This is a genomic window from Streptomyces sp. NRRL F-4489 (assembly GCF_001509485.1).
Taxonomy (GTDB): Bacteria; Actinomycetota; Actinomycetes; order Streptomycetales; family Streptomycetaceae; genus Streptomyces.
Map to the genome: position 1 here is coordinate 1 of NZ_LLZI01000222.1, position 56,409 is coordinate 56,409.

The 56,409-nt window shown below is 75.2% G+C and carries 49 protein-coding genes (1 of these 49 only partly in view); 23 read left to right on the forward strand and 26 right to left on the reverse strand.

Translation table 11 applies throughout. The features are described from left to right. The first annotated feature begins 114 nt into the window (after window positions 1-114). From ADL22_RS17035 to ADL22_RS17050, 4 genes are all read left to right on the forward strand, one after another. A complete protein-coding gene (locus ADL22_RS17035) occupies window positions 115-1,047 on the forward strand; it encodes a metal-dependent hydrolase (RefSeq protein WP_066979666.1) in 933 nt (310 codons plus the stop codon). 1 nt (window position 1,048) lies between these two features. Continuing rightward, on the forward strand, window positions 1,049-2,284 hold the full coding sequence (locus ADL22_RS17040; protein ID WP_066979669.1) for a PDR/VanB family oxidoreductase: 1,236 nt from the start codon (window positions 1,049-1,051) through the stop codon (window positions 2,282-2,284). A 76-nt stretch (window positions 2,285-2,360) separates the two neighbouring features. After that, a complete protein-coding gene (locus tag ADL22_RS17045) occupies window positions 2,361-3,062 on the forward strand; it encodes a TetR/AcrR family transcriptional regulator (RefSeq protein WP_079064210.1) in 702 nt (233 codons plus the stop codon). Between the two features lie 52 nt (window positions 3,063-3,114). Further along, window positions 3,115-3,627, forward strand: a complete 513-nt coding sequence (locus tag ADL22_RS17050) for a GNAT family N-acetyltransferase (RefSeq protein ID WP_066979674.1) — start codon at window positions 3,115-3,117, stop codon at window positions 3,625-3,627. Between the two features lie 231 nt (window positions 3,628-3,858). Here ADL22_RS17050 and ADL22_RS17055 read toward each other — a convergent pair whose 3' ends face one another. From ADL22_RS17055 to ADL22_RS17075, 5 genes are read right to left on the reverse strand one after another with little or no spacing between them, the layout of a single operon-like run. Continuing rightward, a complete protein-coding gene (locus ADL22_RS17055; protein WP_066979677.1) occupies window positions 3,859-4,908 on the reverse strand; it encodes a LacI family DNA-binding transcriptional regulator in 1,050 nt (349 codons plus the stop codon). Continuing rightward, window positions 4,905-6,560 (reverse strand): glycoside hydrolase family 13 protein, encoded by a 1,656-nt coding sequence (locus ADL22_RS17060; protein ID WP_066979678.1) that lies wholly within the window; start codon window positions 6,558-6,560, stop codon window positions 4,905-4,907. The genes ADL22_RS17055 and ADL22_RS17060 overlap by 4 nt, the downstream gene beginning before the upstream one ends. A 1-nt stretch (window position 6,561) precedes the next feature. Beyond that, window positions 6,562-7,419 carry a sugar ABC transporter permease gene (locus ADL22_RS17065; RefSeq protein WP_066979681.1) on the reverse strand — a complete coding sequence of 286 codons (858 nt, stop codon included), beginning with the start codon at window positions 7,417-7,419 and terminating at the stop codon, window positions 6,562-6,564. A gap of 2 nt (window positions 7,420-7,421) precedes the next feature. Beyond that, on the reverse strand, window positions 7,422-8,357 hold the full coding sequence (locus ADL22_RS17070; RefSeq protein WP_066979683.1) for a carbohydrate ABC transporter permease: 936 nt from the start codon (window positions 8,355-8,357) through the stop codon (window positions 7,422-7,424). After that, window positions 8,354-9,628 carry an extracellular solute-binding protein gene (locus tag ADL22_RS17075; RefSeq protein ID WP_066979686.1) on the reverse strand — a complete coding sequence of 425 codons (1,275 nt, stop codon included), beginning with the start codon at window positions 9,626-9,628 and terminating at the stop codon, window positions 8,354-8,356. The genes ADL22_RS17070 and ADL22_RS17075 overlap by 4 nt, the downstream gene beginning before the upstream one ends. 230 nt (window positions 9,629-9,858) lie before the next feature. Between ADL22_RS17075 and ADL22_RS17080 the strand changes: the two genes are divergently transcribed. The 3 genes from ADL22_RS17080 (at window position 9,859) to ADL22_RS17090 (ending at window position 13,569) form a co-directional block, all read left to right on the forward strand. Then, window positions 9,859-11,484 carry a glycoside hydrolase family 13 protein gene (locus ADL22_RS17080; protein WP_066979688.1) on the forward strand — a complete coding sequence of 542 codons (1,626 nt, stop codon included), beginning with the start codon at window positions 9,859-9,861 and terminating at the stop codon, window positions 11,482-11,484. Between the two features lie 24 nt (window positions 11,485-11,508). Further along, entirely contained in the window at window positions 11,509-12,570 is a 1,062-nt protein-coding gene (locus ADL22_RS17085; protein WP_066979691.1) for a LacI family DNA-binding transcriptional regulator, read from the forward strand. A 141-nt stretch (window positions 12,571-12,711) separates the two neighbouring features. After that, window positions 12,712-13,569, forward strand: coding sequence for a phosphatase PAP2 family protein (locus tag ADL22_RS17090; protein WP_199836317.1), 858 nt, complete (start codon window positions 12,712-12,714; stop codon window positions 13,567-13,569). 99 nt (window positions 13,570-13,668) lie between these two features. Here ADL22_RS17090 and ADL22_RS17095 read toward each other — a convergent pair whose 3' ends face one another. Further along, window positions 13,669-15,339: an amidohydrolase gene (locus ADL22_RS17095; protein ID WP_066979696.1), complete on the reverse strand. Its 1,671-nt coding sequence runs from the start codon at window positions 15,337-15,339 to the stop codon at window positions 13,669-13,671. A 41-nt stretch (window positions 15,340-15,380) separates the two neighbouring features. Beyond that, on the reverse strand, window positions 15,381-17,003 hold the full coding sequence (locus ADL22_RS17100; RefSeq protein ID WP_066979699.1) for an APC family permease: 1,623 nt from the start codon (window positions 17,001-17,003) through the stop codon (window positions 15,381-15,383). A 180-nt stretch (window positions 17,004-17,183) separates the two neighbouring features. Between ADL22_RS17100 and ADL22_RS17105 the strand changes: the two genes are divergently transcribed. Then, window positions 17,184-17,810, forward strand: coding sequence for a TetR/AcrR family transcriptional regulator (locus ADL22_RS17105; protein WP_066979702.1), 627 nt, complete (start codon window positions 17,184-17,186; stop codon window positions 17,808-17,810). Window positions 17,811-17,880: 70 nt separating this feature from the next. Here ADL22_RS17105 and ADL22_RS17110 read toward each other — a convergent pair whose 3' ends face one another. The 4 genes from ADL22_RS17110 to ADL22_RS17125 all read right to left on the reverse strand — a co-directional run bounded on the left by ADL22_RS17110 (window position 17,881) and on the right by ADL22_RS17125 (window position 24,232). Further along, on the reverse strand, window positions 17,881-20,904 hold the full coding sequence (locus tag ADL22_RS17110) for a bifunctional [glutamine synthetase] adenylyltransferase/[glutamine synthetase]-adenylyl-L-tyrosine phosphorylase (RefSeq protein ID WP_066979704.1): 3,024 nt from the start codon (window positions 20,902-20,904) through the stop codon (window positions 17,881-17,883). Between the two features lie 52 nt (window positions 20,905-20,956). Beyond that, window positions 20,957-22,318 carry a type I glutamate--ammonia ligase gene (gene glnA, locus ADL22_RS17115; RefSeq protein ID WP_066979707.1) on the reverse strand — a complete coding sequence of 454 codons (1,362 nt, stop codon included), beginning with the start codon at window positions 22,316-22,318 and terminating at the stop codon, window positions 20,957-20,959. Between the two features lie 331 nt (window positions 22,319-22,649). After that, entirely contained in the window at window positions 22,650-23,477 is an 828-nt protein-coding gene (locus tag ADL22_RS17120; RefSeq protein WP_066979794.1) for an alpha/beta fold hydrolase, read from the reverse strand. A gap of 35 nt (window positions 23,478-23,512) precedes the next feature. Continuing rightward, on the reverse strand, window positions 23,513-24,232 hold the full coding sequence (locus tag ADL22_RS17125; RefSeq protein ID WP_066979709.1) for a DUF998 domain-containing protein: 720 nt from the start codon (window positions 24,230-24,232) through the stop codon (window positions 23,513-23,515). A gap of 340 nt (window positions 24,233-24,572) precedes the next feature. Between ADL22_RS17125 and ADL22_RS17130 the strand changes: the two genes are divergently transcribed. Both ADL22_RS17130 and ADL22_RS17135 read left to right on the forward strand, forming a co-directional pair. Next, a complete protein-coding gene (locus ADL22_RS17130) occupies window positions 24,573-26,531 on the forward strand; it encodes a multicopper oxidase family protein (protein WP_079064211.1) in 1,959 nt (652 codons plus the stop codon). Between the two features lie 101 nt (window positions 26,532-26,632). After that, window positions 26,633-28,387 carry an NAD+ synthase gene (locus ADL22_RS17135; protein WP_066979715.1) on the forward strand — a complete coding sequence of 585 codons (1,755 nt, stop codon included), beginning with the start codon at window positions 26,633-26,635 and terminating at the stop codon, window positions 28,385-28,387. Here the strand turns inward: ADL22_RS17135 and ADL22_RS17140 are convergent. The 4 genes from ADL22_RS17140 to ADL22_RS17155 form a co-directional block, all read right to left on the reverse strand. Then, window positions 28,359-29,600: an MFS transporter gene (locus ADL22_RS17140; RefSeq protein ID WP_066979717.1), complete on the reverse strand. Its 1,242-nt coding sequence runs from the start codon at window positions 29,598-29,600 to the stop codon at window positions 28,359-28,361. The genes ADL22_RS17135 and ADL22_RS17140 overlap by 29 nt on opposite strands. Window positions 29,601-29,872: 272 nt before the next feature. Continuing rightward, window positions 29,873-30,793 carry an endonuclease/exonuclease/phosphatase family protein gene (locus ADL22_RS17145; protein WP_420711570.1) on the reverse strand — a complete coding sequence of 307 codons (921 nt, stop codon included), beginning with the start codon at window positions 30,791-30,793 and terminating at the stop codon, window positions 29,873-29,875. A gap of 427 nt (window positions 30,794-31,220) precedes the next feature. Next, window positions 31,221-31,901: a TetR/AcrR family transcriptional regulator gene (locus tag ADL22_RS17150; protein WP_066979720.1), complete on the reverse strand. Its 681-nt coding sequence runs from the start codon at window positions 31,899-31,901 to the stop codon at window positions 31,221-31,223. Next, the gene (locus ADL22_RS17155; RefSeq protein ID WP_066979721.1) at window positions 31,898-33,529 is read right to left on the reverse strand and encodes an MFS transporter; all 1,632 of its coding nucleotides are present in this window, start codon (window positions 33,527-33,529) and stop codon (window positions 31,898-31,900) included. Before ADL22_RS17155 ends, ADL22_RS17150 begins: the two co-directional genes overlap by 4 nt. A gap of 212 nt (window positions 33,530-33,741) precedes the next feature. Here ADL22_RS17155 and panB point away from each other — a divergent pair, with 212 nt between their 5' ends. From panB to ADL22_RS17170, 3 genes are all read left to right on the forward strand, one after another. Next, window positions 33,742-34,650 (forward strand): 3-methyl-2-oxobutanoate hydroxymethyltransferase, encoded by a 909-nt coding sequence (panB, locus tag ADL22_RS17160; RefSeq protein ID WP_066979724.1) that lies wholly within the window; start codon window positions 33,742-33,744, stop codon window positions 34,648-34,650. Window positions 34,651-34,741: 91 nt separating this feature from the next. Continuing rightward, window positions 34,742-35,806 carry an ATP-binding cassette domain-containing protein gene (locus tag ADL22_RS17165; protein ID WP_066979727.1) on the forward strand — a complete coding sequence of 355 codons (1,065 nt, stop codon included), beginning with the start codon at window positions 34,742-34,744 and terminating at the stop codon, window positions 35,804-35,806. After that, window positions 35,803-36,627: an ABC transporter permease gene (locus ADL22_RS17170; RefSeq protein WP_066979730.1), complete on the forward strand. Its 825-nt coding sequence runs from the start codon at window positions 35,803-35,805 to the stop codon at window positions 36,625-36,627. Before ADL22_RS17165 ends, ADL22_RS17170 begins: the two co-directional genes overlap by 4 nt. Before the next feature lie 17 nt (window positions 36,628-36,644). On the opposite strand, the gene ADL22_RS17175 is transcribed toward ADL22_RS17170, so the two are convergent. Next, window positions 36,645-39,995, reverse strand: a complete 3,351-nt coding sequence (locus tag ADL22_RS17175; protein ID WP_066979732.1) for an AfsR/SARP family transcriptional regulator — start codon at window positions 39,993-39,995, stop codon at window positions 36,645-36,647. Window positions 39,996-40,096: 101 nt separating this feature from the next. Between ADL22_RS17175 and ADL22_RS17180 the strand changes: the two genes are divergently transcribed. Next, entirely contained in the window at window positions 40,097-40,885 is a 789-nt protein-coding gene (locus ADL22_RS17180) for a site-2 protease family protein (protein ID WP_066979735.1), read from the forward strand. 34 nt (window positions 40,886-40,919) lie between these two features. Here ADL22_RS17180 and ADL22_RS17185 read toward each other — a convergent pair whose 3' ends face one another. Beyond that, window positions 40,920-41,138, reverse strand: coding sequence for a hypothetical protein (locus ADL22_RS17185; RefSeq protein ID WP_066979738.1), 219 nt, complete (start codon window positions 41,136-41,138; stop codon window positions 40,920-40,922). Window positions 41,139-41,256: 118 nt separating this feature from the next. After that, window positions 41,257-42,006, reverse strand: coding sequence for an NADPH-dependent F420 reductase (npdG, locus tag ADL22_RS17190; protein WP_234430736.1), 750 nt, complete (start codon window positions 42,004-42,006; stop codon window positions 41,257-41,259). Between the two features lie 216 nt (window positions 42,007-42,222). Between npdG and ADL22_RS17195 the strand changes: the two genes are divergently transcribed. Continuing rightward, window positions 42,223-43,182 carry a dihydrodipicolinate synthase family protein gene (locus tag ADL22_RS17195; protein WP_066979743.1) on the forward strand — a complete coding sequence of 320 codons (960 nt, stop codon included), beginning with the start codon at window positions 42,223-42,225 and terminating at the stop codon, window positions 43,180-43,182. 116 nt (window positions 43,183-43,298) lie between these two features. Then, on the forward strand, window positions 43,299-43,973 hold the full coding sequence (locus ADL22_RS17200; protein WP_066979746.1) for a hypothetical protein: 675 nt from the start codon (window positions 43,299-43,301) through the stop codon (window positions 43,971-43,973). Between the two features lie 45 nt (window positions 43,974-44,018). Here ADL22_RS17200 and ADL22_RS17205 read toward each other — a convergent pair whose 3' ends face one another. Continuing rightward, the gene (locus ADL22_RS17205) at window positions 44,019-44,267 is read right to left on the reverse strand and encodes a hypothetical protein (protein WP_066979754.1); all 249 of its coding nucleotides are present in this window, start codon (window positions 44,265-44,267) and stop codon (window positions 44,019-44,021) included. Window positions 44,268-44,336: 69 nt separating this feature from the next. Here ADL22_RS17205 and map point away from each other — a divergent pair, with 69 nt between their 5' ends. From map to ADL22_RS17220, 3 genes are all read left to right on the forward strand, one after another. After that, window positions 44,337-45,194, forward strand: a complete 858-nt coding sequence (gene map, locus ADL22_RS17210) for a type I methionyl aminopeptidase (RefSeq protein ID WP_066979756.1) — start codon at window positions 44,337-44,339, stop codon at window positions 45,192-45,194. 110 nt (window positions 45,195-45,304) lie between these two features. Then, window positions 45,305-45,970, forward strand: a complete 666-nt coding sequence (locus ADL22_RS17215) for a heme oxygenase (biliverdin-producing) (RefSeq protein WP_079064213.1) — start codon at window positions 45,305-45,307, stop codon at window positions 45,968-45,970. 543 nt (window positions 45,971-46,513) lie between these two features. Continuing rightward, complete coding sequence (locus tag ADL22_RS17220; protein ID WP_234430737.1) at window positions 46,514-47,500, forward strand: hypothetical protein; 987 nt, start codon at window positions 46,514-46,516, stop codon at window positions 47,498-47,500. Between the two features lie 62 nt (window positions 47,501-47,562). On the opposite strand, the gene ADL22_RS17225 is transcribed toward ADL22_RS17220, so the two are convergent. Continuing rightward, entirely contained in the window at window positions 47,563-48,303 is a 741-nt protein-coding gene (locus ADL22_RS17225) for a bifunctional DNA primase/polymerase (protein WP_066979759.1), read from the reverse strand. Between the two features lie 140 nt (window positions 48,304-48,443). Beyond that, window positions 48,444-49,043: a TetR/AcrR family transcriptional regulator gene (locus ADL22_RS17230; RefSeq protein ID WP_066979762.1), complete on the reverse strand. Its 600-nt coding sequence runs from the start codon at window positions 49,041-49,043 to the stop codon at window positions 48,444-48,446. Between the two features lie 173 nt (window positions 49,044-49,216). On the opposite strand from ADL22_RS17230, the gene ADL22_RS17235 reads away from it, so the two are divergent. Continuing rightward, a complete protein-coding gene (locus ADL22_RS17235; protein ID WP_066979763.1) occupies window positions 49,217-49,396 on the forward strand; it encodes a DUF6243 family protein in 180 nt (59 codons plus the stop codon). Between the two features lie 42 nt (window positions 49,397-49,438). Here ADL22_RS17235 and ADL22_RS17240 read toward each other — a convergent pair whose 3' ends face one another. Genes ADL22_RS17240 through ADL22_RS17250 form a run of 3 tightly spaced genes read right to left on the reverse strand, consistent with a single transcriptional unit; the run spans window position 49,439 to window position 52,905 of the window. Then, a complete protein-coding gene (locus ADL22_RS17240) occupies window positions 49,439-50,392 on the reverse strand; it encodes a small ribosomal subunit Rsm22 family protein (RefSeq protein WP_066979766.1) in 954 nt (317 codons plus the stop codon). A 54-nt stretch (window positions 50,393-50,446) separates the two neighbouring features. After that, window positions 50,447-51,535, reverse strand: a complete 1,089-nt coding sequence (locus tag ADL22_RS17245; RefSeq protein ID WP_234430740.1) for a serine hydrolase domain-containing protein — start codon at window positions 51,533-51,535, stop codon at window positions 50,447-50,449. Window positions 51,536-51,576: 41 nt separating this feature from the next. After that, the gene (locus ADL22_RS17250; RefSeq protein ID WP_066979771.1) at window positions 51,577-52,905 is read right to left on the reverse strand and encodes a multidrug effflux MFS transporter; all 1,329 of its coding nucleotides are present in this window, start codon (window positions 52,903-52,905) and stop codon (window positions 51,577-51,579) included. Between the two features lie 241 nt (window positions 52,906-53,146). Between ADL22_RS17250 and ADL22_RS17255 the strand changes: the two genes are divergently transcribed. After that, window positions 53,147-54,082, forward strand: a complete 936-nt coding sequence (locus tag ADL22_RS17255) for an SDR family oxidoreductase (RefSeq protein WP_199836318.1) — start codon at window positions 53,147-53,149, stop codon at window positions 54,080-54,082. Between the two features lie 65 nt (window positions 54,083-54,147). Next, window positions 54,148-55,050 carry a PhzF family phenazine biosynthesis protein gene (locus tag ADL22_RS17260; protein WP_066979774.1) on the forward strand — a complete coding sequence of 301 codons (903 nt, stop codon included), beginning with the start codon at window positions 54,148-54,150 and terminating at the stop codon, window positions 55,048-55,050. A gap of 81 nt (window positions 55,051-55,131) precedes the next feature. Here ADL22_RS17260 and ADL22_RS17265 read toward each other — a convergent pair whose 3' ends face one another. Next, window positions 55,132-55,497: a hypothetical protein gene (locus ADL22_RS17265; RefSeq protein WP_066979778.1), complete on the reverse strand. Its 366-nt coding sequence runs from the start codon at window positions 55,495-55,497 to the stop codon at window positions 55,132-55,134. A 106-nt stretch (window positions 55,498-55,603) separates the two neighbouring features. On the opposite strand from ADL22_RS17265, the gene ADL22_RS17270 reads away from it, so the two are divergent. Beyond that, window positions 55,604-56,017, forward strand: a complete 414-nt coding sequence (locus ADL22_RS17270; protein WP_066979780.1) for a hypothetical protein — start codon at window positions 55,604-55,606, stop codon at window positions 56,015-56,017. Between the two features lie 109 nt (window positions 56,018-56,126). Here the strand turns inward: ADL22_RS17270 and ADL22_RS17275 are convergent, their stop codons facing one another. Then, window positions 56,127-56,409: the 3' portion of a hypothetical protein gene (locus tag ADL22_RS17275; protein WP_234430738.1), read on the reverse strand. The gene runs 260 nt beyond the window's last position; only the last 283 of its 543 coding nucleotides appear in the window; its start codon lies off the right edge, out of view — the gene reads right to left on this strand; the stop codon is at window positions 56,127-56,129.

Genomic DNA, 56,409 nt, shown 5'->3' on the forward strand with positions numbered 1-56,409 from the left:
GGGGGGGGGGCGGTGGGGGGGGGCCCCGTTGGGCCGGCGGGGGCCAAAAGGGCCGGCGCAATTTTGGCCGTCGGGGGGCTGACGGGGCCCCCCACCCGCCAGTACATTGACGCCATGTCTAACACGGCCTCGCTGCGGCCCCAGCCGGTCGCGTCCGAGCACACCCCGCTGAAGGCCCGCAAGGTGTCCTTCGACTGGGCGGACACCCCCCTGCACTGGATACCCGGCGACCCCTCCAGCACGCACACCATCAACGTCCTGCATCTGCTGCTTCCGGCCGGCGAGCGCTGGTTCGTGCACGTCTACAAGCAGGCGCTGCCGTACGTCCGCGATCCGCGGCTCCGGGCGGACGTCATCGGCTTCATCGGCCAGGAGGCCATGCACTCCCAGGCGCACGACGACGTGCTGCCGCACCTCCGGGAGCTGGGCCTGGACCCCACCCCGTACACCGCGCAGGTCGACTGGCTCTTCGAGAAGCTGCTCGGGGACCGGACACTGCCGCCGGGGCGGGCCCGGGAGTGGTGGCTGAAGGAGCGGGTGGCGATGATCGCCGCCATCGAGCACTACACCGCGTTCCTGGGCGACTGGGTGCTCAACGCCCGCGCGCTGGACGCCCGGGGAGCCGATCCGACCATGCTGGACCTGCTGCGCTGGCACGGCGCGGAGGAGGTCGAGCACCGCTCGGTGGCCTTCGACCTCTTCCTGCACCTGGACGGCGACTACCGGCGGCGGGCGCGGACGTGGGCGACGGCGTTCACGGCGCTGGTGTTCCTGTGGCAGCGCGGCACCCGCTTCTTCATGGCGAACGACCCGACGCTGACCGACGGGAAGGCCGCGGTACGGGACTTCCTCCGGGGCGGGCGGCAGGGCGTACTGCCGACGCCCGGGGCGATGCTGCGGTCCATCCCCCAGTATTTGAGCCGCCGTTACCACCCGTCCCGGTACGGGAGCACCGAGCAGGCCCTGGCCTATCTGGAGCGTTCGCCCGCCGCCACCGCCGCCGCGACGTCGACCGCCACCACCAATACCGCCTCCGGAGGAGCCTGAGATGCCCGCGTCTGTCCGTACGCCCCGACCCGCCGGCCGGGGTGCGGCTCGGCTCGGGACCGCCCTGGCCGTCGCCGGGACCGCGCTGCCGGTACGCCGGGCGCTGCGGCGCCGGATCCGGCGGTCGCCGCTGTGGCCGCTGCCCGCGCTGGAGCAGCCGGTCTCCGGGCAGGGCCGGGCCGCGGCGCGCCCGGCGGGGCTGCGGCTCCGGGTGGCCGAGCGGACCGAGGCCGCCCAAGGGGTGGTGGCCCTGCGCCTGGAGGGGGCGCGGCTGCCCGCCTGGGAACCGGGCGCGCACCTCGATCTCGTCCTGCCCTCCGGTGCCGTGCGCCCGTACTCGCTGTGCGGCGAACCGGCCGACGCGCTGCGGACGGACGGCGGTTCGTACACCGTCGCGGTGCGGCTGGTGGAGGACGGCCGGGGCGGTTCGCGGGAGGTGCACGAGGCGCTGCGCGCGGGCACGACCGTCGAGGTGCGCGGCCCCCGCAACCGCTTCCCGCTGGAGGACCACCACGCCTACCTCTTCCTGGCGGGCGGTATCGGGATCACCCCGATCCTCCCCATGGTGCGGCGGGCCGAGGCGGAGGGGGTGCCGTGGCGGCTGCTGTACGCGGGGCGGTCGCGGGCGTCGATGCCGTTCCTGGCAGAGGTGGAGAAGCTGGCCGGGGGCGCGGACGGCGAGCGGCTGACCGTCGTCGCGGAGGACGAGGACGGGCGGCCCGACCTGGCCGCGGCGCTCGCCGCCGCGCCCCCGCACGCCGCGGTGTACTGCTGCGGCCCCGGGCCCATGATGGACGCGGTGGCCGCCCTGCTGCCCCAGGGGGCGGAGGGGTTGGCGCTGTATACGGAACGGTTCACGGCGAGTACCGGCGGGGACGGCCCGGCGACCGGAACCCCGGCGGGCCCCGCCACCGGGAACGAGCCCCACGCCCACGGCCCGTCCGACGACGTACCGCACGCCACCGACGAGCCCTTCGAGGTCGAACTGCGCCGCACCGCCCGTACCGTGACCGTCCCGGCCGGCACCAGCGTGCTGCGGGCGATCCGCGAACAGGCGCTCCCCGATCTGCCGTACTCCTGCGAGCAGGGCTTCTGCGGCACCTGCCAGCAGCGCGTCCTGGCCGGCGAGGTGGACCACCGGGACGAGCTGCTGACGGACGCGGAGCGCGGTGACTCGCTGCTGATCTGCGTGTCCCGCGCGAAGCCGGGCACCGGGGGGCTGGTGCTGGACCTCTGACCCGGGGGCGGGCGGTGCCCCGGGGCGGGCGGCGGAACGGTGGTGGAGCCGCCGGGCCGGTCGTTAGGGTGGGCGCATGACCACCGGGGCACGCCGCAGGATGGGGGTCGAGGAGCGACGCGAGCAGCTGATCGCCGTCGCGCTCGGCCTCTTCAGCCACCGCTCCCCCGAGGACGTCTCGATCGACGAGATCGCCGAGGCCGCCGGGATATCGCGCCCGCTGGTCTACCACTACTTCCCCGGCAAGCAGCAGCTGTACGAGGCGGCGCTGCGCCGGGCCGCCGACGAGCTGACGGCCCGCTTCGCCGAACCGCACGAGGGCCCGCTCGGCGCCCGGCTGCTGCGCGTGATGGAGCGGTTCTTCGACTTCGTGGACGAGCACGGGCCGGGCTTCTCGGCGCTGATGCGCGGCGGCCCGGCGATCGGCTCGACGCGGACCGGCGCGCTGATCGACGGCGTACGGCAGGCCGCCTACGCCCAGATCCTCGCCCATCTCGGCGCGGACGCCCAGGACCCCGGCCCCCGGCTGGAGTTGGTGGTCCGCTCGTGGATCTCGCTGGCGGAGACCACCGCGCTGCTGTGGCTGGACGGGCGGCGGGTGCCGCGCGCGGAGCTGGAGCGGCAGCTGGTGCACGACTTCGCGGCGCTGGCGGCGGTCAGTGCCGCGTACGACGAGGGGATGGCGCGGGTGGTGCGCCGGATGCTGGCGGACGAGCCGGCGGACGGGATGTTCGCGGACCTGGTGGGCCGGCTGCTGGCGCTGCCCCAGCCGGTCTGAGCGGCGCCGGCGCCCCTGGGGCGGCGTGCCGCGCATACGGCAGAATCCGGCCATGGCAGAGATCACTTACCGGCTCGCCGGTCCGGACGGCGACCCGGACGTGCTGGCCGGCCTGTACGACGCGGCGGCCCGCTGGATGGTGGCGCACGGCATCGACCAGTGGAAGCCCGGCGGCAAGGACGCGGCGCACTTCCGGGAGCGGATAGCCGACGGCGAGGTCTGGCTGGCGGAGGCCGCCGGGCGGGTCGTGGGCGGTTTCGAGCTGTGGTGGGAGGACGAACCCGCGTGGGGCCCGCGGCCGCCGGAGGCCGGGTATGTGCACCGGCTGATGGTGGACCGCGGGCACGCCCCGGCCGGGCTGGGCCGGGCGATGCTGGGGCACGCGGAGCGGCGGATCGCGGAGTCCGGGCGGCCCTGGTCGCGGCTGGACTGCATGGCGGGCAACCCCCGGCTGCGGACGTACTACGAGCGGGCGGGCTACGCGGTCGTGGGCGCGCAGCCGCACAAGGAGGGCGCCGGCGGGAGCCGCTACGCGGTGACGCTGCTGGAGAAGCGGCTGGGGTGAGCGCCCCCGAGCGGCCCCACCGAATCACCACCCGCGCCTGGGGCACCCGCCCCGGACCGCGACCCGTACCGAATCACCCTCAATCCCCCGCAAGACCTTTCGCAAGAGATTGCAACAGTGTTACGTTCCGGGGCGAGCCGGTCCGGCCGGCCGGTGGGCCACCGCCCCGCGGCGGCCCCTACGCGCCCGGCCGCCCGGACCGGCCACCAGAGCAAGAGAGTTGACGGCCCGTCAGCGAGAGGAAGCAGTGCGCACCGGCCCCGTCGACCCCCGTACCACCAGCTCCGGCTGGAAGACGTACTCCGTGCGCTGGACCGCGTTCCCCTGGATCTCCTCGATCAGGGCGCCCACCGCGGCGGTGGCCATCGCCGGGACGGGCTGCCGCACCGTGGTCAGCGGCGGGGCGGTGAAGGCGATCAGCGGGGAGTCGTCGAAGCCGACGACGGAGAGCCGGCCGGGGACGTCCAGACCGCGCTGGCGGGCGGTGCGGATCGCGCCGAGCGCCATCAGGTCGCTGCCGCAGACGATGCCGGTGCAGCCGTCGTCCAGCAGCGCGGCGGCCGCGGCGGCGCCGCCCTCGACGCTGAACAGGGTGTGCTTGACCCGCCGTTCGGCCTGCCCCCCGGACAGGCCGAACGCCTCCGCCAGCGCCGCCGTGAAGCCCTCCGCCTTGCGGCGCGAGGGGACGTAGCGCTCCGGGCCGACGGCCAGCCCGATGTCCCGGTGGCCGAGTTCCACGAGGTGGCGGACGGCCATCCGGGCCGCGGCGCGGTCGTCGGGCGAGACGCAGGGCGCGTCGATGCGGTCGTGGTAGCCGTTGATCAGGACGTAGGGGACGCCGCGGGCGGTGAGGCGGTGGTAGCGGGTGGGGTCGGCGGCGGTGTCGGCGTGCAGGCCGGAGAGGAAGACGATACCGGTGACGCCGCGCGCCTCCAGCTGCTCGACGAGTTCGTCCTCGGTGGCGCCGCCGGGCATCTGGGTGCACAGCACCGGCGTATAGCCGTGGCCGGCCAGGACCTGCTCGATGACCTGCGCGAACGCCGGGAAGATCGGGTTGGTCAGCTCCGGGATGACCAGGCCGACCAGCCCGGCGCTGCGCCGCCGCAGCCGGACCGGGCGCTCGTAGCCGAGGACGTCGAGCGCGGCGAGCACCCGCTGCCGGGTGCCCGCCGCGACGCCCGCCCGGCCGTTGAGGACCCGGCTGGCGGTGGCCTCGCTGACCCGCGCCTGGGCCGCGAGGTCCGACAGGCGCGGGCCGGGCCGGGCGGCGGGGCCGGTCACTCCTGCCACCAGACGGTGGTGTCGGCGGGCAGGTGCCGGACGTCGGCGGGCCCGGCGGCCGCGGGGACCGCCCGGTCGCGCGGGGCGGTGAACGGCGCGCGGGAGGAGAGGAGTTGGCGGACCGGCGGCAGGGCCAGCCGGACGTCGGTGTCCGTGGTGTTCACCGTGCAGACCAGTCCGCCGGGGCGGCGGAAGGCCAGGACGCCGTCGGGGGCCGGCAGCCACTCCACCGCCGCTCCGGCGCCCAGGCCGGGGTGCGACCGGCGCAGGGCGAGGGCGGTGCGGTACAGCTCCAGGGTGGAGGTGGGGTCGCCGGTCTGGGCCTGGACGGTGAGTCCGGCCCAGCCGGCCGGCTGCGGCAGCCAGGGCTTGTCGCCGCCGAAGCCGTACGGGGGTTCCGTACCGCTCCAGGGCAGCGGGACGCGGCAGCCGTCGCGCAGGCCGTCCTGGCCGCTGGCGCGGAAGAACGACGGGTCCTGGCGCACCTCGTCGGGCAGGTCGGTGACCTCCGGCAGGCCCAGCTCCTCGCCTTGGTAGAGGTAGGCGGAGCCGGGCAGCGCCAGCATCAGGAGGGTGGCGGCGCGGGCGCGGTCCAGGCCGCCGCCGAGGCGGGTGCGGTGGCGGACGACGTCGTGGTTGGAGAGCACCCAGGTGGCCGGTGCGCCGACCGCGCCCAGGGCGGTGAGGGAGGTGTCGATGGCGGTGCGGAGCGCGCCGGCGTCCCACGGGGTGTTGAGGTAGTGGAAGTTGAAGCCCTGGTGGAGTTCGCCGGGGCGGACGTAGCGGGCGAGCCGTTCGACGGTGGGCGCCCAGGCTTCGGCGACGCCGATCCGCTCGCCCGGGTACTCGTCGAGGATGGCCCGCCAGGAGCGGTAGATGGCGTGCACCCCGTCCTGGTCGAAGAACGGCAGGACCTGGGAGCCGATCAGCCGGGCCTGTTCGCCGTGGCCGATGTCGGGCAGGCCGGGGGCCTTGACCATGCCGTGCGCGACGTCCACCCGGAAGCCGTCCACCCCGAGGTCGAGCCAGAAGCGGAGGATCGAGCGGAACTCGTCCTGGACGGCGGGGTGGTCCCAGTTGAAGTCGGGCTGCTCGGGGGCGAAGAGGTGGAGGTACCACTCGCCGTCCGCCAGGCGGGTCCAGGCGGGGCCACCGAAGACCGACTCCCAGTCGTTGGGCGGGAGTTCGCCGTCGCGGCCGCGCCCCGGGCGGAAGTGGAAGCGTTCCCGGTGGACCGAGCCGGGGCCCTCGGCCACCGCGCGGCGGAACCACGCGTGGTGGTCGGAGCAGTGGTTGGGGACGATGTCGATGATCACCCGCAGGCCCAGGCGGTGGGCCTCGCGGAAGACCGCCTCGGCGTCCGCGAGGGTGCCGAAGCGCGGGTCCACGGCGCGGTAGTCGGCGACGTCGTAGCCGCCGTCGGCCTGCGGCGAGGCGTAGAACGGGCTCAGCCAGACCGCGTCCACGCCCAGGTCGCGCAGGTGGGGCAGGCGGTCGCGGATACCGGGCAGGTCGCCGGTGCCGTCCTCGTTGCCGTCGGCGAAGCTGCGCGGGTAGATCTGGTAGATCACGGCGTCGCGCCACCAGCCGGTGGCCGGCGCGGCCGGGCCGGCGGGGGCGGTGCCGGGCGGGGCGCTGTGCTGTCGGGTCATGTCATCCCTTGGTCGTGCCGGCGGTCAGTCCGGAGACGAGGTGGCGCTGGGCGAACGCGAAGACGACCGCGGCCGGTACGGCGATCAGCACGGCGGCGGCGGTCATCGAACCCCAGTCGTTGGTGTACTGGTTGACGAAGGTCTGCAGGCCGCCGGCGAGGGTCAGATTCTCCTCGCCGGTCATGAAGGCGGAGGCGTAGGCGACCTCGGCCCAGGCGGTGACGAAGGTGTAGAAGCCGGTGACGGCCAGGCCGGGGCGGGCGAGCGGGAGGACCAGCCGCCAGAAGGTGCCGAAGGGGTTGAGGCCGTCCACCCGGCCGGCCTCGTCGATCTCCACCGGGATGGTGTCGAAGAAGCCCTTCATCATCCAGGCGCAGAACGGCACGGCGATGGTGAGGTACGTCAGGACGAGGCCGGCGGGCTGGTTGAGCAGGCCGAGCCCGGCGAGCAGGTTGTAGAGCGGCACGATCAGCACCGCGACCGGGAACATCTGGGTGAGCAGCAGCAGCCACATCAGCGGGCGCAGGCCCGGGAAGCGGAAGCGGCTGACGGCGTAGCCGGTGGTGGCGGCGATGAAGACGCCGAGGACGGTGGTCAGGCCGACGATCAGCAGGGAGTTCCCGAACCACCGCAGAAACGGCGTCCCGGTCAGGACGTGCTGGTAGTTGGCGAGGGTGGGGTGGGTGGCCAGGGCCGTGGTGAAGGCGTCGTTGCGGGGTTTGAACGAGGTGATCAGCAGCCACAGGGGCGGGAAGACCGCGATGACGGTGGCGGCCGAGAGCGCCAGGTGCAGTCCGGCGGAGGCCAGCGGGTGCCGGTCGGCGCGGGTGCGCGGACGGGTACGGGCAGTGCGGGTCATGGTCACCACACCTCTCCTTGCTTGCGCAGCGCCCGGCGGTAGCCGGCGGCGGCCAGGGCGAGCAGGACGAGGATCACCACGCCCCAGGTGGCGGAGGCGGAGAAGTTCCGGGGGCTGTCCACGAAGGAGAGCCGGTAGGCGTAGGTCACCAGGATCTCGGTGGCGTCGCCGGGCCCGCCCCGGGTGAGCAGGAAGATCACCGGGAACATGTTGAACGTCCAGATGGTGGAGAGCAGGAGGACGGTGCCGCTGACCGTGCGCAGCCCGGGCACGGTGATGTGGCGGAAGCGCTGCCAGGGGCCGGCGCCGTCCATCTCGGCGGCCTCGTACAGCTCGCCGGGGATGGACTGGAGGCCGCCGAGCAGGGCGACGAGCATGAACGGCACGCCCAGCCAGACGTTGACGGCGATGACCGAGAGCTTGGCCCAGGCCGGGTCGTTGAGCCAGGGCACGGCGTCGATACCGCCGCCGGCCAGCACCTTGTTGAGCAGGCCGTTCTTCTCGTTGTAGAGCAGCCGCCAGGTGAAGACGGAGATGAAGGCGGGGACGGCCCAGGGCAGGATCAGCGCCAGCCGGTAGAAGGTGCGGCCGCGCAGCCGGCGGTTGAGGAGGGTGGCCAGGGCCAGGCCGGTGAGGAAGGTGAGGGAGACGCAGCCGGCCGTCCACACCGCCGTCCAGCCCAGGCGGCTCCAGAAGACGTCGTCGGTGAGGACCGCGCGGTAGTTGGCCAGGCCGGTGAAGTGGTAGGTGGCGGGCAGGTGGTTCATGCCGATCGAGCGCTCGACATTGGCCTCGTTGGCGTCGGTGAGGGAGAAGAACACGCCGCGGGCCAGGGGTATGCCGATGATGACGCCGATGACGAGGACGGCCGGCGCGGTCATCGCCCAGGCGTACCAGTGGGTGGAGAGCGCCCGGCGGATGCGGGCGGTGACCGTCACGAGTAGTCCTTGAGCAGCTTCCGGTAGGCGTCCCCGGTGGCCTTGGCGGCCTGTTCGGGGGTGGCGGCGCCGGTGAGCACCTTGTTCATCTGGACCTTGAGGGGTTCGAAGAGGGAGTTGCCCTCGGCGATCCAGGGGCGCTGGACGGCGCCGTCCACGGCGGGCTTGAAGAAGCCGACCATTTCGTTCCGCTTGACCGAGGGGGCGGTGTAGACGGACTTGCGGGTGGGCAGCAGGCTGAGCTGCTCAGTGGTCTGCTGCTGGACCTTCGCCGAACTCATGTACTTGGCGAAGGCGTAGGCGGCGGGGAGGTTCTTGCTGCCGGCGTAGACCGAGAGGTCCCAGCCGCCCTGCGGGGAGCCTTGGGCCTTGCTGCCGCCGGGGACGGGCGCGACGCCGAGGTTGCCCTTGTCGGCGAACGCCTTTCCGGCGCGGGCGCCCTCGATGTCCCAGGGTCCGTCGACGGCCATCGCGACGGTGCCGTCCTTGAGGGCCTTGAGCTGGTTCTCCTGGCCGTCGGTGGCGTCGGTGACGGCGGCGCCGGAGTCCACCAGCTGCTTGAGGGTGCGGAAGGCGCGGACCCCGGCGGCGCTGTCGATGGTGACCTTCTTGTGGGCCGCGTCGACCATGTCGCCGCCCTCGCCGTAGAGGTAGGGCAGGAACCAGTACGGGTCGTCGCCGCGGAGGTAGAGGGCGGTGGCGCCGGTCTTGGCCTTGATGGTGCGGGCGGCGGCGGCCAGTTCGGCGAAGGTCTTGGGGACGGGGACGCCGGCGTCCTCGAGGAGCTTCTTGTTGTAGAAGAGCCCGAGGGTGTCGATGACCTGCGGGACGGCGTACGTGCGGCCGTCGAACTTGGTCGAGCCGAGGGCCTGCGGGAGGTAGTCGCCGGTGTTCTCCAGGGCCGGGGTGCCGTCGAGCGGGGCGAGGTAGCCGAGGTTGGCGAAGTCGGCGACCCAGGCGACCTCGGTGCGCATCACGTCCGGGGCGCCCGCGCCGCCGCCCGCGGCGTTCTTGAACTTGGCGTTGGCGTCGCCGAACGGCACGTTCACATAGTCGACCCTGACCTTGGGGTGCTCCTTCTGGAAACCCTCGGCGAGCTTGCGGTACGTGGCCTTCTCGGCGTCGTTGGAGGTATCCCAGAAGGTGACCGTTCCGGACAGTTCCCCGCCCGCCGAGCCGCCGCCGCCACCTCCGTCCCCGCATGCCGTCGCCGCCAGTGCCAGGCCCGCTACCAGCGCGGTGGCGAGTACGCCACGTATGCCACGCCGCATCTGAACTCCTTCGGGAAAGCCTCGGTTGGCGGTCTGGAACGTAACAGCGGCATCAACGAACCGAAAGATGTTGCGGGATTTTTCTGCAAGAATTCTGGAAGCCGGTGCGGCGGAACGGCCGGAACGGGTCCCTCCCGGGGCTCCGGGCCACCGTCACCCGCCGCCCGCCCGCGCGTTGACCCCGTGGAAGCACTTTCAGCACTTCGCCCGAGACCTGACAGGGACGGCAGATGACCCAGGAGCTCACTTCCCCCGGCCCCGCCCCCCAGGCCGCCGCACCGCACGAGAGCCGGGGGTGGTGGCGCGACGCCGTCATCTACCAGGTCTACGTCCGCTCGTTCGCCGACAGCGACGGCGACGGCGTCGGCGATCTGCGCGGGGTGCGCGAACGGCTCCCCTACCTCGCCGGGCTGGGCGTGGACGCGCTCTGGCTGACGCCGTTCTACGCCTCGCCGCAGGCCGACGGCGGCTACGACGTCGCCGACTACCGCGCCGTCGACCCGCTCTTCGGCACCCTCCAGGACGCCGCCGACCTGATCAGCGAGGCCCATGCGCTGGGCCTGCGGGTGATCCTCGACATCGTCCCCAACCACACCTCCGACCGCCACCCGTGGTTCCGGGACCCGGAGCTGGCCCGGCAGCGCTACGTCTTCCGGCCCGGCCGCGGCCCGCACGGCGAACTCCCGCCCAACGACTGGGAGTCGGTCTTCGGCGGCCCGGCCTGGACCCGCACCGACCGCGGCGACTGGTATCTGCACCTCTTCGCGCCCGAGCAGCCGGACCTGGACTGGGAACGGCCCGAGGTGCACGAGGAGTTCGCCGCCATCTTCCGCTTCTGGCTCGACCTCGGCGTGGACGGCTTCCGCATCGACGTCGCGCACGGCATGGTCAAGGCGCCCGGCCTGCCCGACATCGGCCACGGCGAGCAGGCCCGGCTGATCGGCACCCAGGTCCTGCCGTTCTTCGACCAGGACGGGGTGCACGCCATCCACCGCTCCTGGCGGCGGCTGCTGGACGACTACGGGCGGGCGCACGGCCGGGACGTCATCGGGGTCGCCGAGGCGTGGGCGCCGACCGTGGAGCGGCTGGCCCTCTACGTCCGCCCGGACGAGCTGCACCAGGCGTTCAACTTCCAGTTCCTGAACACCGCGTGGGACGCCGCGGCGCTCCGCGCGGTCATCGACTCCTCGCTGGCCGCCGCGGTCGCCGTGGGCGCGCCCACCACCTGGGTGCTCTCCAACCACGACGTGGTGCGGCACACCACCCGGCTCGGCGGCGGCCTGGCCCGGGCGCGCGCCGCGACCCTGCTGATGCTGGCGCTGCCCGGCTCCGCCTATCTCTACCAGGGCGAGGAGCTGGGCCTGCCCGAGGTCACCGACCTGCCCGACGAGGTGCGGCAGGACCCGGCGTTCTTCCGCGGCCGGTCCGGCGGCGCGGACGCCGGCGGCCAGGACGGCTTCCGGGACGGCTGCCGGGTGCCGCTGCCGTGGGCCGGCGAGCACCCGCCGTACGGCTTCGGGCCGGGCGGCAGCTGGCTGCCGCAGCCCGCCGGCTGGGGCGCGCTGAGCGTCGCCGCGCAGACCGGCGACCCGGCGTCCACGCTGGAGCTGTACCGCGGCGCGCTGGCGCTGCGCCGCCGGCTGCCGGGCCTGGGCGACGGGGAGATGGCGTGGCAGCCGGCGCCGGAGGGGGTGCTGGCGTTCCGCCGGCCCGGGGTGCTGTGCACGGTCAACACCCGCCCCGAGCCGGTGTCCCTGCCGCTGCCCGGTGAACTGCTGCTCTCCAGCGCGCCGGTGGCGGCCGAGGGGGCGTCGGCGGTGCTGCCCGGGGACAGCTGCACCTGGTGGGCAATCTGAGAAGCGGGCGGTACAGTCCCCCTCATGACCGCCCGGCTTGCCGATATCGCAGCGCAGGCGGGTGTCAGCGAGGCCACCGTCAGCCGGGTTCTCAACGGGAAGCCCGGTGTCTCCGCCACCACCCGCCAGTTGGTGCTGGCCGCGCTCGACGTGCTCGGGTACGAGCGGCCGGTGCGGCTGCGGCGGCGCAGCGCGGGCCTGGTCGGGCTGATCACCCCGGAGCTGGAGAACCCGATCTTCCCGGCGTTCGCCCAGGTGATCGGGCAGGCGCTGACCCGCCAGGGCTACACCCCGGTGCTGGCCACCCAGACGCCCGGCGGCTCCACCGAGGACGAGCTGACCGAGATGCTGGTGGACCGCGGGGTGGCCGGCATCATCTTCGTCTCCGGGCTGCACGCCGACACCTCCGCCGACATGGGGCGCTACGAGCGGCTGCGCGGCCAGGGCGTGCCGTTCGTCCTGATCAACGGCTTCTCCGATCAGGTGCGCGCGCCGTTCGTCTCGCCCGACGACCGGGCCGCGGTGGAGCTGGCGGTGACGCACCTCACCGCGCTGGGGCACCGGCGGATCGGGCTGGCGCTGGGGCCCCGGCGGTTCGTGCCGGTGCAGCGGAAGGTCGAGGGGTTCCTGCGGTGCGTGCGGGAGCAGCTGGGGCTGGAGGGCGCGGAGGCCGAGGGGCTGGTGCAGCACTCCCTGTTCACGCTGGAGGGCGGGCAGGCCGCGGCGGGCGCGCTGATCGAGCGCGGGGTGACGGCGATCGTGTGCGCCAGCGACATGATGGCGCTGGGCGCGATCCGGGCGGCCCGGCAGCGCGGTCTCGACGTACCGCGGCAGATGTCCGTGGTGGGCTTCGACGACTCCCCGCTGATCGCGTTCACCGATCCGCCGCTGACCACCATCCGGCAGCCGGTGCAGGCGATGGGGCAGGCGGCGGTGCGGGCGCTGCTGGAGGAGATCGGCGGGACGCCCGCGCCGCACAGCGAGTTCGTCTTCCACCCGGAGCTGGTGGTGCGGGGCTCGACCGCCTCGGTGCCGGAGGCGGCTCCCGGGACGGCCGTCCCGCGTCCGCTGCGGGCCGCGCGGTAGGGCTCCGCCGGGCCGTCCCCTAGGGGGACGGGTCCTCCCCTGGGCCTACTCCGCAGGTGGTTCGGGGGGTGGATCCCGGAGGCCGTTTACCCGACCAAGGGATGATCGGGTGCACACCCCTTTCTGGCAGACTGTCTGCCTATGGGTGAAGCGCACGTGAGGACTCTGGACGATCCGTCAGCCGCCCCGACAGCCGCCGGGGAGCCCGCGGACCGCCCGGACGGCCCGGGGCGGCTGGCCCGGCTGAGAACCCCTCGCGCACCCCGCCTGTGGTTCGAGGTCCTGCTGATCGCGGTCAGCTACTGGACGTACTCCATGATCCGCAACGCGGTCCCCGAGCAGAAGGCGCAGGCGCTGCGGAACGCCGACTGGATCTGGCGGGCCGAGCACGCGCTGGGCATCGCGGTGGAGCACACCGTCAACCACGCGGTGAATTCGGTGACCTGGCTCATCGTGTCGATGAACTACTACTACGCGACACTGCACTTCATCGTGACGATCGGGGTGCTGGTGTGGCTCTACCACTGGCATCCCGGGCGGTACGCGGCGGCCCGGCTGGCGCTCTTCGCCACCACCGGCGTCGCCCTGGTCGGCTACTACTTCTTCCCGCTGGCGCCGCCCCGGCTGATGCCGGACGGCGGTTTCGTGGACACCGTCGTGGTGCACGGCACCTGGGGCTCGATGGCGTCCGGCAATCTCGCGTCGATGTCCAACCAGTACGCCGCGATGCCGTCGATGCACATCGGCTGGTCGCTGTGGTGCGGGATCACCATCGTGCTGCTGGCGCGGGCGGCGTGGGCCCGGGTGCTGGGCGTGCTCTACCCGGCGACGACGCTGACGGTGATCGTCTCCACCGCCAACCACTTCTGGCTGGACGCGCTGGGCGGGGTGCTGTGCCTGGCGTTCGGCTACGCGCTGGCCTGCGCGTGGTACGGGCGGCTGCCGCACCGGCTGGCCCGGTACGCGGTGGCGGCCGGGCCGGCGCCCCTGGGGGTGTGAGGCCGGACACCCGGACACGGATGCGGTGACGGGCCGCGGGCGGAGCGCCGCCCGCGGCCCGTTCGCGTACCGGGGCGCCGTACCGGACCGCCGTACCGGTCAGCGCTCGGCGCGGTGCGTGACGTGCCCGCCGGTCATGGTCAGGCGGACGGGGGCGGTGGCCACCTCGTCGGCCGGGGCGGTGACCGGGTCGGCGGCGAGCGCGGTCAGGTCGGCGCGGTAGCCGGGCGCGATCCGGCCGGCCTCGGCCTCCTCGCCGGCCGCCAGCGCGGCGTGCGAGGTCATGCCCTCCAGGGCCATCAGCCCGGTCAGGGCCTGCCCCGGGGTGACCGGGTCCACGTCGGGGCGGCCGGCGGGGCGGCGCAGCCGGGCGGTCGCCAGTACCTGGCGGGGGTCGTGGTGGGCGATCGGCCAGTCGGAGCCGAGGACGAGGACGGCGCCGGCGTCCCGCAGATCGCGGCAGCGCCAGGCGCGGCCGGCCCGCTCCGCCCCGACCCGCCGGGACCAGGCGTCGGTGTGGTCGGCGCGGGTGTAGTGGGTGTGGGTGGGCTGCATGGAGGCGGCGACGCCGAGGTGGGCGAAGCGCGGAAGCTGGGAGTCCGGGACGGTCTCGATGTGCTCGATACGGTGGCGGAGGCGGGCGCCGGGGCGGCCGGTGGGGAGCAGTTCGACGGTGTCCAGGACGTGCCGGACCGCGGCGTCGCCGATGGCGTGGGTGGCGGTGCGCACCCCGGCCCGGTCGAGGTGGTGGACGGCGGCGGTGTACGCGGCGGGGTCGGGCCAGAAGGCGTCGGTGCCCTGACCGTGGCAGTCGGGCCGCTCCAGCCAGGCGGTGCCGCCCTCGACGGTGCCGTCCATGAAGAACTTCACCCCGCCGATCCGCCAGTGCCGGCCGGCCAGCCGCTGGAGGGCGACGAGGTGGTCCAGGCCATCGGTGTCGATACCGGGCATGCACCAGGGGGCGATCCGCAGCCGCACCGGGAGGTGGCCGTCCGCCTCGACACCGGCCAGCAGCTCGGGGACGTCCGCGTGCTCCAGGTCCATGACATGGGCGCCGGTGAGGCCCGCGGCGGCCATCTCGGTCAGCAGGGCGAGCAGCCGGGCGCGGCGGTCGGCGGCCGAGGGGCGGGGCATGGCGGGCAGGACGAGGTCCATCGCGGCGTGCTCGACGAGGTGCCCGGTGGGGCGGCCGCCGTCGTCGCAGACGACGCTGGCGCGCTGGGCGAAGGCGCGCGGCCCGGTGATCCCGGCGGCGTCCAGCGCCCGCCCGCTGACCAGGGCGGAGTGGCCGTCGTAGAGGCGCAGGAAGGCGGGCGCGCCGCCGAGCGCGTCCTCGATGAGGTCGCGGTGGACGGGCCGGCCGCCGAAGACGTTGTGGTCCAGGCCCCAGCCGGTGAGCCAGCCGCCGGGCGGCAGCGCGCGGGCCGCGGCGGCCAGCCGGTCGCGGAGTTCCGGCAGGTCGCGGACGGTGCTCAGGTCCAGGCCGGTGGCCATCTCGACGCCCCACACGGGGTGGCTGTGGCCGTCGGTCAGGCCGGGGACGAGGGTGGCGCCGGCCAGGTCGATGATCTCGGTGCCGGGGCCCCGCCAGTCCCGGACGTCCGCCGCGCCGCCGACCGCGGCGATCCGCCCGTCCTTGACGGCGACGGCCTCGGCCCAGGGGCGGTCGGGGTCGAGGGTGCGGACCCGGGCGCCGGTGAGGACGGTGTCGGCGGCGGTGGCGCGGGGGCCGCGGGCGGGGGCGGCCGGGGTGGACGGGGTGGACGGCACGGGCTGCTCCTTACGGGGGCGGGGGTACGGGCGCGGGCGGGTCAGCGGCGGGCCGCGGTCTCTTCGGGCGGGGTGCCGGAGCGGGGGGCGGCCGGTGCGGCCGCCGGTTCCGCCGCCTGCTCGGGCGCCGCCGGCCCGCCGCCGTCCGGCCCGTCCTCGTCCGGCCCATCGCCGTCCGCCCCGTCCTCCTCCGGTTCGGCGGCGAAGCCCGCGTAGACGGCGGGGCGGGTGCGGCGGACCCGGCGGGCCAGCAGCAGTCCGGCGGCGAAGGCGGCCGGGACGGCCAGGACGAGGACGGTGTCGGTGGTGGCGCCGGCCCCCGTCATGATGTCGATCTTGGCGATGACCAGCACCAGCGCGCCGAGCATCAGCACGGTGGCGGCGATCGGCGTGACCAGGGTGCGCAGCGCGCCCTCCCGGTGGCGGAAGCGGCGGAAGTACAGCGGTACGGCGATCGCGGTGAGCGCCTGGAGCGCCAGCAGGCCGAGCATGCCGGGGGTGTTCATCCACAGCAGCAGCTGGGTGTACGGGTCGGCGCCGGCCAGCGCGAAGCCGAGGACGACCACGGCGGCCAGCACGCTCTGCACCGCGCCCGCGGTGTACGGGGAGCGGTGGCGCGGGTGGACCCGGCCGAGGGCGGCGGGCAGTACGCCTTCCTGGGCCATGGCCAGGCCGTAGCGGTTGATGGCGTTGTGGAAGGCCAGTTGCGAGGCGAGGATGCTGGTCAGGATGAACAGGTGCATCAGGTCCGCGGCCCAGGTGCCGACGTAGCGGCTGGTGGCGGTGAAGAAGAGCCCGGCCGGGTCGGCGAGGGCGGCCGCCACGATCCGGTCGGCGCCGTACGCCTGGATGACGATCCAGATGGTGAAGGCGTAGAAGAGGCCGAGGAAGGCGACCGCGATGTAGGTGGCGCGCGGGATGGTGCGGCGCGGTGCGCGGGCCTCGCGGCGGTAGATGGCGGTGGACTCGAAGCCGGTGAACGCGGCGAAGGCGAAGGCCAGCACCGCGCCGGTGCCGGGGACGAGCACCTGGCGCGGGGTGAAGGAGTCCAGGGCCAGGCCGTGGGCGCCGCCGTGCAGCAGGACGCCGCCGGCGAGCAGGACGAGGATGCCGGTCTCGGCGATCAGCAGGACGCCCAGCACCTTGGCGCCGAAGTCGATGCTGCGGTAGCCGAGGAACCAGATGACCGCGACGCCGGCCAGCGCGATCGGCGGCCAGGGGACGTGGATGCCCCAGAACGCCTTCAGCGCGTCCTGGGTGGCGGTGGCGAGCAGCCCGTAGACGCCGATCTGCATGCCGTTGTACGCGAGCAGGGCGACGGTGGCGGCGCCGAAGCCGGCCGGGCGGCCCAGGCCGCGGGTGATGAAGGCGTAGAAGCCGCCGCCGTTGCGCACGTGCCGGGCCATGGTGGTGAAGCCGACGGCGAAGAGGGCGAGGGTGGCGCCGGCCAGGAGGTAGCCGACGGGCGCGCCCAGGCCGCCGGCGCCGAGGGCGATCGGCGAGGTGCCGGCCATGACGGTGAGCGGGGCGGCGGCGGAGATGACGAAGAAGGCGATGTCGGCGACGCCGAGGGTGCCGCGGCGGAGGGTGGGGGCCGCCGCGGTGGCGGTCGGCGGCGGGGTCTGCTGCGGCGCCCCGCTGCGGGACCCGGAGTCTGCGGCCATGGCTCGGTCGCCCTTCTGCGTCAGGACAGGGAGGAGGGAGCGGCCGGGCGCGGACGGTGGTGACGGCGGCGCGACCGGCCGGGGGAGAGAAACCTAAAGCCTTTCGGTTTGGGGACCGTACCCCGCGCCGTACGATTCGGGAAGACCCCGCGACGGGGGCTTTCGCCGGGAGGGGGCACCATGGGGCGGCCGCGGAAGGCCCTGCTGGACCGGGCGCGGATCGGCGCCACCGCGCTCCAACTCGTCGACGAGAAGGGCGACTTCAGCGTCCCGGAGGTGGCCCGGCGGCTCGGTGTGCAGACCGCGTCGGTGTACCACCACGTGGACGGCCGGGCCGGTGTGGTCGAGCTGCTGCGCGAGCGGGTCACCGACGCGATCGACCCCGCCGCCCTCGACGCCGGTGCCTGGGACGCGGCGCTGGCCGCCTGGGCGCGCTCCTACCGCGCCGCGTTCGCCGCCCATCCGCGGGCGATCCCGATGCTGATGACCTCGCCGGTCCGCGCGCCGCGGGTGCTGGCCCAGTACGACCGGGTCGCCGGGCTGCTGCTGGACGCCGGTTTCCCGCCGGACGCGGTGATGCCGGTGATCACCGGCCTGGACAACCTCGTCCTGGGCTCGGCGCTGGACATGTCGGCGCCGGAGCCGATGTGGGAGGTCTCCGGGGACGCCGAGGCGCCCCGGCTGGCCGCGGCCCAGGCCGCCACCGGCCCGGACCGCGCGGACGCCGCCTTCGAACTGACCCTGGCCGGGTATCTGGCCCACCTGCGGGCGCTGCTGGAGCGGGCCGGGCGGGACGCGGCGGGCTGAGGCCCGGCGGACTGATCCCCGGGGACTGATCCCCGGGGACCGAGGCCCGGCCCGCTGAACTCCGGCCGGCTCAGCCGCCGTAGAACAGCTCCTCCACCACCGCCCGCGCCCGCCGGGTGATCCGCCGGTAGTCCTCCAGCATGTCGCCGACGTGCCCCTCCTCGTAGCCGAGGTAGCGGCCGACCGCGGCCAGCTCCCGGGCGTCCGCCGGGAAGGTGTCGCCGGGGCGGCCGCGCACCAGCATCACCGCGTTGCGCACCCGCGCGGCCAGCACCCACGCCTCGTCCAGGGTCCGGGCGTCGTCGGTGCCGATCAGCCCGGCGGCGTGCGCGGCGGCCAGCGCGTCCCGGGTGCGGGTGGTGCGCAGTCCGGGCAGCTCCCAGCCGTGCCGCAGCTGCATCAGCTGCACCGTCCACTCCACATCGCTCAGGCCGCCGCGGCCGAGCTTGGTGTGGGTTGTGGGGTCCGCGCCGCGCGGCAGCCGCTCGGACTCCATCCGGGCCTTGAGCCGGCGGATCTCGCGCACCGCGTCCTCGCCCAGCCCCTCGGCCGGGTAGCGCAGCGGATCGATCAGCTCGGTGAACCGCTCGCCCAGCTCCTTGTCCCCGGCCACCGGCTCGGCCCGCAGCAGCGCCTGCGCCTCCCACACCAGCGACCAGCGCCGGTAGTACGCCGCGTACGAGGCCAGGGTGCGCACCAGCGGGCCGGACTTGCCCTCCGGGCGCAGGTCCGCGTCGATCGGCAGCGGCGGGTCGGTGGAGGGGATCTGGAGCAGCCGGCGCATCTCGTTGGCGACCGCGTACGCGGCCTTGGCGGCCTCGTGCTCATCGGCGCCCTCGCGCGGTTCGTGGACGAACAGCACATCGGCGTCCGAGCCGTAGCCCATCTCGTGGCCGCCGAAGCGGCCCATGCCGATCACCGCGAAGCGGGTGGGCAGGGTGTCGCCCCACCGCTCGCGGACCGCGGCGCGCAGCGCGCCGGCCAGGGTCGCGGCGTTGACGTCGGAGAGCGCCGCGCCGACCCCGTCGACGGCGTGCCCGTGGTCGGTGCCGGCCGGGCTGGCCTCGGTGCCGTACGCGCCGATGACGTCGGCCGCGGCGGTCCGGAACAGCTCGCGGCGGCGCACCCCGCGGGCCACCGCCACCGCCGCCTCGGCGCCGTCCGCGCGGCCGACCGCGGCCAGCACCTCCTGCTCCAGGGCGGCCCGGCCGCGCGGCTGGAGCCCGTCGGCGGCGCCGAGCAGCGCCACCGCCTCGGGGGCGCGCAGCAGCAGATCGGGGGCGAGCCGGCCGGCCGACAGCACCCGGGCGAGGTTCTCCGCGGCGGCGCCCTCGTCGCGCAGCAGCCGCAGATACCAGGGGGTCTTGCCGAGCGCGTCGGAGACCTTGCGGAAGTTCAGCAGTCCGGCGTCCGGGTCGGCGGAGTCGGCGAACCAGCCGAGCAGGACGGGCAGCAGGGTGCGCTGGATCGCGGCCTTGCGGGACACCCCGGACGCCAGCGCCTCCAGGTGGCGCAGCGCGCCCACGGGGTCGGCGTAGCCCAGGGCCCCCAGGCGGTGGCCGGCCGCCTTCGCCGACAGCCGGGTCTCGCCGGGTTCCAGGTGGGCGACGGCGTCCAGCAGCGGCCGGTAGAACAGCTTCTCGTGCAGCCGGCGGACCTCGCGGGCGTGCCACTTCCACTCCCGGCGCAGCGACTCCACCGGTTCGGTGCGCATCCCCAACGAGCGGGCCAGGCGCCGGAGTTCGGCGGCGTCCTCGGGCATCAGGTGGGTGCGGCGCAGCCGGAACAGCTGGATGCGGTGCTCCAGGGTGCGCAGGAAGCGGTAGGCGGCGTCCAGCGCGGCGGCGTCCTGGCGGCCGACGTAGCCGCCGGCCGCGAGCGCCGCCAGGGCGTCGAGGGTGGTGGCGCTGCGCAGCGTGGCGTCGGTGCGGCCGTGCACCAACTGGAGGAGCTGGACGGCGAATTCGACGTCGCGCAGCCCGCCGGGGCCGAGTTTCAGCTCGCGGTCGACCTGGGCGGCGGGGATGTTCTCCACGACCCGGCGGCGCATCTGGCGGACGTCGGCGACGAAGTTCTCCCGCTCGGCGACGTCCCAGACCATCGGCGCCAGCGCGTCGGTGTACTCCTGGCCGAGCGCGAGGTCTCCGGCCATCGGGCGGGCCTTGAGCAGCGCCTGGAACTCCCAGGTCTTGGCCCACCGCTGGTAGTAGGCGAGGTGGCTGGAGAGGGTGCGGACCAGGGGGCCGTTGCGGCCCTCGGGGCGGAGGTTGGCGTCCACCGGCCAGATGGTGCCCTCGGCGGTGGTGTCCGAGCACAGCCGCATCATCCGGGACGCGAGCCGGGTCGCGGCCTGCAGCGCCTTGGCCTCCTCGGCGCCGTCGCGGGGTTCGGCGACGAAGATGACGTCCACGTCGGAGACGTAGTTCAGCTCCCGGCCGCCGCACTTGCCCATGCCGATCACCGCCAGCCGGCACTGCGCGGCGTCACCGGGCTGCTCCTCGTAGGCGATCTCCAGGGCGGCGCGGACGGTGGCGGTGGCCAGGTCGGCCAGTTCGGCGGCGGTCTCCGCGACGTCGGTGGTGCCGCAGACGTCGCGGGCCGCGATGCCCAGCAGGCAGCGGCGGTAGGCGGCGCGCAGCGCGTCCGCCCGCGGCCGGCCGGCGGCCGCCCCGCCCCAGATGCCCTCGGCCAGAGCCCGTTCGAACTCCGGGGTGGCCGGGTGCAGATCGGCCGCCTCGTAGACGGCCAGCGACCGCCAGTCGTCCGGGTGCCGGACGAGGTGGTCGCCGAGCGCCTCGGACGCGCCGAGCACGCCCAGCAGCCGGTCGCGCAGCGGTTTGGCGGTGGTGAGGGTGGCCAGCAGCTCGGACCGCTCCGCCGGGCCGAGCGCCTCCGCGAGCCGGACCAGCGCGCGCAGCGCCAGGTCCGGGTCGGCGGTGCCGCCGAGCGTCTCCAGCAGCACCGAATCGTCGCGTACGGGGGCGAGTTCGGGGGCGTCGAGCAGCGCGCCGGCCGCCGAGGGGTCGGAGAAACCGTGCCTCAGCAGCCGGGTGAACGCGGAGCTCCGCCGTCCCTGCGGAGCGGGTGGTGCCATGGGCGGCCTCTCGGTGGCGGGTCGGCGCGGACGCGGGGGTGGCCCTGGGCGGTCAGAGCACCGGCAGCATCTTCCGCAGTTCGAAGGCGGTGACCTCGGAGCGGTACTCCTCCCACTCCTGCTTCTTGTTGCGCAGGAAGAAGTCGAAGACGTGCTCGCCGAGGGTCTCGGCGACCAGTTCGCTGCGCTCCATCAGCTCGATGGCCTCGCCGAGATTCTGCGGCAGCGGCTCGATGCCCATCGCGCGGCGCTCGGAGTCGGAGAGCGCCCAGACGTCGTCGTCGGCGCCGGCCGGGAGCTCGTAGCCCTCCTCGATGCCCTTCAGGCCGGCCGCGAGCAGCACCGCGTAGGCGAGGTAGGGGTTGGCGCCGGAGTCGACGGAGCGGACCTCGACGCGGGTGGAGCCCATCTTGCCGGGCTTGTACATCGGGACGCGGATCAGCGCGGAGCGGTTGTTGTGGCCCCAGCAGATGTACGAGGGGGCCTCGCCGCCGGCGCCGGCGGTGCGGTTGGCGCCGCCCCAGATGCGCTTGTAGGAGTTGACCCACTGGTTGGTGACGGCGGAGATCTCGCCGGCGTGCCGGAGGAGTCCGGCGATGAAGGAGCGCCCCACCTTGGAGAGCTGGTACTCGGCGCCGGACTCGTGGAAGGCGTTGCGGTCGCCCTCGAAGAGCGAGAGGTGGGTGTGCATCCCGGAGCCGGGGTACTCCGAGAACGGCTTGGGCATGAACGTGGCCTGCACGCCCTGCTCCAGCGCGACCTGCTTCATCACCAGCCGGAAGGTCATGATGTTGTCGGCGGTGGACAGCGCGTCGGCGTAGCGCAGGTCGATCTCCTGCTGGCCGGGCGCGCCCTCGTGGTGGCTGAACTCCACCGAGATGCCCATCGACTCCAGCATCGTGATGGCCTGGCGGCGGAAGTCCATGCCGACGTTCTGCGGGGTGTGGTCGAAGTAGCCGGAGGAGTCGCCGGGGATCGGCCGGGAGCCGTCCACGGGCTTGTCCTTCAGCAGGAAGAACTCGATCTCGGGGTGGGTGTAGAAGGTGAAGCCGAGGTCGGAGGTCTTGGCCAGGATGCGCTTGAGGACGAAGCGCGGGTCGGCGTACGAGGGCGAGCCGTCCGGCATCAGGATGTCGCAGAACATCCGGGCGGTGCCCGGGGCCTCGGCGCGCCACGGCAGGATCTGGAACGTCCCCGGATCCGGCTTGGCGATCATGTCGGACTCGTAGACCCGGGCGAAGCCCTCGATGGCCGAGCCGTCGAAGCCGATGCCCTCGTCGAACGCCTGCTCCAGCTCGGCCGGGGCGACCGCGACGGACTTCAGGAAGCCGAGGACATCGGTGAACCACAGCCGGACGAAGCGGATGTCGCGCTCTTCCAGCGTCCGGAGCACAAACTCCTGCTGCTTGTCCATGCTTCACCAATCCTTGCAGGTCATCCGGCCTGTCCACGCGTGGGATCATCGCGTTTTGGCCCACCAGTATCACGTCGGCGGGTTACCGTCACATTACGCACCCTTGGCCTGAATCAGAACCGCCGACCCGTGACCCCCTCCCGGCTTCCTCCCGGTGTCTTTTCCCGCCGCGACCAGGCTCAGCGCCGCACGGCGCGGGAAGCGAGAGCCTTGGCCCAGTCTTGGACGCTCCGTGAGCGGCGCTTGACCCGCTTTTGGGCGCTCCGTGTGGCGGCGTGCGGCCGGTAAACGCCGGTCCGGTCAGGCCGCCGTCACCGCCGCTCCGACACCGTCACCGCTGGTCCAGCACCGCCCGGGCGACCGCTCCGGGGGCGTCCGCCATGACCAGGTGGCCGGCGGGCGCGGCGACCGTCCAGCGCGCGCCGAGCGCGGCGGCCAGCGCCCGCTGGCGGGCCAGCCAGCGCCGCCCGCCACGGGTGCCCCGGCCGTCGTCGGCGGCCAGCACGGTGACCGGGACGGCGGGCAGCGGGCGGGCCCGGCGCAGCGCGGCGAGGTCGGCGGCCTGGTAGGCGTAGCCGGCGTTCTCCAGCAGACAGGCGCGCACCACCCGGCTGCTCCCGTACAGCGCGGCGTCCCGGGCCGCGCCCGGCAGCCGGGCCACCGTTCCGGCGCGGACGAGGAACCGGCGCGCGGCCGGGCCCAGCAGGCGCGGCAGTCCGGCGGCGCGCAGCGCGCCGGCCGCGCCGCGCGCCCACGCGCCCCGGACCGCCCGCGGCAGCAGGGGCGCCGGGGACTCCTCGGTGCTGCCGTCGACCAGGACCAGTCCGGCGCACCGGCCGGGGTGCAGCCGGGCGAACGCCTCGGCGTGGAAGGCGGCCAGCGAGTGGCCGACGACGGTGGCCGGCCCGCGGTGGCCGAGCGCGTCCAGCAGGGCGGCGATCCGGTCCGCCTCACCGGCCAGGGTGGCCGGGCCGCCCGGCCGGCCGGCGCTCAGGCCGAGCCCGGGGCGGTCGAAGCGGACGACGGTGCGGTGCGCGGCGAGCAGCGCGGCGACCGCGTCCCAGTCGGACCACGCCATGCCCAGACCGCCGCTGAGCACCACCACCGGGCCGCTGCCCTCGCACACCACGTGCAGCGGCACCCCGCCGACCCGCACCATCCGGCCCGGTACGGGGCGGCCGCCCGGTACGCGGCTCACCGCGCGTCCCCGCACCGGGCCGGCGGCTGGGACCCGTCGCGCGCCACGCACCCGGCGAGCAGCGCGAGGTAGAGGGCGACCAGCAGCACCTGGAGGCGCTGGCCGACGCCGAGCGCCCAGGTGTCGCCGCCGGCGGTGAGCGCGGCGACCTCGGCCAGCGTCCAGGCGGTGGCGGCGGCCTCGGCGAGCACCAGCGGCGGGCCGAAGCGGGCGAGCGCGGGCCAGTGGCCGTAGCGGCGGGCGGCCGCGGTGAGCAGGACCAGCGCGGCGAGCGCCCCGGCCATGGCCAGGGTGCTGCTGACGGCGTGCGCGGTGTGGGTGGCCGGGACCAGTCCGGCGGTCTCCCGGGCGGCGCAGACCGGGTCGGCGGTGGGCGCGCAGCTCAGCGGCAGCCGGGAGTCCAGCACGGTCGCGGCGCCGAACAGCGCCAGCGCCGCCCAGCCCGCGGTCGTCCACGGGCGGCGCCCGGACGCCACCAGCGCGGTCCGCGCACCGGCCAGGACGAGCAGTCCGGCGGCCAGGTCGGTGGCCCGGAACAGCCCGCCCAGCGGCTGGTCGGCGGCGGCCAGTTCGCTCACGTAGGCCCGGACGGGGTCCAGACCGGTGGCGATCACCAGCTCCAGGACCCAGGCGGTGTACGCGAGCGCGCCGAGCAGCAGGAGGACGGCGGTGGCCCGGCGGGCGGCGGCGGGACGGCTGGGGCGGGTGGGGCGCACGGACTTCCTGGTGTTCGGGTGGTCCCGGCGGCGCGTACGGAATGCCGGATTCGCCGGGGGCGGGCGAGGGCCAAGAATAGGCGGGCGGTTCACCGGGCGCGGCGCGCGCGGCGCGGTGGGCCGCGTCCGGGGCCGCGCCCCGGGAGCAGCGGTGCGTCCGTAGGTCCCCGGCCGTCGAGGAGTCCGCGATGCGTCAACCCCGCAGGGCCGCCGGCCGGCCCGGCCGCCCGCCGCGCGGCCCGTGGCCGATACCCCGCGCCGCCGCGCCGGCCCCCGTCCGCCCCCGCTCCCCCGCCGGAGCGCACCCGGCCTCCCCCGATATGCCACGAGGTGCAACCCCATGGAACCCCTTCGTACGCACTCCCGCCGCGCCGTGCTCGGCGCGGGTATCGCGGTCACCGGCGGAAGTCTGCTGGCCGCCGCCGCGCCCGGCGCTGCCGCCGGCGCCGCGACCGCCCCGGACGGCCGCACCGGCGACGGCCGCGGCCGCTATGTCGACCCGCGCGGCCCGGAGGTCGCCGAGGCCGAGCGGCGGCGCGGCTCCGGTCCGGTGCGCCGGGTCCACCTGGAGGCCCGCCGGGCCCGGATCGACCTCGGCGGCCGCGTTGTCGACACCTGGACGTACGGCGACCGGCTGCCCGGCGACGTGCTCCGGGTCACCGCCGGCGACACCCTCTCGGTGACCCTGGCCAACAACCTGCCGCAGTCCACCACCCTGCACTGGCACGGCTTGCCGATCCGCAACGACATGGACGGCGTCCCCGACCTCACCCAGCGGCCCATCAAGCCCGGCGCCTCCTTCCACTACCGCTTCCGGATCACCGACCCCGGCACGTACTGGACGCATCCGCACCTCGGTGTGCAGCAGGACCACGGGCTGTACGCGCCGCTGATCGTGGACGACCCCAGGGAGCCGATGGAGTACGACCACGAGTGGGTGGTGGTGCTGGACGACTGGCTGGACGGGATCGACGGCAGCGACCCGGACGCGGTGCTGCGGGAGCTGAACCACGGGCGGGGGGCGATGCACGGGCACGGGTCCGGGCACGAGGGCGGGGGCCACGGGGACGGCGACCACGGCGGCTCGGGGCACGACTCGCGGCAGGGGAACGGACACGGCCGCGGGCACGGGCACCACAAGCACGGCTCCGGGCAGGACGGGCACGAGCGCGAGCGCGACCACGGCGGCCGCGCGGACCGGCCCGGGCGCGCCGGGGACGACGGCACCGCCCCGTACGCCGGCGCCGCGGTGCCGGACGCCGGCCGGGAGGCGCCGGTCGGCCTGGACGGCCTGGCGACGAGCCTGGGCGGACTGGCCGCCGGATCGGTCGGGGCGGCGCTGGGCGACGCGGGCCTGGTGGGCGCGGAGCAGGCGGCCGGGCGGGAGTTCGGCGGCGCCCTGCTCGCGGACCGGGCCAGCCGGGGGGCGCGCCGCGCGGGCGGCCCCGGCGCGGCGGACGGCGGCGGGCCGTCCCGCATCCTGCGCGGCGCGCACAGCCGGCTGCTGCGCGGTATGCCGGGCAACATCGACTACCCGTACCACCTCATCAACGGCCGGACCAGCCATGACCCGGACGTCTTCCGGGCCCGGCCCGGCGACCGGATCCGGATCCGCTTCATCAACGCGGGCGGCGACACCGCCTACCGGGTCGCGCTGGGCGGCCACGACATGACCGTCACCCACACCGACGGCAACCCGGTGCGGCACGCCCGGACCGACGCCCTGCTGATCGGCATGGCCGAGCGCTACGACGTCCTGGTCACCGCCAAGTCCGGCGTCTTCCCGCTGGTGGCGCTGGCCGAGGGCAAGGGCCGCTCGGCGCTGGCCGTGCTGCGCACCGGGGGCGGCCGGGCCCCGGACGGTTCGGCGCGCACCCGGCGGCTGGACGGCAAGCTGCTGATGGCGCACGACCTGCGGGCGCACGAGAGCGTACGGGCGGCGCGGCGGGCGCCGGACCGGACCATCGGCGCCCGGCTCACCGGCACCATGGAGCGGTTCGACTGGGCGATCAACGGCCGGCCGTACACCCCCTCGCAGCGCTATCCGGTGCGGGCCGGTGAGCGGGTCCGGCTGGTCTTCCGCAACCACACCCGGATGTTCCACCCGATGCATCTGCACGGGCACAGCTTCACGCTGCCGGACGGCGGCCCGCGCAAGGACACCACCATCGTGCGGCCCGGCCAGCACCTGGAGGTCGAATTCGACGCCGACAACCCGGGGCTGTGGATGATGCACTGCCACAACATCTACCACTCGGAGTCCGGGATGATGACGGTCCTCGGCTACCGGCGGTCGTAGCCTCCGGCTCCCCCGCCACGGCCCGTCCGGTGCGCTTCCGCCGCGCCGGGCGGGCCGCCGCGCATCCCCCATCGCGTCAGAAAGACGATTAGACTGGCGGGGTGCCCCAACTCCGTCTCGCCCTCAACCAGATCGACTCCTGCGTCGGCGATCTCGCCCGGAACGCCGACGCGATCGCGCACTGGACCCGGCACGCGGCCGACCGGGGCGCGCATCTGATCGCCTTCCCCGAGATGGCGCTGACCGGCTATCCGGTCGAGGACCTGGCGCTGCGCCCGTCGTTCGTCGAGGCGAGCCGGGCCGCGCTGGGCGCGCTGGCCGAGCGGCTGGCCGCCGAGGGACTGGGCGACGTCCCGGTGGTCGTCGGCTACCTCGACCGCTGCGCGCGCTCCGAGCCCCGCTACGGCCGGCCGGCCGGTGCGCCGCAGAACGCCGCGGCGGTGCTGCACCGCGGCGCGGTCGCGCTCACCTTCGCCAAGCACCACCTGCCCAACTACGGCGTCTTCGACGAGTTCCGCTACTTCGTCCCGGGCGACACCCTGCCCGTCGTCCGGGTCCGCGGCGTCGATGTGGCGCTGGCCATCTGCGAGGACCTGTGGCAGGAGGGGGGCCGGGTGCCCGCCGCGCGCAGCGCCGGCGCCGGGCTGCTGCTGTCGGTCAACGCCTCGCCGTACGAGCGGGAGAAGCACGACACCCGGCTGGAGCTGGTCCGCAAGCGGGCCCAGGAGGCCGGCTGCACCACCGCGTATCTCGCCATGATCGGCGGCCAGGACGAGCTGGTCTTCGACGGCGACTCGATCGTGGTGGACCGCGACGGCGGGGTGATCGCCCGCGCCCCGCAGTTCGAGGAGGGGTGCGTCCTGGTCGATCTGGACCTGCCGGCGGCGGCGCCGGAACCGCCGTCCGGGGTGCTGGACGACGGGCTGCGGGTGGAGCACCTAATCCTCTCCGCCGATCCGCTGCCGCCCTACGCGCCGGAGGTGCCCGGCGGGCAGGCGCCGCGCCTGGGCGACCTGGAGGAGATCTACACCGCGCTGGTCACCGGCCTGCGCGCCTACGTCGCCAAGAACGGCTTCGGCAGCGTGGTGCTGGGCCTGTCCGGCGGGATCGACTCGGCGCTGGTGGCCGCGCTGGCCTGCGACGCGCTGGGCCCGGAGCGGGTGCACGCGGTCGCCATGCCCTCGCGCTACTCCTCCGAGCACTCCGTGGCCGACGCCGCCGAACTGGCCCGCCGCACCGGCCTGCGGTTCCGTACGGTGCCGATCGGCCCGATGTTCGACGCGTACCTGGCATCGCTCGGCGTGACCGGGCTGGCCGAGGAGAACCTCCAGTCGCGGCTGCGCGGCACGATCCTGATGGGGATCTCCAACGAGGAGGGGCACCTGGTCCTCGCGCCGGGCAACAAGTCCGAGCTGGCGTGCGGCTATTCGACGCTCTACGGCGATTCGGTCGGCGGCTACGGCCCGATCAAGGACGTCTACAAGACCGGCATCTTCGCACTGGCCCGCTGGCGCAACGGCGCCGCCGCCGCGCGCGGGCAGACCCCGCCGATCCCCGAGCACACGATCAGCAAACCGCCCAGCGCCGAGCTGCGGCCCGGCCAGGTCGACACCGACTCACTGCCGGACTACGCGGTGCTGGACCGCGTCCTGGAGCTGTACGTCGACCGGGACCGGGGCCGCGAGGAGATCGTGGCGGAGGGCTTCGACGAGGCGCTGGTGACCCGGGTGCTGCGGATGGTGGACCGCGCCGAGTACAAGCGCCGGCAGTACCCGCCCGGCACCAAGATCTCCGCGAAGGGCTTCGGCAAGGACCGGCGGCTGCCGATCACGAACCACTGGCGGGAGGGCGGCTGACCGCCCCGGCCGGCGCGGCCGCCGGCTCGCCGTCGCCGCGCGCCACGATCCGGGTGGTGTCGTCGCGGGAGCCGCGGTCCAGCAGTCCGGCCAGCAGCGCCACGGCCAGACCGGCCGCGGCCAGGACGGCGCCGGCGGCGGCCGGCGAGGTCCAGCCCCAGCCGGCCGCCAGGACCAGGCCGCCGATCCAGGCGCCGCCCGCGTTGGCCAGGTTGAACGCCGACTGGTTGGCGGCGGCGGCCAGCGTCGGCGCCCGCCGGGCCTTGTCCATCACCAGCATCTGCAGCGGCGTGGTGGTCAGGAAGCCGACCGCGCCGATCAGGACGACGGTGACCAGCGCGGCCCACTTCAGGTGCGCGGCGAACGGGAAGACCGCCAGCACCACCGCGAGCGCGCCGAGGGAGCCGTAGAGGGTGGGGCGCAGCGCCCGGTCGGTGAGCGGCCCGGCGGCCAGCGCGCCCAGCGTCATCCCGATGCCGAAGAGCGCCAGCACCACCGGGACCGCGCCCGCGGAGAAGCCGGTGACCTCGGTCATCGCCGAGGCGAGATAGCTGTAGACGGCGAAGATCCCGGCGAAGCCGAAGACCGTGGTGAGCAGGCCGAGCAGCACCTGGCGGTCGCCGAGCGCGCGCAGTTCGCCGCGCAGGCCGCCGGTGTCCGGGCCGGCCGGCAGCGGCGGGACGAGCCGGGCCAGCGCGGCCATCGCGACCAGTCCGATGGCGGCGACGACGAGGAAGGTGGCGCGCCAGCCCAGGCGCTGGCCGAGGAGGGTGGCGGCGGGTACGCCGACGATGTTGGCGATGGTCAGGCCGAGGAACATGGTGGCCACCGCGCGGGCCTGCCGGCCCTCGCGGACCAGCCGGGCGGCGACCACCGCGCCCACGCCGAAGAACGCGCCGTGCGGCAGCCCGGCCAGCAGCCGGCCGGCCACCAGCAGGCCGAAGTTCGGGGCCAGCGCGGAGGCGAGGTTGCCGACCGTGAAGACCGCCATCAGCGCGACCAGCATCCGCTTGCGGGGGACGCGGGAGCCGAGCGCGGTCAGGAGCGGGGCGCCGATGACGACGCCGAGGGCGTAGGCGGAGACGAGGTAGCCGGCGGTGGGCACGGAGGTGCCCAGAGCGTCCGCGACGTCGGGCAGCAGGCCCATCATCACGAATTCCGTGGTGCCGATACCGAAGGCCGAGATCGCGAGCGCGAGCAGAGCCAAGGGCATGGAGAACCTTTCGGGTGGGAGGCGTGCGAGGGGTGGGGTGCGGGAGGCGTACGAAAGGGGTGGGGATGTGTCCGGCGCGGGCGCGCGGAGGTCCGGCCCGCGTTTAAGTTCTGTTCCGGAACAAAGTGTGGCAGGCGGAGTATTCCGCCGTGAAAACGGAATGTGAAATCGCGTCGCGACCCCTCGCCTGCGGACGCGGAAAAAGCCCGCGCCGGCCAGGCGGCGCGGGGGCCGTCCGGCCGGCGCGGGCGGGCGCCGGTGGTGGGGTGGAGTCAGATCTTGACGGTGGCGGCGACCGGGCGGTGGTCGCTGCCGGTCGCGGGCAGCACCCACGCCTTGACCGGGTCGATGCCCTTGACCAGGATCTGGTCGATCCGGGCCATCGGGAAGCCGGCCGGCCAGCTGAAGCCGAAGCCGTCGCCGGCCGCGCCCTGGGCGGAGCGCAGCTGGGAGGTCAGCGGGGCCAGCGAGCGGTCGTTCATGGTGCCGTTGAGGTCGCCGAGGAGCACCACCTGGCGGACCGGGTCGGCGGCGATCGCCTCGCCCAGCGCGCTGGCGCTGCCGTCGCGCTGCCCGGCGGTGAAGCCCTTGTCGACGTTGACCCGTACCGAGGGCATATGGGCCACGTAGACCGCGATCTGCCGGCCGTCGGCGGCGGTGACGGTGGCGCGCAGCGCCCGCACCCAGCCGATCTTGATGTCCACCGGGCGGGTGTCGGCCAGCGGGCGCTTGCTCCACAGGCCGACCGTGCCCTGCACGGTGTGGTACGGGTACACGCCGGCCAGGCCCTTGCGGTACGCGGGCAGCGCGGTGCCGGTCAGCTCCTCCAGCGCGACCACGTCGGCGCCGGAGGCCGCGATGGAGCGGGCGGTGCCCGCCGGGTCGGGGTTGTCGGCGTCCACGTTGTGGGTCAGCACGGTGAGGTTGCCGCCGGTGCCGGCCTTGTCGGTGAGCTGCCCGCCGAAGAGGCTCACCCAGGCGACGGCCGGCAGCACCAGCGCCACCAGGGCGGTCGCCGAGCGGCGCAGCAGCGCGCAGAGCAGCAGCAGCGGGACGCCCAGGCCCAGCCACGGCAGGAAGGTCTCCAGCAGGCTGCCGTAATTGCCCACCGTGTTGGGGATCCGGGCGTGCAGCAGCAGCGCCAGCCCGAGGAGGACCGCGAGGACCGCGAGGACGATGCCGCGCCGCCACATCCCCTCCCGGCGCCACCAGCCCCGCAGCCGCCCGGACCGGGAACCGGTCCACCCGGGCCCCTGGCCCTGCTCCGGCTCCGTCATGTACGCCTGCGCCATACCGCTGTCCTCACTCGCCTGCCACCCTGCTCCGGTGCGCCTCACCTGTGATCTTCGACCCTAGGCGATGGCCGTGAAACGCTCTCTTAGATCCCGGTTTCCGGTGGATCCGCTTGACCGGCGGATCCCCGGTGCGCGGGGTCTTCCGGTGCGTTCCGCAGGGGAGGACGGGCCGTCCGCCGCCGCGGGTTCCGGTCCGGGCGTTCGTGACAGCGGCTGTGACAGAACGGGCATGGTCCGGTCATACGCGGCCCGGCGGCCGTCATCAAGCGGTCGGGTCCCGGTCATGCAGCACCCCAGCGCGGGTCATGCAGCGCCCCGGCCCGGGTCAAGCGGAATCCGCCGCCGGGCGGCCGCCGCACCCCGCGGGCCGCGGCCGGACGCCGTCCAGCACGGTGTCGACGATCTCCTCGGCGAACCCCTCGGGGAGCGGCTGCCCCTCGGGGCGGAGGGCGCGGGCCAGCAGCGGCCCGGTGAAGAGGTCGGCCAGCGTCGCCAGGTCCCGGTCGGCGCGGATCTCACCGGCCGCCACCCCGCGCCGCAACACCGCGAGCAGCGCCTCGTGCCGGGCCCGCAGGACCGTCTCGTGGTACTCCGCCCACAGCTCCGGCTGCGACCGGACGTGGCTGACGACCGTCCGCAGCACCGCCGAACCGCGCCCGGCCAGCCCCCGGCGGCGCAGGAACTCCAGCAGCCGCACCAGGTCCTCGCGGACCGAACCGCCCTCCAGGGGCGGGCAGGGCGCGTCCAGCGACCGCATCACGTCCAGCAGCAGCGCGCTCTTGCCCGGCCAGCGGCGGTAGACGGTGGCCTTGCCGACACCGGCCTCGCGGGCGATCCGCTCCATGGACAGCTCGGCTATCGAGCTGCCGTCCTCGATCAGGCGGAGCACCGCCTCGATGATCGCGGAGTCGGCCGCGGCGCTGCGCGGGCGGCCCCGGCGCCCGGGAGCCGGCCCGCCCGGCCGCTCCCCCGCCGTCCGCCCGCGGGTGTCCGCCGCCCGGCTCATCTCGCTGCGCCCGCCTTCCGTCCGTCCCGGCGCTCCGCGGAGTGCGGGGCCGGGCCCATTCTTCCCGGCAGGAATCCGGCGACGACCGCGGCCCCCAGCACCGAGACGGCCGCCGAGGCGAGCGCGGTGACGTGCATGGCGTGCAGGAACGCGCCGTCGGCCGCGAGCGCCAGGGGGCGGGCGGCGGGCGGGCCGAGCCGCTGGGCGAGGCCGAGGGTGGCCTCGATGGACTCGCCGGCCGCGATCCGCACCGGTCCGGGCACCCGCGGCAGCGCGTCCAGGGTGCCCTGGATGCCGTCGCGGTAGCTGGTGGAGAGCAGCGAGCCGAGCACCGCGACGCCGAGGGTGCCGCCGACCTGCCGGAAGATGTTGTTCAGCGCCGAGCCGGAGCCGGCCTTCTCGCGCGGCAGCGCCTGCATGATCGTGACGGTGACCGGCGGCATGATGTGCGCCATGCCGGTGCCCTGGAGGAAGAACAGCACCTCCAGCACCCACAGCGGGGTGTGGCGGTCCAGCAGCAGCATCCCGGCCATGGTGACGGCGACCACCAGCATCCCGGCGGTGCACACCGCGCGGGCCCCGAAGCGGTCCACCGCGTGCCGGGCCCGGGGCGCGAAGATCAGCTGGGCGGCGGCCAGCGGCAGGATCAGCAGCCCGGCCTCCAGCGGACTGTAGCCGCGCACGCTCTGGACGTAGAAGACGATGAAGAACGTGACGCCCATCAGCGCGAAGAAGACCAGCGCGATGGCGGTGACGGCGGCCGAGAAGGCGGGCTTGCGGAAGTAGCCGATGTCGATGGACGGGTGGTCGCTGCGCTTCTGGTGGACGACGAACGCGGCCAGCACCGCCACCCCGCCGGCCACGGTGCCCACCACCTCGGGATCGGTGAAGTCGGCGAGCTGGCCGCCCTTGATGATCCCGTAGACCAGCAGGACCAGGCCGACCACGGAGAGCAGCACCCCGGCCGGGTCCAGCCGCCCGGGGGCCGGGTCCTTGGAGTCGGGCACCAGCAGCACCATCGCGGCCAGCGCGACCAGCACGATCGGGACGTTGATCAGGAAGACCGAGCCCCACCAGAAGTGGTCCAGCAGCAGCCCGCCGGCGATCGGGCCGATGGCGATGGCCAGCCCCACCCCGCCGGCCCAGACGCCGATCGCCCGGGGCTGCTCCTCGCGTTCGAAGACGTTCATCAGGATGGCGAGGGTGGCCGGCATGACGAAGGCGCCGCCCAGGCCCATCAGGGCGCGGAAGACGATCAGCTGCGCCGGGGAGGCGGAGACCGCGGCGAGCACCGAGCCGGTGCCGAACACGGCCAGCCCGAAGAGCAGCACCTTCTTGCGGCCGAGCCGGTCGCCGAGCAGGCCGGAGGTGAACAGCAGCCCGGCGAAGACCAGCGTGTAGGAGTTGATCGCCCACTCCAGCTCGCTCTGGGTGGCGCCGAGACCGGTGGGGGCCGGGGTGGCGATGGTCTTCATCGCGACGTTGAGGATCGAGTTGTCCAGCACCACGATCAGCAGGCTGAGCATCAGGACGCTGAGGATCACCCAGCGGCGGCGGTGGATCCGGGCGGGGACGCGGGGCGCGGCGGGGGCGCCGGACGCGGCCGGTGGGGTCGGGGAGGTCGCCATGGCGCCACCCTACGCCGATATCGATACGGGACCGTTCCGTATCGGTGGCGCGGCGAGCCGCCGCCGGGACCCCCTTCGACGCCCCCGGTACGCCCCGCCGGGACGCCCCCCGCGACGCCCCCTTTTGCTCCCCGGGCACGCCGTGCCAGCATGGACGGGAGTCCGGAGACACCGTCAGGGTGCTTCGAGATCACGAAACAGGAGCCGTCACCATGACGCAGCTTTCGCCTGCCCGGAACGAGGCCGCGGGGGCCACGACCCAGGAGCCCACCGCCGCGCCCGCCAAGGACAACCCCAAGGCGCTCTACGGAGGCACCCGGTCGCGGCGGATCACCGTCCGCGATATCGCCGCCGCCAAGGAGCGCGGCGAGAAGTGGCCGATGCTCACCGCCTACGACGCGATGACCGCCTCGGTCTTCGACGAGGCCGGGATCCCGGTGCTGCTCGTCGGCGACTCGATGGGCAACTGCCACCTCGGCTACGAGTCCACCGTGCCGGTCACGCTCGACGAGATCACCATCCTGTCCGCGGCGGTGGTGCGCGGCACCGAGCGCGCGCTGGTCGTCGCCGACCTGCCGTTCGGCTCGTACCAGGAAGGCCCGGTGCAGGCGCTGCGCAGCGCCACCCGGCTGGTCAAGGAGGCCGGGGTGGGCGCGGTGAAGCTGGAGGGCGGCGAGCGCTCCGCGCACCAGGTGGAGCTGCTGGTCTCCTCCGGCATCCCGGTGATGGCGCACGTCGGGCTGACCCCCCAGTCGGTGCACGCCTTCGGCGGCTACCCGGTCCAGGGCCGCGGTGAGGAGGCCGCGCAGCAGCTGCTGCGGGACGCCAAGGCGGTGCAGGACGCCGGGGCGTTCTCGGTGGTGCTGGAGGCGGTGCCGGCCGAGCTGGCCGCCGAGGTGACGCGTTCGCTGCACATCCCGACCGTCGGCATCGGCGCCGGGGCGGAATGCGACGCGCAGGTGCTGGTGTGGACGGACATGGCCGGCTTCACCGCGGGCCGGGTGCCGCGCTTCGTCAAGCAGTACCTCGACCTGCGGAAGCTGCTGGGCGGCGCGGCCCGGGCGTTCGCCGAGGACGTCGTCGGCGGCGCCTTCCCGGCCGCGGAGCACTCCTTCCGCTGAGCCCCGCCCGGCGGGCCGCCGGCGGCCGGTCGGTACCGGCTGTCGGCGGCCTGTCAGCGCGCTGTCAGCGGCGTCCGGCACCGTAAGGGGCATGACGCGACAGACGATAACCACCGGGGGCGGCAACGCCGTGGAGGTGCGCGGCCTGGTCAAGCACTTCGGCGACGTCAGGGCCGTCGACGGGGTGGACCTGGACGTGCCGGAGGGCACCGTGCTCGGGGTCCTGGGCCCCAACGGCGCCGGCAAGACCACGCTCGTCCGCTGCCTGTCCACCCTGCTCGTCCCGGACGCCGGCCGCGCCGTGGTGGCGGGCTGCGACGTGGTGCGCCAGCCGCGCGCCCTGCGCCGCCGGATCGGCCTGACCGGGCAGTACGCATCGGTCGACGAGAAGCTCTCCGGCCGGGAGAACCTCTACATGATCGGCCGGCTGCTGGACCTCTCCCGCAAGGACGCCCGAGCCCGCGCCGACGAGATGCTGGAGCGGTTCTCGCTGACCGAGGCCGCCCGGCGGCCGGCCGGGAAGTACTCCGGCGGGATGCGCCGCCGGCTCGACCTGGCCGCCTCGATGATCGGCCGGCCCTCGGTGCTCTATCTGGACGAGCCGACCACCGGCCTGGACCCCCGGACCCGCAACGAGGTCTGGGAGGAGGTCCAGCGGATGGTCCGGGACGGCGCCACGGTCCTGCTGACCACCCAGTACATGGAAGAGGCCGAGCAGCTGGCCGACGGGCTGGCGGTGATCGACCGCGGCCGGGTGATCGCCGAGGGCCGCATCGAGGAGCTGAAGGCCAAGGTGGGCGGGCGCACCCTGCAGATCCGCCCGGCCGACCCCGGGGAGCTGGACGCGCTGGCGGACGCCGTCGCCCGGGCCGGGCTGGACGGCGTCGCCGGGGCCACCGCGGACCACACCGGGGGTGTGGTCAACGTCCCCATCGTCAGCGACGAGCAGCTGACCGCGGTGGTCGGGGTGCTCGGCGCGCGGGGCTTCGCGCTGGCCGGGATCAGCACCCATCTGCCCAGCCTGGACGAGGTGTTCCTGGCGCTGACCGGGCAGAAGACCTCCGGCGGGGCGGACGGCTCCGGCGGGGACGGTACGGCGGACGGGCCGGACGGACCCGCCGCGCACGACGAGCGGTACGCGGAGGTGGGCGCATGAGCGCCGCGACGGTGACGGCGGCCGCCGGGCGGCCCGCCGCCGACGAGGGCCGGATCGGCCTGCGGGCCAATCTCCGGCACATCGGCGCCCTGGCCCGGCGCAATCTGATGCAGATCAAGCACGACCCGGAGACGCTGTTCGACGCGCTGCTGATGCCGGTCGTCTTCATCCTGCTGTTCGTCTACGTCTTCGGCGGCGCGATCGCCGGGAACCAGCACTCCTACGTGCAGTATCTGGTGCCCGGCATGATGGCGATGATGGGCATGAACATCGCCATGGCGGTGGGCAGCGGCGTCAACGAGGACTTCCGCAAGGGCGTGATGGACCGCTTCCGGACGATGCCGATCGCCCGGTCCTCGGTCCTGATAGCCAAGATCGTGGTGGAGGTCGGCCGGATGCTGCTGGCCACCGCGATCCTGCTGGGCATGGGCCTGCTGCTGGGCCTGGAGATCCGCGGCTCGCTCGCGGCGCTGCTGGCGGCCGTCGCGCTGTCCACGGTCTTCGGTGCCGCGCTGATGTGGATCTTCGTGCTGCTGGGGCTGAGCGTGCGGACGCCGCAGGCGGTGCAGGGCCTGGCGATGCTGGTGCTGATGCCGCTGCAGTTCGGCTCGTCGATCTTCGCGCCGACCGCGACGATGCCCGGCTGGCTGGCCGGCTTCACCGAGATCAACCCGCTCTCCAACCTCGCCGACGCGGCCCGCGCGCTGATCAACGGCCAGGGCGCGGTGGCCCATCCGGTGCTGGTCACGCTCGCCTGGACGGTCGCCATCACGGCCGTCACCATGCCGCTGGCGGTACGGAAGTTCCGCTCGAAGACCTGACGCGGCCGCCCGGCGCGTCAGAGGAGGGCGGCGGCCTCGTCCAGCGAGAGCCGGCCGCCCTCGGCCCGGGCCGCCTCGTAGTCCGGCCCGGCCAGCAGCTCCCGGATCGCCGCCTCGGTCCGCGTCCGGTCCTCGCGGACGATCCGCGGCGCCACCTGCGAGGGGCTCCGCAGCGCGTCGTAGGCGCCGACCAGCCGGGCCGCGTCCCGCGCGCCGGCCGCGCCGCGCACCGCCAGCAGCACCCGGGCACCGGTGAGCAGCTGCGTCACCGGCAGGTCCGGGGCGACCAGTTCGGCCAGCGGGTCGCGGGTCAGCGCCAGCGCCCGGCGCAGCCGCGGCAGCAGCTCCGGGCCGCCGGCGCCCTCGTCCACGTCCAGCGAGACCAGCGAGGCGTCCAGCAGCCCCAGGAAGAGGTCGGGGCCGCCCACCGCGAACGTCGCGCGCACCGCGAGGAGTTCGGCCCGCGCCTCCACCGTGCGGCCGGCCAGCGCCAGCCCCATGGCGAGCGTCATGCGGGTGAACGCCACCGCGTCCCGGCCGCCGGTGCGGTCCTCCGCGTCGGCCAGCACCTCCCGCAGCATCCGCTCGCCCTCGTCCGCCCGGCCGGCCTCGATCAGTACGGCGCCCAGCCGGGCCCGCAGCAGCAGCGCCTGGCCGTACGCGCCCAGCTCCTCGGCGTGCACCATCGCGGCCCGGATGTCGCGGGCCGCGCCGTCGTAGTCGCCGCGCTTCTCGGCGGTCTCGGCGCGGCCGGCCAGCGCCTCGGCGGCGCCCCAGGCGTCGCCCAGCCGCAGGAAGAGGCCCAGCGCCTCGTCGGCGTCCCGGGCGGCCCGGTCCAGCCCGCCGGGGCGGTCGTTGCGGAGCTTGCCGCGCATCTGGAGGACGTAGGCCAGCTCCCAGTCGTAGCCGAAGCGGCGGCAGGTGGCGACCGCGGCGTCGACCAGCCCGGCCAGCTCCTCCCACCGGCCGTTGATCATCGCCGCGTAGTGCCACATCACCCCGGGGACCTTGCACAGCTGCGGCATCCCGCCCCGGTAGGCGGCCATCGCCCCGGCCAGCTCCTGCTGCGTCTCGGGGCTGCGCAGCGCGTCCAGGTCGCTGTCCTGGCTGGAGAGCGCCACCAGGCGGACCTCCCGGCGCGCCTCCAGCAGCTGCGCGGGGGGCATCGGCGGGGGTGCGTCGATGGGCCGCTCGTACAGGTCGGGGGCCGGCTCGACGGGGTGGGCGAAGGGGCTGGGGCCGAGCGCGGCGGCGGCCGGGGCCCAGGTGCGGGTGTCGCCGGTGTGGTCGCGCAGCGACCAGAACCACTGAAGGGAGAGCACCAGGCACAGCGCCTCCTGCTCGTCGCCGGCGGCCACCGCGCGGCGCAGCGCGGTGCGGAGGTTGTCGTGCTCCAGCTCCAGCCGGTCGATCGCCGCGCGCTGCCCGGCGCCGCGCAGCAACGGGTCGGTGGTGCGGGCCAGTTCGCGGTAGGCGACCAGGTGGCGGCGTTCGGCGGCGGCCCGCTCGCCGGCCTCGTCCAGCCGCTCCCCGGCGTACTCGGCGACGGTCTCCAGCAGGCGGTAGCGCATCTGCCCGCCGGTGCCGGCCGGGGCGGCCACCACCAGCGATTTGTCGACCAGCGAGCCGAGCAGCCCGGCGACCTCGTACGGGGCGACGCCGGCGCCGGCGCAGACCTCCTCGGCGGCGGCCAGGTCGCAGCCGCCGGCGAAGACCGACAGCCGCCGCAGGACGGCCCGTTCGGGCTCGCCGGTGAGGTCCCAGGACCAGTCCACCACCGCGCGCAGGGTCTGCTGGCGGGGCAGCACCGTACGGCTGCCGCTGGTCAGCAGCCGGAAGCGGTCGTCGAGCCGGTCCGCGATCTGACGGGGCGTCATCATGCGGAGCCGGGCGGCGGCGAGTTCCAGGGCCAGCGGCAGACCGTCCAGCCGGCGGCAGATCTCCGCGCAGGCCGCGGCGGTCTCCGCGTCGGCATCGGTCCGGAAACCGGGGCGGGCCGCGGCCCCGCGCTCGGCGAGCAGCCGCAGCGCGACCGGCTCGGGCAGCGGTCCCACCGGGCGCACCACCTCGCCCGGTACGGCCAGCGGCTCCCGGCTGGTGGCCAGCACCGTCACGCCCGGGCAGGCGGTCAGCAGCCGCTCGGCCAACTCGGCCGCGGCGCCGATGACATGCTCGCAGTTGTCCAGCACCAGCAGCATCCGGCGGCCGGCGCAGTGCTCGGCGAGCCGGGCGTGCGGATCGCGGGCGGTGGCGTCGGTGGCGGCCCGCAGCCCGTCGGCGGTGGAGCCGCGGACCACCGTCTCGCGCGCACCGAGCGCGGTCAGCACCGCCTCCGGGACGGTCCGCGGGTCGTCCACCGGGGCCAGCTCGGCCAGCCACACGCCGTGCGGCCAGGCGTCCGGGCGGGCCGCGGCGGCGCTCTCGGCGCCCTCCTGCGACAGCCGGGTCTTGCCGGCGCCGCCCGGCCCGAGCAGCGTCACCAGCCGGTGCGCGGCCAGGTCGGCGCGGAGCGCGGCCAGATCGCGCTCCCGCCCGACGAACGAGGTGAGCCGGGCCCGGAGGTTGCCGGGCCGGGCGGGGACGGGGGCGGCGACGCGCTCCGAGTGGTCGGAGTGGTTGGCAGCGGCGTACGCGGCCGGGACCGGGGCGTCCGCCCGCAGCAGCTCCGCGTGCAGGGCGCGCAGCTCCGGCCCGGGGTCGGCGCCCAGCCGCTCGGCGAGCCCGGCGCGGATGTCCTCGTACGCGGCGAGCGCCTCCGCGGACCGGCCGGCGGCCCGCAGGGCGCGCAGCCGCAGCGCCTGGAGGGGCTCGTCCAGCGGGTGGTCCTGGCAGAGCGCGGCCAGGGTGGGCAGCGCCCGGTCGGCCCGCCCCAGGGCGAGGTCGGCGGCGAGGCGGTGGCGCTGGGCGTCCAGCCGGCGGCTCTCGGCGCGGGCCGCCTCCGCCGCGGCGTCCGGCAGATCGGCCAGGGCGGGGCCGCGCCACAGGCCCAGCGCCTCGTCCAGCAGCGCCGCGGCCCGGGCCGGCTCGGCGGCGTCCAGCGCCCGGCCGCCCTCCGCCGCGAGCCGTTCGAAGCGGTACAGGTCCACCGCGTCCGGCTCGGCGCACAGCGCGTAGCCGCCGTCGGCGGAGGCGATCGCGGCGCGGCCCAGCGCCCGGCGCAGCCGCGCGATGAGCGCCTGGAGCGCGCCGGGCGCGTCGGCCGGCGGGTCCATCCCCCAGACGTCGGCGATCAGGACGTCAGCGGGCAGCGCCCGCCCGGGCCGCAGCGCGAGCGCGGCGAGCAGGGCGCGCAGCCGGGCGCCGCCGAGCGCGACGGGGGTGCCGTCGGCCCGGCCGGCCCGGGTGGTGCCGAGAATTCCGTAGCGCACCGGCCCATTGTCCGGCACCGGCGGAACTCCCCGCGTACCGAGCGGCGTTTCCGGGTACGGGCGTATCCCGCCCCGCCGCCGACCCTGGGAGCCCCGCCGCGATGACCACCGCCCTGCCGCGCACCGACCGCCGGGTCAGCCCGGTCTTCCTGGCGCTCGTCGCCGCGCTCGCGGTCTCCGGCTGGGCCGTGTGGAGCGGCGCCCTGGCCGGGCACACCGGTGTCGCGGTGTTCCTGTTCGTGGTGTCCGGCTGGGTGGTGTCGCTGTGCCTGCACGAGTACGCGCACGCCCGCACCGCCCTGCACGCCGGGGACCGCACGGTCGGCGCGAAGGGCTATCTCACGCTCAATCCGTTCGTCTACTCGCACGCCGTGCTGAGCGTGGTGCTGCCGGTGCTGTTCCTGCTGGTGGGCGGGATCGGGCTGCCGGGCGGCGCGGTGTTCATCGAGCGCGGCCGGATCCCGGGCCGGCTGCGGCACAGCCTGGTCTCGGCGGCCGGGCCGCTGGTCAACGCGGGGTGCGCGGTGCTGGTCAGCGCGCCGTTCTGGCTGGGCGCGCTGGACGGCGCGCCGGTCGCGTTCCGCGCCGCGCTGGCGTTCCTGGCGCTGCTCCAGGTGACCGCCGCGCTCCTCAATTCCCTGCCGGTGCCGGGCCTGGACGGCTACGGCGTACTGGAGCCGTGGCTGCCGGAGGGCGTGCGGCGGCAGGTGGCGCCGTTCGCGCCGTTCGGGCTGCTGGCGGTCTTCGGACTGCTGTGGGTGCCGGAGGTGAACGACGCGTTCTTCGGGCTGGTGCGGTCCGTGCTGGCGGGGCTGGACGTCCCGGCCCTGGACAGCTACGCGGGCCAGGAGCTGTTCCGCTTCTGGCAGGGCGGCGGGGCGGGGCTGTAGCCGGGCCCGCCGGGACGTCAGGGAGAGCCGGGGATCAGCCGGAGGCGGCCGCGCGCCGCGCCTGGTCCAGCTTCGCCTTGCGGACGTAGAACCACGCCATGTTGCTGGAGATACCGGCCAGCAGCACCCAGACGATGCCGACGAAGCTGCCCTCGGCGAAGGACACCACCGCCGCGGCCACGGCGAGCACGCAGACGGCGAGGGCGAGGACGGCGAGGCGCCGGTCCGGTCCGGGCGGGGGCAGCGAGGGCATGGGGCGGACTCCTGTCGGGTCGTACGGTCCCGTCCAGTGTCCCTTATGCCCGCGGCGCCCCCGCCGCCCCCTCCCCCGCTCCGGGTGCCCGGCCCGGTCCGGCGCCGGTCGGCCCGGCTCAGACGTCGGTGACCCGCAGACCGGCGTGCGCCTTGTAGCGGCGGTTGACCGAGATCAGGTTGGCGACCAGGGACTCGACCTGGTGGGCGTTGCGCAGCCGGCCCGCGAAGACCCCGCGCATCCCGGGGATGCGGGCGGTCAGCGCCTGGACGAGGTCGGTGTCCGCGCGGCGCTCGCCGAGCACCATCACATCGGTGTCGATCTCGGCGACCTCCGGGTCCTGGAGCAGGACGGCGGAGAGGTGGTGGAAGGCGGCGGTGACCCGGGACTCCGGCAGCAGCGCGGCGGCCTGCTCGGCGGCGCTGCCCTCCTCCGGCTTCAGCGCGTAGGCGCCCTTCTTGTCGAAGCCGAGCGGGTTGACGCAGTCGATGACGAGCTTGCCGGCCAGCTCCTCGCGCAGCGCCTGGAGGGTCTTGGCGTGGCCCTCCCACGGCACCGCGACGATCACCGCGTCGCTGCGGCGGGCGCACTCGGCGTTGTCGGCGCCCTCGACGCCCAGGCCCAGTTCGGCGGCGGCGGCCTGCGCCCGCTCCTCGGCGCGGGAGCCGATGATCACCTTGTGGCCGGCCCGGGCGAACCGGTAGGCCAGCCCGCGGCCCTGGTCGCCGGTGCCGCCGAGGACGCCGATCACCAGAGCGGAGACGTCGGGGAGGTCCCAGGGGTCCCGGGCGGCCGGCTTGGCGGCGGCGTCGGCCGGGGCGGCCGGCGGGGTCACGGGCGGGGTCGCAGCAGCGTCGGAAGTAGTCATGACAGCGATACTGTCACGCCCCGCTCCGGGGCCCGCGGCGCGGTCGTCCCGGGACACCGCCGCCGTGCGGAGCCGCCCCGCCCGCGCCCCCGCCCCGTTCGGCCCCACCGGGCCCCGGAATCCTTGACCCGCCACCCGCGCACATGCCTATGGTGACCGCGCTACCGGAGATCACCTGCCGGATTTCCCCAGCTCAGAGCCGCCCTTGGAGGCCCCGTGGCGCTCGCCGCCCCGCTGCACGGCGTCATCCCCCCGGTCTGCACCCCGCTCGACCCGCACGGCGAGGTGGACACCGCCTCGCTGACCCGCCTGGTCTGCCGGCTCCTCGACGCCGGCGTCCACGGCCTGGTGGCCCTCGGTTCGACCGGCGAGGCCGCGTACCTGACGAACCATCAGCGGGCGACCGCGCTGGAGACGGTGGTCACCGCCGCCGCCGGCCGGGTCCCGGTGCTGGCCGGCGTCCTGGACACCACCACCGCCCGCGTCCTGGAGCACGCCCGCAGCGCCGCCGCGCTCGGCGCCGACGCCCTGGTCGCCACCGCCCCCTTCTGCACCCGCCCGCACCCCCGCGAGACCGCCGCCCACTTCCGCCATCTGCGCACCGCCACCGGCCTGCCGCTGATCGCGTACGACATCCCGGCCGCCGTCCACAGCAAGCTGGCGCCCTCGCTGCTCCGCGAACTGGCCGAGGACGGCACGCTCTCCGGCGTCGCGGACGCCAGCGGCGACGACGGGTCGCTGCGCCGGCTGCTGGTCGCCCTCGGCGGCCGCACCGGCCGGAGCACCGGCCCGGCCCCCGGCTTCGCCGTCCTCGCCGGCTCCGAGCTGACCGCCGACGCGGCCCTGCTGGCGGGCGCGGACGGTATCGCCCCCGGCCTCGGCAACGTCGATCCGGCGGCCTACGTCCGGCTGTACGAGGCCGCGCGGACCGGCGACTGGCCCCGGGCCGCCGCCGAACAGGAACGGCTCGTCGCCCTGTACGCCCTGACCGGCACCGGCCCGGAGGCCGATACGGGCCGCGGCTCCGCCGCCCTCGGCGGCTTCAAGGCCGCGCTGGAACTGCTCGGCGTGATCACCCGCCGGGACACCGCCGCCCCGCAGATCCCGCTCGGCGACGAGGCGGTCGCGGAAGTGGCCCGCCGACTCACGGACGCCGGCCTGCGCCCGTCCTCCTGACCGCGCCCCTCGGGCCGTCCCCTGACCGCGCCCGGCGCATCCCGGGGCCGCCCGAACGGGTGACGCCCGGCCCGCCCGGCCCCGCGCGCCCCGCCGGTGCGGCAGCATGCCGCGCCATGGATGCCGTACGCGTCGCCCTGCTGCGTGAAGTCCTCGACGGGACGGAGTGGATCGAGGCCACCCGCCGCTTCGCCGGTTCGCTGCGGACCGCCGTCACCCCGCACGGCGGCGGTCTGCTGCTGGTCGGCACCCCCGGCTACGAGCCCTGGCACCTGGCCGCCCACCTGGACGACGAGGCCGCCTGGTCGGGCCTGCCGGAACTGTCGCCGACCCTGGTCCGGCACCGGGTGCCCGGCACCGCGCCCGCGCACCTCGCGGTCGGCCTGGGCCGGCTCGCGGCGGCCGGACGCGGGGCGACGCTGCTGGTCGTCCCCCGGGAGGCCCCGGACGCCGGCCTCCTGGACCGCGTCCACGACCCCCGCCGCAACGGCGCCACCGTCCTCGCCCTCGACTCCGGCGACCACGACCTGCACACCCTGGCCCACGACGCCCTGACCACCGCACCACCCCGGCCGGAAACCGCGGCCACCCCCGGGCCGCGGACGGGCCGGAAAGCCCCGGACACCCCCGCCCTCGACCCCGCCCCCGCCCTCGACCTGGACACCGCCCAGCACCTCGTCAGCGCCGCCGCCGGCGAGAACACCCACCCCACCTCCCGCCGCGGCCGCCTCCGCGACCGCCTGGCCCGCCTCGCCGAATCCCTGGCCGCCCCACCACCCCCGCGCTGGTGACCGGCCCAGGACGCTTCCGGCGGACCGCCGACGAGGAAGAGCGACCTACCCGGCGTCCCCGCCGTCCGCCCCCCGGCCGCCGCCCTTCCCCATGTCATGCCACTTGGGGTCGGTCTCCCACTGAAGATTCCGCTCCCGGGCGGTCTCCATCGCGTGCGCCGCCTCTTCCCGGGACGCGTACGGGCCGAAACGATCGGCGGCCCGGCACTCGGGGCCCTCCTCGACCGTCTGATGCTTCAGGCAGTAGAACCACTCGCCCGGCTTGCCCACCGTCCGCCGCTTGAACAGCGCCATCGCCGCCTCCCGCCTGAGGTGTTTCCGTGCCCCCATCCTGCCCGACGGCCCGCGGATACACTCGCTGGCATGTCTGGCCAGTCGCTTCTTGTCCCGGGAGACATCTCCCCCACCCGCCCCGTCCCCGCCTCGATCCCGCGCCCCGAGTACGTCGGCAAGGCCGCGCCCACCCCGTACACCGGGCCCGAGGTGCAGGACGCCGAAACGATCGAGAAGATGCGGATCGCCGGGCGGATCGCCGCCCAGGCGATGGAAGAGGCCGCCAAGCACATCGCGCCCGGCGTGACCACCGACGAACTGGACCGCGTCGCCCACGAGTTCATGTGCGACCACGGTGCCTACCCGTCCACGCTCGGTTACCGCGGCTTCCCCAAGTCCCTGTGCTCCTCGGTCAACGAGGTCATCTGCCACGGCATCCCGGACTCCACCGTCCTCAAGGACGGCGACATCGTGAACCTCGACGTCACCGCCTACATCAACGGTGTGCACGGCGACAACAACGCCACGTACCTGTGCGGCGAGGTGGACGAGGAGTCCCGGCTCCTGGTGGAGCGCACCCGGGAGGCGCTCAACCGCGCGATCAAGGCCGTCAAGCCGGGCCGCCAGATCAACATCATCGGCCGGGTCATCGAGTCCTACGCCAAGCGCTTCGGCTACGGAGTCGTCCGCGACTTCACCGGCCACGGCATCAACTCCTCCTTCCACTCCGGCCTGATCGTCCCGCACTACGACAGCCCGCACCACACCACCGACATCAAGCCCGGCATGACCTTCACCATCGAGCCGATGCTGACGCTGGGCACGTACGAGTACGACATGTGGGAGGACGGCTGGACGGTGGTCACCAAGGACCGCAAGCGGACCGCCCAGTTCGAGCACACCCTGGTGGTGACCGAGACCGGCGCGGAGATCCTCACGCTCCCCTGACCGGGACGTCCCGCGCGGAGGTTTTACCGACACCGTGTCGGGAACAGGACGAGCAGGCCCCGCCGCCCGGCGGGGCGGCCCTGGCCTGTTCCCGCCACCGGAGGTCCGCCGTGACAGCGTCCCGCCCGCCCGCGCCGTTCTCCACGGCCCTCCGCACGGCCACCCACGACCAGCACACCGAGGCCGAGAACGCCCCCTTCATGAGCCACCTCCTGGGCGGCCGGCTCGGCGTCGCCGCCTACCGCCGCTATACGGAACAGCTCTGGTACGTCTACCGCGCCCTGGAGGACGTCCCCGCATCCCTGGCCGCCGACCCGGTCGCCGGCCCCTTCCTCCGCCCGGAGCTGCTCCGCACCCCCGAGCTGGAGCGCGACCTCACCCACCTCTCCGGCCCCGCCTGGCGCACCGGCCTCACCCCGCTCCCGGCCACCGCCGCCTACGCCGCCCGCATCGCCGCCTGCGCCCGCGACTGGCCGGCCGGCTACGTCGCCCACCACTACACCCGCTACCTCGGCGACCTCTCCGGCGGCCAGGCCATCCGCGGCACCGCCGAGAAGACCTGGGGCTTCGCCCGCAAGGGCGACGGCGTCCGCTTCTACGTCTTCGAGCAGATAGCCAACCCCGCCGCCTTCAAGCGCGCCTACCGCGCCCTCCTGGACGCCCTCCCCCTCAACGACCTGGAAAAACACCGCGTCCTGGACGAATGCCGCCACGCCTTCACCCTCAACACCGCCGTCTTCCACGCCCTCCACCACGAATTCCCGCTGACCGCATAGCCCCCGCCGCACACCCCTGGCCCGCGAGACGACCACCCGCACCGAACACCTCACCAACCTCCCCCACAAAATGGGCAGTTGGGGCGACGACCCGTTTCCGCGACAGCGGACGACCCATGCACCCGTGGGGACGAGACCACGTAGACAACCGGACCCCGGCCGAGACGGCGGGCCAGCCGCCAACCGGGCCGGGGCGGAGGGGATGTCCCGGACCCCGCCCGCAGGATCTGGAGCGAACCGCGGGGTATTCGTCATCGCACGTACCAGATGCGCCCGCACCGAGGACGGGGTCCGGGGCAGCCCCTCCGCCCCCCACCCACCCCGCGTAGGCGCGGCCACCGCAACCAACCACGGCGCGACACAAAACAACATGGGGCGGCCACAAACAAACCCAACCGCCGGCACGGCGAGCAACCACCACCCGACAGGGTCCGGCGGAATCACAACAAACCCCCGCCCCCACGTGGGCAGCACCCCCCACCCGGTATGGTTGCGGCCGAAATCACGCCCCCACCCCGGCCGCCCCGAAGGAGCCCGAGCCCCATGACACGCAGGTCGCCGTTCCGGGTGCCCGCAACGCTTGTGTCGGCAGCCGCCGCGCTGGTGATACTGAGCGGCTGCATGACGGTGCACGGCGAGCGCGAGATCCTGCCGGCGGTGTCGAAGACCTCTGCCGCCAAGGCGCTCCAGCACTTCACCGAGGGCTTCAACAAGTCGAACCGCACGCTCGACCCGTCGGTCAACCCCTCGTACGAGGGGGGCGCGCTGCTGGCCATCAACCAGGCGGAGATCAAGGCCGCGCACGGCCTCCGCCCGGACGGGAACCCGGGCTTCGCCCCGCTGGCGTTCACCGACACCCACTTCACCGTGCCCAAGCAGAAGGGCTGGCCGCGGTTCTTCGTCGCGGACGGGCTCTCCAACCGCAAGGGGCGCGACGGCCGGAACATCCGCTGGTACCTGGTCTTCAGCCGGGACAGCCTGCGCGAGAAGTGGCGGGCGGTGTATCTGGCGACGTTCCCGCAGAACAAGGCGCCCGAGCTGAAGATCACCGGCGGCTACGCCGAGGCGGTGCCGGTGGACGGCTCGTCGGGGCTGACGGTCGATCCGGGCAAGCTGAGCGAGGCGTACGCGGACTACCTCAACACCGGTAAGGGCGACGCGTTCGCGCCCGGCCCGGAGACCGACAAGCTGCGCGCCTGGCGGGCCGGCCAGGCCAACCAGCCGGGCGCGCGGATCCTGTGGCAGGACCAGGCGTCCGAGCTGCCGCCGGTGGCGCTGCGGACCGCGGACGGCGGGGCGCTGGTGTTCTTCTCGACCGTCTACCACCAGCAGAAGACGGTGTCCAAGGGCCTGACGATCACCGTGCCGCCGGAGCTGCGCGGGATCGTGGAGGGCCCGGCGGCGAAGGCCAGCCGGATGGCGTTCACGACCGTGTCGGGCCAGGCGGTCATCGTCCCGGCGAAGAGCACCGGCGGCAAGATCACCGTACTGGACCGCATCGAGGCCAAGACGTCGGCGAAGGCGCTGTAGCCCAGAAGGCGTTGCAGCCCACCGGCCGGGCCCGTCACCCCACGGGCCCGGCCCCGGCTCCGTCAGCGCCCGATCGGCCAGGCCGCCGTCTCGTGCTCCGCCTCGCGGTCGATGACCTCGGCGCAGGCGTCGGTGAGCGTCTCCAGCAGCGTCAGCGGGTCGGGCAGCGCGAGCTCGGGGCCGCGCAGCCAGCTGACCGCGGGCTGGTCACCGGGGAGGGCGGACGGCGGCAGGAGGACGTAGCTGCCGCGGCAGTGCCAGCGGAAGCCGGGGTGCTCGTCGAGGGTCTCCGGATGGCAGTCCAGCTCGCAGGGCCACCACTCGTCCTCGTCGTCGGGCGTACCGCGGGTGGCGGTGAAGAAGAGCATCCGGCCGTCGCCGAAGCCGGCGCCGCTGAGGCTGACCGGGCCGACGTCCGTACCGGCCGCGTCCAGCCGGGCGAGGGCGCGGTGGCCGGCCTCCACGGGGACGTCGAGGACGTCGTGGGCCATACCGGTGGCGGTGATGAAGTTGGCCTGCGGGAGGGTGCGGACCCAGGCGGCGACCTTGTCGCGGTCGGTGGTGGCGACGGTCTGCCAGCCGAAGGAGATGGGGTGGCGGCCGGGGGTGGGACAGCCGATGCGTTCGCAGGAGCAGCCGTAGCCGGAGGGGTGGGCGGCGGGGGCGACCGGGAAGCCCGCGTCCACCGCCGCCATCAGCAGGTCCGCACGGCCGCGACCGGCCGCTGATCCCGTGTCCGTATCGCCGCCCGATCCGCTCCTCGGCCGGCGCAGCCACTGGGAGAACCTGCTCTTGCGTTCCATCAATCCCCTCACTTCGAGCGGTGGTCTGGGGTCAATGCTGCCACCATCGCGGGCGCCAGGTGACCGGTGTGCGGATCCGGGGTGAACGCGCGGCGGGCGAAGGGGGGCATTTCACGCCATCGCCGCCCCGCCGCCCCGGCTCAGGCGCGCGGGCGCAGACCGCTGAGTACCTGGTCGACGAGGGTGTCGACGTACTCGTGGGTCAGTTCCCCGGTGCGCATCAGCCAGCGCTGTGAGAAGGGACTCAGCAGCATCTCGGTGGCGATCCGGACGTCGATGCCGGGGTCCAGCTCGCCGGTTTCCTGGGCGGCGCGCAGCCGCTCGGTGTAGAGGCGGGTACCCGGCTCCATGAGGCGGTCGACGAAGGTGCGGGACAGCTCCTCGTCGTTGGCACCGGCCGCCGCGAGGGCGCGGTAGGGGGCCTGCCAGGCGGCGTCGTTGAACTCGTCGGCGGTGGCGCGCAGGACGGTCTTGAGGTCGGCGGCGATATCGCCGGTGTCCGGGATCCCCTGCCGGTCGTACTCCTCGGTGACGGCGAGGAAGGCGTCCAGGAGGACGGCGGCCTTGGAGGGCCACCAGCGGTAGATGGTCTGCTTGCCGACGCCGGCGCGGGCGGCGATGCCCTCGATGGTCAGTTTCTCGTAGCCGACCTCGCCGACGAGGGTGAGGGCGGCGTCGAGGATGGCGCGCCGGGAGCGTTCGCTGCGGCGGGTGGCGTCGGGGGCGGTTTTGTTCGGCATGGCGAGGAGTCTAGTCAGCGGGAGGCGAGACGTATCGTCTTGACGAGACGGAACGTCTCGGTGCAGGATGGCGGCGAATGAGCGAGACGGTTCGTCTCGTTCAGGCCCGCGGGCCTGGGTTGTGTGCCGGGGCCCGCGCGGTCGTCCACCGGTCGCGGAGAGAGGGAGAGGCCATGAGCAAGGGCAATGCGGGCGGGATGCTGGGCGTCGGCGGCACCCGGAGCAAGCTGTCGCGGGGTGCGCTGCGCGGCGGCGCGAACGGCCGCGGGCGGGGCGCGCCGGGCGCCGGCGACCCCCAGGAGCAGCGGCGGGAGCTGCTGCGCAAGATGCGGGAGCGGAGCAGCGGGACGTGACGGAGTGCCCGGCGGCCGGCGATCAGGCCGCCGGGCTCGCGGTCACTCCGGCCAGGCGTCGCCCCAGGCCGCGTCGCGGGCCGCGCGGTAGGCCGTGCCGTGCCGCTTGGTGACGGTGTCGCGCCGCAGCCCCTCGTCCGCGGTGCACAGGTCCAGCAGCACCTGCCCCTTGCGGATCTGCGGTTTGCGGACGACCCGGGCGGCGGCCGGCGCGGCCGGGCGGCGGGTGGCCGCGACATAGCTGAACTTCTCGTCCTCGTACGCCAGCGAGCCGCCCTTGACCTGGCGGTGCAGCGAGGAGCGGCTGACCCGGGCGGAGAAGTGGCACCAGTCCTCGCCGGGGACGATCGGGCAGGCGGCGCCGTGCGGGCAGGGGGCGGCGATCCGCAGTCCGGCGGCGGCCAGTTGCTCGCGGGCCTCGCGGATCCGCAGATAGCCCTCCGGGGTGCCCGGTTCGATCACCACGACGGCCTCGGCGGCGGCCGCGGCGGCGACCACCGCGCGGCGGTCCTCCGGCCGCAGCTCGCCGAGCACGTACGAGATCGTGACGAGGTCGGTGCCCTCGGGGACGGTGAGGTCCGCTCCGATGGCCTGGCGGCGCCAGATGGTGTCCGGCAGGGTCTCGGCGGCCAGTTCGCGGCCGAGGTCGAGGGCGGGCTGCGCCCAGTCCAGGACGGTGCTGCGCGGGCCGTCCCAGGTGGCGGCGGTGGCCCAGGTGGCCGCGCCGGTGCCGCCGCCGATGTCGAGGTGGGTGGCCGGGGACCAGTCGGGGACCCGGGCGGCGAACGCGGTCAGCGCGGCCCGTACCGCCTCGAAGGTGGCCGGCATCCGGTAGGCCGCGTACGCCGCGACGTCGCCGCGGTCGCGGAGGACGGGCGCGTCGGTCGGGGTGCGGCCCCGGTAGTTGGCGATCAGCCGCTCGACGGCCTGCGCGGCCTGCTTGGGCGGCAGGCCGTCGAGCAGGCCGGCCAGGGCGGCGCGCAGTTCGTCGTGCATTCCGGACAGTTTACGGGGCGCCGCGCGGGCCCGGGCCGGGCGGTCGGGCGGCGGTCAGGCGGCGGCCACCGCGCGGGCCAGGCAGGTCGCGGCCGCCGCCCGCGGCGCGCTGCCGCCGTCCCGGCGCACCGGGTGGACGGTGGTGGCGAGCAGCACCAGGAAGGTGTCGGTGGCGCGGTCCAGGACCAGGCTGGTGCCGGTGAAGCCGGCGTGCCCGGCCGCGCCCCGGCCGGCCAGCTCCCCCATGAAATACCGCTGGTCCACGGCGAATCCGAGCCCGGGCGGGTCCAGCAGCGCGGCCACCGACGCCGGTTCGAGGATCCGGACGCGGCCGTACGCGCCGCCGTTGAGCAGCGTCCGGCACAGCACGGCGAGGTCCTGGGCGGTGGAGAACAGGCCCGCGTGCCCGGCGACGCCGCCCAGCGCCCAGGCGTTCTCGTCGTGGACCTCACCGCGCAGCATCCCCCGGTCCGCCTTCGCCCACGGCCGCCGCTGGTCCTCGGTGGCGGCCACGCCCTGCGGCGCCAGCGGGCCGTACGCGGTGCTCGCCATGCCCAGCGGGCCGGTGACGCCGTCGCGGACCAGGGCGTCCAGGCGGCGGCCGGTGAGCCGTTCCAGGATCAGCTGGAGGGCGATGAGGTTGAGGTCGGAGTAGCGGTACGCGCCGTGCGGGCCGCCGGTCGGGGCGGCCGCCTCGGCCCGCAGCAGCGCCAGCTGCCCGGCGCGGTCCGGACGCTCGTAGAAGGGCAGCTCGGGGGCGAGGCCGGAGGTGTGCCGGAGCAGATCGCGGACGGTGATCGCGGGGGCGAAGGCGGGCAGGTGGGCGGCGGCCGGGGCGTCCAGGTCGAGCCGGCCGCGCTCGGCCTGCTGGACGGCGGCCAGCGCGGTGAAGAGCTTGCTGACCGAGGCGAGGTCGAAGACCGTGCCGACCCGCATCGGCTCCCAGCGGTCGCGGGGCAGGTCCACGCCCCGGTCGCGGGCGGGGTCGTAGGCGCGGTAGCGGACCGCCCAGCCGGCCGCGGCCTCCGCGGCGACGACCGGGCCCCGGCCGGCCAGTACCACCGCGCCCGCGCACCAGGGACGGCGGCCCTCCGGGAGCGCCCGGACACCGCTGACCAGCCGGCCGATCCAGGCGGGGTCCAGTCCCGCCGCGGCCGGTGTGCCGGGCCGTAGTCCCGTCGCGTTCAGAGTGCCGTCCTCCCGCCGCCGGTGTGCTCCTCCTTACGCTGCCACGGCCGGCACAGTCCGAGGAAGCTCACGAGCGCCAGAACGGCGCAGGAGAGCTGGACGACGGCCATCGGGACGGCCGTCCGCTCGCCCGCGATGCCGACCAGCGGGGAGGCCACCGCGCCGAGCAGGAAGGTGGAGGTGCCCAGCAGCGCGGAGGCGGAGCCGGCCGCGTGCGGGGTGCGCAGCAGCGCCAGGGTGTTGGTGCTCGGCATGACCAGGCCCATCGCGGACATCAGGACGAACAGCCCGGCGGCGACCGGCACCAGCCCGGTCGTGCCGAAGACCCCGGACGACATCAGCAGCAGCGCCGCCGCGGCCAGCGCGACGAGCACCAGGCCGGCGCCCAGCACCTTGTCCAGGGCGACCCGGCCGACCAGCAGTTTGCCGTTGACCTGCCCGACCAGGACCAGGCCGATGGAGTTCAGGCCGAAGAGCAGGCTGAAGGTCTGCGGGGAGGCGCCGTAGATCTCCTGGACGACGAACGGCGAGGCGGAGATGTAGGCGAACAGCGCGGCGAAGGCGAACGCGCCGACCAGGAGGTAGCCGGAGAAGACCCGGTCGGCGAGGAGGTCGCGCATGGTGCGCAGGGCCGGGCCGAGGCCGCCGGGCTGCCGGCGGGCGGGCGGCAGGGTCTCGTGCAGCCGCCGCCACACCAGGCCGGTGAGCAGCAGGCCGACGACGGTCAGCACGACGAACACGCCGCGCCAGTCGGTGATCCGCAGGATCTGGCCGCCGATCAGCGGCGCGACCACCGGCGCCACCCCGGAGATCAGCATCAGGGTCGCGAAGAAGCGGGCCATGGCCACACCGTCGTAGAGGTCCCGGACGACCGCCCGCGCGATGACGATGCCGGCCGCGCCCGCCAGGCCCTGGAGGAGCCGGAAGGCGATGAGGACCTCGGCGTTGGTGGCGACCGCGCACAGGGCGGTGGCCAGGACGTAGATCACCATGCCGGTGAGCAGCGGGCGGCGGCGCCCCCACTTGTCGCTCATCGGGCCCACCACCATCTGGCCCAGGGCCATCCCGGCCAGGCAGGTGGTGAGGGTGAGCTGCACGGTGGCGGCGGGGCTGTGCAGGGCGGCGGTGACCTGCGGCAGGGCCGGCAGGTACATGTCCATGGAGAGCGGCGGGACCGCGGTGAGGCCGCCGAGGACGAGGGTGACGAGGAGGCTGGTGCGGCGGGAGCCGGTGGCGGCCGCGGCGGGGCCGGCGGCGTCCCGCCCGGATATGGCGGGCCGGCCCGGTTCGTCCCGGGTCTCCGCGGCGGCGCCGGACTCTGTCATGAGCGTCTCCAGGGGTCGGTGATGGCGGCATCCCATGGTGGCATGGCCCGGTCACCGCGCGGGGCCGTCCGGCCTCGGTCCTTGGTCGTACGCCCGCAGGTCACGGGCGGTCCGGGGACGGCCTACGACCCGGGCCCCGCCGGGCCGCCCCGCCCCGCCAACTCCCGCCCGCCGCGCGGCCGCCGGCCGCCCCGCCCGGTGCGCGCCCGGCTCCGCTCCCGTACGCCGTTACGCTGCCGCCATGGCACAGAACACAGAGCGGGCAGGGACGGCACAGCCGGCGCCGGAGGCACGGGCCGGGCAGGTGGGCGGGACGGCGACCGCGAACCGGCCGACGCTGCCGGCGCCCGCCGCCCGGGGCGGGCACACCCCGCGCACCGCCCCGGCGCCCCAGGAGGCCCGGGGCGGCGGCCCGGCGGGCCGGAAGGTGGCGCTCGTGACCGGCGCGGGCTCGGGGATCGGGCGGGCGGTCGCGCTGGCGCTGGCCGCCGCCAACTGGACGGTGGTCCTGGCCGGCCGGCGCGCCGAGGCCCTGGAGGAGACCGCCCGCCAGGTCGGCCACACGGGCGCCGAGGGCCCCGCCGTGCTGCCGGTGCCCACCGATGTCACCCGCCCCGAGCAGGTGGACGCCCTCTTCGCCGCGGTCCGCGACCGCTTCGGCCGGCTGGACCTGCTCTTCAACAACGCCGGCGCGTTCGGCCCGCCGGTCCCCGTCGAGGAGCTGGCGTACGAGGACTGGCGGGCGGTGGTCGACGTCAACCTCAACGGCGCCTTCCTGTGCGCGCGGGCGGCGTTCCGGACGATGAAGGAGCAGGACCCGCAGGGCGGCCGGATCATCAACAACGGCTCCATCTCCGCGCACGTCCCCCGGCCGCACTCGATCGCGTACACCGCCACCAAGCACGCGATGACCGGGCTCACCAAGTCCCTGTCCCTGGACGGCCGTCCGTACCGCATCGCCTGCGGCCAGATCGACATCGGCAACGCCGCCACCGAGATGACCGGCCGGATGCAGAAGGGCGTCCTCCAGGCCAGCGGCCGGGTCGAGGCGGAACCGGTGATGGACGCGGCCGACGTGGCCCGTACGGTCGTGCACATGGCGGCGCTCCCCTTGGAGGCCAACGTCCAGTTCGCCACCGTGATGGCGACCGCCATGCCGTACATCGGCCGGGGCTGAAGCACTTTTGATCATTTCCCCGCCGCCCGGGAATAGCCGGGCGGCGGCCGGTGGTTCTCCCGGCCATGACACTCGACACCGCCGCCGAGGGCGCCACCCGCACGCCCGAGATCCTCCGCTACACCGCGTTCTCCGCCGACCCCCGGGGCGGCAATCCCGCCGGTGTGGTCCTGGACGCGACCGGTCTGGACGACGCCGCGCAGCTCGCCATCGCGGCCGAACTGGGCTATTCCGAGACGGCGTTCCTCACCCCGCCGCCGGAGGGACTGGGCGAGCCCGGCCGGGCGTTCACCGTCCGGTATTTCAGCCCGCTGGCCGAGGTGCCCTTCTGCGGCCACGCCACGATCGCCACCGCGGTCGCCCTCGCCGAGCGCCACGGCCCCGGCGACCTGGTCTTCGCCACGCAGGCCGGGACGGTCCCGGTGACCGTCGCCCGGGAGGACGGCGCCCTGCGGGCCACGCTGACCAGCGTCGAACCGCGCGTCGAGACGATCGACCCGGCCGATCTGGACGAGGCACTGGCCGCCCTGGACTGGCCCGCCGCCGATCTGGACCCGGCCCTGCCGCCCCGGATCGCCTACGCCGGCGCCCGCCATCTGGTGCTCGGCGCCGCCACCCGCGAGCGCCTGGCCAAGCTCGACTACGACTTCGACCGGCTGGCCGCGCTGATGCGGCGACTGGACCTGACGACCCTTCAGCTGGTGTGGCGGGAGAGCGGGACGGTCTTCCACGTCCGGGACCCGTTCCCGGTGGGCGGGGTGGTGGAGGACCCGGCGACGGGAGCCGCGGCCGCCGCGTTCGGCGGGTACGCCCGCGCGCTCGGCCTGGTCACCGCCCCGGCCTCGCTCACCCTCCACCAGGGCCACGACCTCGGCCGCCCGGGGCTGCTGACCGTCGACCTGCGCGCCGGCGACCCGCGTTCGCACGTCAGCGGGACGGCCGCGCGGATCACGGAGGCGGATGGCTGAGGCGGGGGTTACGGGCCCTGTAGTGCGCGGCCGGTGGCGCGGGCCGGTGCGCGGTCGCCCGCGGCCCGGCCCGGCGGCGCGTCAGCCGGCCGCCGGGACCGCGCACTCCCGGTCCCCCGGCTCGCACGGCGCCACGCTCCCGCCGTGCGCCGCGCCGCCGACCGGTCCGACGGTCACCCCGCCCTCCCGCGGGCCCGCCCCGAAGGTGTCGTCCCGCCACCCGAGCAGCGCCGACGCCACCACCGCGATCAGCACCAGCACCAGGAACAGCAGCAACGGCCGGGCGCGGACGGCGAGTTGGCGCACCCGCCCGGGGGTCCGCCGGCCGGGCCCGCGGTACGCCCCGCGCGGCCCCGCGCCCGCCGCCGTCCCCGGCGCGCGGCGCAGCCCCAGCGCCCGCGCGATCCGTCTCTTCCAATACACCAGCCGGTAGTAGTGCTTCAGCACCGCGGCGCCCCCTTGTGCGACTGCCCGGGAAAGCACGAGAGTACTGCCCGCCGGGCCGCGCGGCTCGTGGCGTATCCTGCGACGCCCGTCACCGAGGGGGTCCGCCATGCGCCTCGCCGCCGCCACCGTCCTGCTCGCCGCGCTGCTCGTACCGGCCGCGGGCACCGCCGCGCACACCGCGCCGCACACCGAGTCCGCGATCGCCGCCGCCGGGCGCGGCGGATCCTCTGGCCACTCGGGCGGCCACAGCTCGGGCCACTCCGGCAGCCACACCTCGGGCGGATCCGGAAGCCACAGCTCCGGCGGTTCCGGTGAATCCGGCGGCTACGACTCGCCCTACACCCGGCCCGGCCGGATCGACTTCGTCACCGACGACAGCGGCCCGCTCGGCGCCGGCCCCTGGTGGCTGCGGCTGCTGAAGGGGATCGGCTACGCGGCCGGTGCCGTGATCCTCGTCGGCGGCGTGGTGCTGGGCGGCCGGCGCCTGACCGCCGCCCGCAAACGCCGGGCCGGCCTCTAGGCCGCGCCCGGCGGGACCCTCGGCATCCCGCCGCACACGGCAGCGGCCCCCTCCAACCCCCTGAGCAGGCGGGGGCGGAACGGGGCCGCCGGCGAAAGCGCGCAAAAAATCAGGACAGCAGGCCCTTGGCGGGCACCGCCTCCGTGGACAGCCCGTTGGCGGGGAGCGCGGTGGTCAGCCCCTTGGCCGGCAGCGCACCGGACACGCCCTGGGTCGGCAGGGCGTCCGTCGACAGCTGGCCGGCCGGCAGCCCCTTGGCCGGCAGTCCGCCGAGCAGCGCGCCGCCGCCGTTCGCCGCCGCCGCGGTGCCGCCGAGCGCTTCCCCGGCCGCGCCGGCCCCGGTGCCGACCGTACCGGCAGCCGCGCCCACGGTCTCCGCCGCCGGCGGCGCC

Coding starts and splice junctions, on each gene's coding strand:
- ADL22_RS17035 (WP_066979666.1), top strand. CDS start 115: ATGTCTAACACGGCCTCGCTGCGGCCCCAGCCGGTCGCGTCCGAGCAC.
- ADL22_RS17040 (WP_066979669.1), top strand. CDS start 1,049: ATGCCCGCGTCTGTCCGTACGCCCCGACCCGCCGGCCGGGGTGCGGCT.
- ADL22_RS17045 (WP_079064210.1), top strand. CDS start 2,361: ATGACCACCGGGGCACGCCGCAGGATGGGGGTCGAGGAGCGACGCGAG.
- ADL22_RS17050 (WP_066979674.1), top strand. CDS start 3,115: ATGGCAGAGATCACTTACCGGCTCGCCGGTCCGGACGGCGACCCGGAC.
- ADL22_RS17060 (WP_066979678.1), bottom strand. CDS start 6,560: ATGACCCGACAGCACAGCGCCCCGCCCGGCACCGCCCCCGCCGGCCCG.
- ADL22_RS17065 (WP_066979681.1), bottom strand. CDS start 7,419: ATGACCCGCACTGCCCGTACCCGTCCGCGCACCCGCGCCGACCGGCAC.
- ADL22_RS17075 (WP_066979686.1), bottom strand. CDS start 9,628: ATGCGGCGTGGCATACGTGGCGTACTCGCCACCGCGCTGGTAGCGGGC.
- ADL22_RS17080 (WP_066979688.1), top strand. CDS start 9,859: ATGACCCAGGAGCTCACTTCCCCCGGCCCCGCCCCCCAGGCCGCCGCA.
- ADL22_RS17085 (WP_066979691.1), top strand. CDS start 11,509: ATGACCGCCCGGCTTGCCGATATCGCAGCGCAGGCGGGTGTCAGCGAG.
- ADL22_RS17090 (WP_199836317.1), top strand. CDS start 12,712: ATGGGTGAAGCGCACGTGAGGACTCTGGACGATCCGTCAGCCGCCCCG.
- ADL22_RS17100 (WP_066979699.1), bottom strand. CDS start 17,003: ATGGCCGCAGACTCCGGGTCCCGCAGCGGGGCGCCGCAGCAGACCCCG.
- ADL22_RS17105 (WP_066979702.1), top strand. CDS start 17,184: ATGGGGCGGCCGCGGAAGGCCCTGCTGGACCGGGCGCGGATCGGCGCC.
- ADL22_RS17110 (WP_066979704.1), bottom strand. CDS start 20,904: ATGGCACCACCCGCTCCGCAGGGACGGCGGAGCTCCGCGTTCACCCGG.
- glnA (WP_066979707.1), bottom strand. CDS start 22,318: ATGGACAAGCAGCAGGAGTTTGTGCTCCGGACGCTGGAAGAGCGCGAC.
- ADL22_RS17120 (WP_066979794.1), bottom strand. CDS start 23,477: ATGGTGCGGGTCGGCGGGGTGCCGCTGCACGTGGTGTGCGAGGGCAGC.
- ADL22_RS17130 (WP_079064211.1), top strand. CDS start 24,573: ATGGAACCCCTTCGTACGCACTCCCGCCGCGCCGTGCTCGGCGCGGGT.
- ADL22_RS17140 (WP_066979717.1), bottom strand. CDS start 29,600: ATGCCCTTGGCTCTGCTCGCGCTCGCGATCTCGGCCTTCGGTATCGGC.
- ADL22_RS17145 (WP_420711570.1), bottom strand. CDS start 30,793: ATGTGGCGGCGCGGCATCGTCCTCGCGGTCCTCGCGGTCCTCCTCGGG.
- ADL22_RS17150 (WP_066979720.1), bottom strand. CDS start 31,901: ATGAGCCGGGCGGCGGACACCCGCGGGCGGACGGCGGGGGAGCGGCCG.
- ADL22_RS17155 (WP_066979721.1), bottom strand. CDS start 33,529: ATGGCGACCTCCCCGACCCCACCGGCCGCGTCCGGCGCCCCCGCCGCG.
- panB (WP_066979724.1), top strand. CDS start 33,742: ATGACGCAGCTTTCGCCTGCCCGGAACGAGGCCGCGGGGGCCACGACC.
- ADL22_RS17165 (WP_066979727.1), top strand. CDS start 34,742: ATGACGCGACAGACGATAACCACCGGGGGCGGCAACGCCGTGGAGGTG.
- ADL22_RS17170 (WP_066979730.1), top strand. CDS start 35,803: ATGAGCGCCGCGACGGTGACGGCGGCCGCCGGGCGGCCCGCCGCCGAC.
- ADL22_RS17180 (WP_066979735.1), top strand. CDS start 40,097: ATGACCACCGCCCTGCCGCGCACCGACCGCCGGGTCAGCCCGGTCTTC.
- ADL22_RS17185 (WP_066979738.1), bottom strand. CDS start 41,138: ATGCCCTCGCTGCCCCCGCCCGGACCGGACCGGCGCCTCGCCGTCCTC.
- npdG (WP_234430736.1), bottom strand. CDS start 42,006: ATGACTACTTCCGACGCTGCTGCGACCCCGCCCGTGACCCCGCCGGCC.
- ADL22_RS17200 (WP_066979746.1), top strand. CDS start 43,299: ATGGATGCCGTACGCGTCGCCCTGCTGCGTGAAGTCCTCGACGGGACG.
- ADL22_RS17205 (WP_066979754.1), bottom strand. CDS start 44,267: ATGGCGCTGTTCAAGCGGCGGACGGTGGGCAAGCCGGGCGAGTGGTTC.
- map (WP_066979756.1), top strand. CDS start 44,337: ATGTCTGGCCAGTCGCTTCTTGTCCCGGGAGACATCTCCCCCACCCGC.
- ADL22_RS17220 (WP_234430737.1), top strand. CDS start 46,514: ATGACACGCAGGTCGCCGTTCCGGGTGCCCGCAACGCTTGTGTCGGCA.
- ADL22_RS17225 (WP_066979759.1), bottom strand. CDS start 48,303: ATGGAACGCAAGAGCAGGTTCTCCCAGTGGCTGCGCCGGCCGAGGAGC.
- ADL22_RS17230 (WP_066979762.1), bottom strand. CDS start 49,043: ATGCCGAACAAAACCGCCCCCGACGCCACCCGCCGCAGCGAACGCTCC.
- ADL22_RS17235 (WP_066979763.1), top strand. CDS start 49,217: ATGAGCAAGGGCAATGCGGGCGGGATGCTGGGCGTCGGCGGCACCCGG.
- ADL22_RS17240 (WP_066979766.1), bottom strand. CDS start 50,392: ATGCACGACGAACTGCGCGCCGCCCTGGCCGGCCTGCTCGACGGCCTG.
- ADL22_RS17250 (WP_066979771.1), bottom strand. CDS start 52,905: ATGACAGAGTCCGGCGCCGCCGCGGAGACCCGGGACGAACCGGGCCGG.
- ADL22_RS17255 (WP_199836318.1), top strand. CDS start 53,147: ATGGCACAGAACACAGAGCGGGCAGGGACGGCACAGCCGGCGCCGGAG.
- ADL22_RS17260 (WP_066979774.1), top strand. CDS start 54,148: ATGACACTCGACACCGCCGCCGAGGGCGCCACCCGCACGCCCGAGATC.
- ADL22_RS17270 (WP_066979780.1), top strand. CDS start 55,604: ATGCGCCTCGCCGCCGCCACCGTCCTGCTCGCCGCGCTGCTCGTACCG.